48 protein-coding genes and 3 pseudogenes are annotated in these 57,112 nt (G+C 71.6%); 33 read left to right on the top strand and 18 right to left on the bottom strand.

Annotated features, from left to right (window positions below; genetic code table 11):
• The first annotated feature begins 517 nt into the window (after positions 1–517).
• The 3 genes from abc-f to ADK86_RS03090 all read left to right on the top strand — a co-directional run bounded on the left by abc-f (position 518) and on the right by ADK86_RS03090 (position 4,557).
• Entirely contained in the window at positions 518–2,152 is a 1,635-nt protein-coding gene (gene abc-f / locus ADK86_RS03100; protein ID WP_053695142.1) for a ribosomal protection-like ABC-F family protein, read from the top strand.
• 80 nt (positions 2,153–2,232) lie between these two features.
• On the top strand, positions 2,233–3,951 hold the full coding sequence (locus tag ADK86_RS03095) for an ABC-F family ATP-binding cassette domain-containing protein (protein WP_053695141.1): 1,719 nt from the start codon (positions 2,233–2,235) through the stop codon (positions 3,949–3,951).
• Positions 3,952–3,993: 42 nt separating this feature from the next.
• On the top strand, positions 3,994–4,557 hold the full coding sequence (locus ADK86_RS03090; RefSeq protein ID WP_053695189.1) for a CGNR zinc finger domain-containing protein: 564 nt from the start codon (positions 3,994–3,996) through the stop codon (positions 4,555–4,557).
• On the opposite strand, the gene ADK86_RS03085 is transcribed toward ADK86_RS03090, so the two are convergent.
• The 3 genes from ADK86_RS03085 to ADK86_RS03075 all read right to left on the bottom strand — a co-directional run bounded on the left by ADK86_RS03085 (position 4,554) and on the right by ADK86_RS03075 (position 6,081).
• Positions 4,554–4,928, bottom strand: coding sequence for a hypothetical protein (locus ADK86_RS03085; protein ID WP_053695140.1), 375 nt, complete (start codon positions 4,926–4,928; stop codon positions 4,554–4,556). The genes ADK86_RS03090 and ADK86_RS03085 overlap by 4 nt on opposite strands.
• A 109-nt stretch (positions 4,929–5,037) precedes the next feature.
• Entirely contained in the window at positions 5,038–5,604 is a 567-nt protein-coding gene (locus ADK86_RS03080; RefSeq protein ID WP_030593973.1) for a TetR/AcrR family transcriptional regulator, read from the bottom strand.
• 183 nt (positions 5,605–5,787) lie between these two features.
• Entirely contained in the window at positions 5,788–6,081 is a 294-nt protein-coding gene (locus ADK86_RS03075; RefSeq protein WP_234345669.1) for a cupin domain-containing protein, read from the bottom strand.
• Between the two features lie 477 nt (positions 6,082–6,558).
• On the opposite strand from ADK86_RS03075, the gene ADK86_RS03070 reads away from it, so the two are divergent.
• From ADK86_RS03070 to argS, 3 genes are all read left to right on the top strand, one after another.
• Positions 6,559–7,635: an alpha/beta fold hydrolase gene (locus ADK86_RS03070; RefSeq protein WP_053695139.1), complete on the top strand. Its 1,077-nt coding sequence runs from the start codon at positions 6,559–6,561 to the stop codon at positions 7,633–7,635.
• 68 nt (positions 7,636–7,703) lie between these two features.
• Positions 7,704–7,898, top strand: a complete 195-nt coding sequence (locus ADK86_RS03065) for a hypothetical protein (protein WP_053695138.1) — start codon at positions 7,704–7,706, stop codon at positions 7,896–7,898.
• A 92-nt stretch (positions 7,899–7,990) separates the two neighbouring features.
• On the top strand, positions 7,991–9,661 hold the full coding sequence (argS, locus tag ADK86_RS03060; protein WP_053695137.1) for an arginine--tRNA ligase: 1,671 nt from the start codon (positions 7,991–7,993) through the stop codon (positions 9,659–9,661).
• Positions 9,662–9,717: 56 nt separating this feature from the next.
• Here the strand turns inward: argS and ADK86_RS03055 are convergent, their stop codons facing one another.
• From ADK86_RS03055 to ADK86_RS03045, 3 genes are read right to left on the bottom strand one after another with little or no spacing between them, the layout of a single operon-like run.
• Positions 9,718–10,239 carry a hypothetical protein gene (locus ADK86_RS03055; RefSeq protein WP_053695136.1) on the bottom strand — a complete coding sequence of 174 codons (522 nt, stop codon included), beginning with the start codon at positions 10,237–10,239 and terminating at the stop codon, positions 9,718–9,720.
• Between the two features lie 33 nt (positions 10,240–10,272).
• Complete coding sequence (locus ADK86_RS03050; RefSeq protein WP_053695135.1) at positions 10,273–11,460, bottom strand: FxsB family cyclophane-forming radical SAM/SPASM peptide maturase; 1,188 nt, start codon at positions 11,458–11,460, stop codon at positions 10,273–10,275.
• Complete coding sequence (locus tag ADK86_RS03045) at positions 11,457–11,648, bottom strand: YxD-tail cyclophane-containing RiPP peptide (RefSeq protein WP_053695134.1); 192 nt, start codon at positions 11,646–11,648, stop codon at positions 11,457–11,459. The genes ADK86_RS03050 and ADK86_RS03045 overlap by 4 nt, the downstream gene beginning before the upstream one ends.
• 165 nt (positions 11,649–11,813) lie before the next feature.
• On the opposite strand from ADK86_RS03045, the gene ADK86_RS03040 reads away from it, so the two are divergent.
• Both ADK86_RS03040 and ADK86_RS03035 read left to right on the top strand, forming a co-directional pair.
• A complete protein-coding gene (locus ADK86_RS03040; protein WP_053695133.1) occupies positions 11,814–12,395 on the top strand; it encodes a hypothetical protein in 582 nt (193 codons plus the stop codon).
• Between the two features lie 33 nt (positions 12,396–12,428).
• Positions 12,429–13,154 (top strand): class I SAM-dependent methyltransferase, encoded by a 726-nt coding sequence (locus ADK86_RS03035; RefSeq protein ID WP_053695132.1) that lies wholly within the window; start codon positions 12,429–12,431, stop codon positions 13,152–13,154.
• A 31-nt stretch (positions 13,155–13,185) separates the two neighbouring features.
• Here ADK86_RS03035 and ADK86_RS03030 read toward each other — a convergent pair whose 3' ends face one another.
• The 4 genes from ADK86_RS03030 to ADK86_RS03015 all read right to left on the bottom strand — a co-directional run bounded on the left by ADK86_RS03030 (position 13,186) and on the right by ADK86_RS03015 (position 21,925).
• Positions 13,186–14,019 carry an alpha/beta hydrolase gene (locus tag ADK86_RS03030; protein ID WP_053695131.1) on the bottom strand — a complete coding sequence of 278 codons (834 nt, stop codon included), beginning with the start codon at positions 14,017–14,019 and terminating at the stop codon, positions 13,186–13,188.
• Positions 14,016–16,520, bottom strand: coding sequence for a SpoIIE family protein phosphatase (locus tag ADK86_RS03025; RefSeq protein WP_053695130.1), 2,505 nt, complete (start codon positions 16,518–16,520; stop codon positions 14,016–14,018). The genes ADK86_RS03030 and ADK86_RS03025 overlap by 4 nt, the downstream gene beginning before the upstream one ends.
• 82 nt (positions 16,521–16,602) lie before the next feature.
• Complete coding sequence (locus tag ADK86_RS03020; protein WP_053695129.1) at positions 16,603–20,892, bottom strand: HAMP domain-containing protein; 4,290 nt, start codon at positions 20,890–20,892, stop codon at positions 16,603–16,605.
• Positions 20,893–21,286: 394 nt separating this feature from the next.
• Positions 21,287–21,925: an SRPBCC family protein gene (locus ADK86_RS03015; protein WP_053695128.1), complete on the bottom strand. Its 639-nt coding sequence runs from the start codon at positions 21,923–21,925 to the stop codon at positions 21,287–21,289.
• Positions 21,926–22,328: 403 nt separating this feature from the next.
• Here ADK86_RS03015 and ADK86_RS03010 point away from each other — a divergent pair, with 403 nt between their 5' ends.
• The 4 genes from ADK86_RS03010 to ADK86_RS02995 are packed head-to-tail and all read left to right on the top strand — an operon-like array spanning position 22,329 to position 25,535.
• On the top strand, positions 22,329–23,387 hold the full coding sequence (locus tag ADK86_RS03010) for an acyl-CoA dehydrogenase family protein (RefSeq protein WP_053695188.1): 1,059 nt from the start codon (positions 22,329–22,331) through the stop codon (positions 23,385–23,387).
• The gene (locus ADK86_RS03005) at positions 23,384–24,133 is read left to right on the top strand and encodes a PIG-L deacetylase family protein (protein WP_053695127.1); all 750 of its coding nucleotides are present in this window, start codon (positions 23,384–23,386) and stop codon (positions 24,131–24,133) included. Before ADK86_RS03010 ends, ADK86_RS03005 begins: the two co-directional genes overlap by 4 nt.
• Positions 24,130–24,786 carry an SAM-dependent methyltransferase gene (locus ADK86_RS03000; protein ID WP_078951742.1) on the top strand — a complete coding sequence of 219 codons (657 nt, stop codon included), beginning with the start codon at positions 24,130–24,132 and terminating at the stop codon, positions 24,784–24,786. The genes ADK86_RS03005 and ADK86_RS03000 overlap by 4 nt, the downstream gene beginning before the upstream one ends.
• Positions 24,783–25,535 carry a glycosyltransferase gene (locus tag ADK86_RS02995; protein WP_053695125.1) on the top strand — a complete coding sequence of 251 codons (753 nt, stop codon included), beginning with the start codon at positions 24,783–24,785 and terminating at the stop codon, positions 25,533–25,535. Before ADK86_RS03000 ends, ADK86_RS02995 begins: the two co-directional genes overlap by 4 nt.
• A gap of 18 nt (positions 25,536–25,553) precedes the next feature.
• Here the strand turns inward: ADK86_RS02995 and ADK86_RS02990 are convergent, their stop codons facing one another.
• Entirely contained in the window at positions 25,554–27,194 is a 1,641-nt protein-coding gene (locus ADK86_RS02990) for a carboxylesterase/lipase family protein (protein ID WP_053695124.1), read from the bottom strand.
• 233 nt (positions 27,195–27,427) lie between these two features.
• Here ADK86_RS02990 and ADK86_RS02985 point away from each other — a divergent pair, with 233 nt between their 5' ends.
• A complete protein-coding gene (locus tag ADK86_RS02985) occupies positions 27,428–29,008 on the top strand; it encodes a hypothetical protein (protein WP_053695123.1) in 1,581 nt (526 codons plus the stop codon).
• Positions 29,009–29,095: 87 nt separating this feature from the next.
• On the opposite strand, the gene ADK86_RS02980 is transcribed toward ADK86_RS02985, so the two are convergent.
• The 3 genes from ADK86_RS02980 to ADK86_RS42035 form a co-directional block, all read right to left on the bottom strand.
• Positions 29,096–32,317 carry an ATP-binding protein gene (locus ADK86_RS02980; RefSeq protein WP_078951741.1) on the bottom strand — a complete coding sequence of 1,074 codons (3,222 nt, stop codon included), beginning with the start codon at positions 32,315–32,317 and terminating at the stop codon, positions 29,096–29,098.
• 177 nt (positions 32,318–32,494) lie between these two features.
• Entirely contained in the window at positions 32,495–32,596 is a 102-nt protein-coding gene (locus tag ADK86_RS44125) for a DUF6234 family protein (protein ID WP_234345675.1), read from the bottom strand.
• Positions 32,597–32,969: 373 nt separating this feature from the next.
• Entirely contained in the window at positions 32,970–33,416 is a 447-nt protein-coding gene (locus tag ADK86_RS42035; protein ID WP_053695122.1) for an acyl-CoA thioesterase, read from the bottom strand.
• A 97-nt stretch (positions 33,417–33,513) separates the two neighbouring features.
• On the opposite strand from ADK86_RS42035, the gene ADK86_RS02970 reads away from it, so the two are divergent.
• From ADK86_RS02970 to ADK86_RS02960, 3 genes are read left to right on the top strand one after another with little or no spacing between them, the layout of a single operon-like run.
• Positions 33,514–34,878: a cytochrome P450 gene (locus ADK86_RS02970; protein WP_053695121.1), complete on the top strand. Its 1,365-nt coding sequence runs from the start codon at positions 33,514–33,516 to the stop codon at positions 34,876–34,878.
• Entirely contained in the window at positions 34,875–35,162 is a 288-nt protein-coding gene (locus tag ADK86_RS02965; protein WP_053695120.1) for an acyl carrier protein, read from the top strand. Before ADK86_RS02970 ends, ADK86_RS02965 begins: the two co-directional genes overlap by 4 nt.
• The gene (locus ADK86_RS02960; RefSeq protein ID WP_053695119.1) at positions 35,159–36,376 is read left to right on the top strand and encodes a beta-ketoacyl-[acyl-carrier-protein] synthase family protein; all 1,218 of its coding nucleotides are present in this window, start codon (positions 35,159–35,161) and stop codon (positions 36,374–36,376) included. Before ADK86_RS02965 ends, ADK86_RS02960 begins: the two co-directional genes overlap by 4 nt.
• 51 nt (positions 36,377–36,427) lie before the next feature.
• On the opposite strand, the gene ADK86_RS02955 is transcribed toward ADK86_RS02960, so the two are convergent.
• Together ADK86_RS02955 and ADK86_RS42955 are read right to left on the bottom strand one after the other, a co-directional pair.
• Positions 36,428–37,624 carry an IS110 family transposase gene (locus ADK86_RS02955; RefSeq protein WP_199834341.1) on the bottom strand — a complete coding sequence of 399 codons (1,197 nt, stop codon included), beginning with the start codon at positions 37,622–37,624 and terminating at the stop codon, positions 36,428–36,430.
• A 237-nt stretch (positions 37,625–37,861) separates the two neighbouring features.
• On the bottom strand, positions 37,862–38,071 hold the full coding sequence (locus ADK86_RS42955; RefSeq protein ID WP_420718821.1) for a hypothetical protein: 210 nt from the start codon (positions 38,069–38,071) through the stop codon (positions 37,862–37,864).
• Between ADK86_RS42955 and ADK86_RS45585 the strand changes: the two are divergent.
• Positions 38,022–38,192: pseudogene (locus ADK86_RS45585) on the top strand (hypothetical protein); the annotation flags it as partial. The gene ADK86_RS42955 and the pseudogene ADK86_RS45585 sit on opposite strands and share 50 nt — an antisense overlap.
• A 104-nt stretch (positions 38,193–38,296) precedes the next feature.
• On the opposite strand, the pseudogene ADK86_RS02945 reads toward ADK86_RS45585, so the two are convergent.
• Positions 38,297–39,036: pseudogene (locus tag ADK86_RS02945) on the bottom strand (MDR family NADP-dependent oxidoreductase); the annotation flags it as partial.
• Between the two features lie 238 nt (positions 39,037–39,274).
• Between ADK86_RS02945 and ADK86_RS02940 the strand changes: the two are divergent.
• The 5 genes from ADK86_RS02940 to ADK86_RS02920 all read left to right on the top strand — a co-directional run bounded on the left by ADK86_RS02940 (position 39,275) and on the right by ADK86_RS02920 (position 46,940).
• Positions 39,275–40,231 carry a hypothetical protein gene (locus tag ADK86_RS02940; protein WP_234345668.1) on the top strand — a complete coding sequence of 319 codons (957 nt, stop codon included), beginning with the start codon at positions 39,275–39,277 and terminating at the stop codon, positions 40,229–40,231.
• 426 nt (positions 40,232–40,657) lie between these two features.
• Positions 40,658–41,146 (top strand): pyridoxamine 5'-phosphate oxidase family protein, encoded by a 489-nt coding sequence (locus tag ADK86_RS02935; protein WP_053695116.1) that lies wholly within the window; start codon positions 40,658–40,660, stop codon positions 41,144–41,146.
• A gap of 55 nt (positions 41,147–41,201) precedes the next feature.
• On the top strand, positions 41,202–44,363 hold the full coding sequence (locus tag ADK86_RS02930) for an amino acid adenylation domain-containing protein (protein ID WP_053695115.1): 3,162 nt from the start codon (positions 41,202–41,204) through the stop codon (positions 44,361–44,363).
• Positions 44,360–45,574: a cytochrome P450 family protein gene (locus ADK86_RS02925; RefSeq protein WP_078951738.1), complete on the top strand. Its 1,215-nt coding sequence runs from the start codon at positions 44,360–44,362 to the stop codon at positions 45,572–45,574. Before ADK86_RS02930 ends, ADK86_RS02925 begins: the two co-directional genes overlap by 4 nt.
• Positions 45,575–45,695: 121 nt before the next feature.
• Positions 45,696–46,940 carry a cytochrome P450 gene (locus ADK86_RS02920; RefSeq protein WP_053695114.1) on the top strand — a complete coding sequence of 415 codons (1,245 nt, stop codon included), beginning with the start codon at positions 45,696–45,698 and terminating at the stop codon, positions 46,938–46,940.
• A 57-nt stretch (positions 46,941–46,997) separates the two neighbouring features.
• Here the strand turns inward: ADK86_RS02920 and ADK86_RS02915 are convergent, their stop codons facing one another.
• Positions 46,998–47,702, bottom strand: coding sequence for a GntR family transcriptional regulator (locus ADK86_RS02915; RefSeq protein ID WP_053695183.1), 705 nt, complete (start codon positions 47,700–47,702; stop codon positions 46,998–47,000).
• Positions 47,703–47,860: 158 nt separating this feature from the next.
• Here ADK86_RS02915 and ADK86_RS02910 point away from each other — a divergent pair, with 158 nt between their 5' ends.
• From ADK86_RS02910 to ADK86_RS02865, 11 genes and pseudogenes are all read left to right on the top strand, one after another.
• Positions 47,861–48,394, top strand: a complete 534-nt coding sequence (locus ADK86_RS02910) for a YbhB/YbcL family Raf kinase inhibitor-like protein (protein ID WP_053695113.1) — start codon at positions 47,861–47,863, stop codon at positions 48,392–48,394.
• Positions 48,395–48,552: 158 nt separating this feature from the next.
• Positions 48,553–49,383, top strand: a complete 831-nt coding sequence (locus ADK86_RS02905; protein ID WP_107088402.1) for an SCO6745 family protein — start codon at positions 48,553–48,555, stop codon at positions 49,381–49,383.
• A 136-nt stretch (positions 49,384–49,519) separates the two neighbouring features.
• A complete protein-coding gene (locus ADK86_RS02900) occupies positions 49,520–50,227 on the top strand; it encodes a DinB family protein (RefSeq protein WP_053695182.1) in 708 nt (235 codons plus the stop codon).
• A 139-nt stretch (positions 50,228–50,366) separates the two neighbouring features.
• A complete protein-coding gene (locus ADK86_RS02895; RefSeq protein ID WP_053695181.1) occupies positions 50,367–51,131 on the top strand; it encodes a GNAT family N-acetyltransferase in 765 nt (254 codons plus the stop codon).
• A gap of 176 nt (positions 51,132–51,307) precedes the next feature.
• The gene (locus ADK86_RS02890) at positions 51,308–51,784 is read left to right on the top strand and encodes an SRPBCC family protein (RefSeq protein WP_053695111.1); all 477 of its coding nucleotides are present in this window, start codon (positions 51,308–51,310) and stop codon (positions 51,782–51,784) included.
• Between the two features lie 148 nt (positions 51,785–51,932).
• Positions 51,933–52,724 (top strand): MBL fold metallo-hydrolase, encoded by a 792-nt coding sequence (locus ADK86_RS02885; RefSeq protein WP_078951737.1) that lies wholly within the window; start codon positions 51,933–51,935, stop codon positions 52,722–52,724.
• 42 nt (positions 52,725–52,766) lie between these two features.
• Entirely contained in the window at positions 52,767–53,357 is a 591-nt protein-coding gene (locus ADK86_RS02880; protein WP_053695180.1) for a TetR/AcrR family transcriptional regulator, read from the top strand.
• Between the two features lie 48 nt (positions 53,358–53,405).
• Positions 53,406–53,819: pseudogene (locus tag ADK86_RS44120) on the top strand (hypothetical protein); the annotation flags it as partial.
• A 70-nt stretch (positions 53,820–53,889) separates the two neighbouring features.
• Positions 53,890–54,915, top strand: coding sequence for a dipeptidase (locus tag ADK86_RS02875; protein WP_053695109.1), 1,026 nt, complete (start codon positions 53,890–53,892; stop codon positions 54,913–54,915).
• Between the two features lie 265 nt (positions 54,916–55,180).
• Positions 55,181–56,263, top strand: a complete 1,083-nt coding sequence (locus ADK86_RS02870) for a M20 family metallopeptidase (protein WP_053695108.1) — start codon at positions 55,181–55,183, stop codon at positions 56,261–56,263.
• Positions 56,260–57,087 carry a hypothetical protein gene (locus ADK86_RS02865; protein WP_053695107.1) on the top strand — a complete coding sequence of 276 codons (828 nt, stop codon included), beginning with the start codon at positions 56,260–56,262 and terminating at the stop codon, positions 57,085–57,087. Before ADK86_RS02870 ends, ADK86_RS02865 begins: the two co-directional genes overlap by 4 nt.
• The last annotated feature ends 25 nt before the right edge of the window (positions 57,088–57,112 follow it).

Here is a 57,112-nt window from a genome sequence, read left to right as displayed (position 1 = left end):
CGGTTGCACGAGGGTTCATGGCCGGGTCACCGGGTCATGAGCACCGCTTGATCTTGTCGATGGCGGCGGGCCAGTTCCACCGTGAAGTTCCGCGATTTGTTCTTCTTGACCTTCGGCTTGTCCGTGAAACCGGAGGTGCTCAGCTTCCCGTGCCGCGCGCAGCGGGGTACCGAGGAGTGCCAGGGAATGCGGGCCGTCAGGCCGACGTCGTGGGCCTTCGCGGTGGTCTGCTGCCGGGGGCGGGCTGTCGCTCCGCTGCGGTCCGGAGGGCCGTACGGAGACCGGACGCCACTGGCGAGCCGAGCCGTGGTGTTACCCTGTCGAACGAACGTGATCTCGGATCGAGGAGACGCAGCTGTGGCGGGTGACGACGACATCTCCGGGTGATACCCGGACCTGACGGCCGCCGGCCGGTGCATGGACGCACCGCCGTGGTGGCTGCCTTGTCGTACCCTCCCGCCCACCCTTCCCGGCACCGCTGTCTGCCGTGCCGGTGGCATTTCTCCGAGGTATCACCATGTCCGACGCTTCCGTCGTCTGCTCCAACCTGTCCTTTTCCTGGCCCGACGACACCCCCGTCTTCCAGGACCTTTCCTTCACCGTGGGCACCGGCCGCACGGGCCTGGTGGCGCCCAACGGTTCCGGCAAGAGCACCCTGCTCAAGCTGATCGCCGGTGAACTGCGCCCCACCGCGGGCTCCGTGTCCGTCTCCGGCGTCCTCGGCCACCTCCCGCAGAGCCTCCCGCTCGCCGCCGGCCTCACCGTGGCCGAGGTGCTGGGCGTCGCCGATGTGATCCGTGCCCTGGACGCCGTGGAGTCCGGCGACGTGAGCGAGGAGCACTTCACGACCATCGGCGACGACTGGGACATCGAGGAGCGCACCCGGGCCCAGCTCGACCGGCTCGGCCTGGCGGGGCTGGCCCTCGACCGCGGCCTGAGCACGCTCAGCGGCGGTCAGATCGTCTCGCTCGGCCTGGCGGCGCAGCTCCTCAAGCGGCCCGACGTCCTGCTGCTCGACGAGCCGACCAACAACCTCGACCTCGACGCGCGGCACAAGCTCTACGACGTCCTCGGGGACTGGAACGGCTGCCTGCTCCTGGTCAGCCACGACCGCGCGCTCCTGGACCGCATGGACCGCATCGCCGAACTCGACCGCGGCGCGCTGCGCGTGTACGGCGGCAACTTCACCGCGTACGAGGAAGCCGTACAGGCCGAGCAGGAGGTGGCCGAGAAGAACGTCCGCAACGCCGAGCAGGAACTCAAGCGCGAGAAGCGCGAGTTGCAGCAGGCCCGCGAGCGCGCCGAGCGCCGCGCGAGCAACGCCTCCCGCAACCTCAAGAACGCGGGCCTGCCCCGCATCTTCGCCGGGAACATGAAGCGCGGCGCGCAGGAGTCGGCCGGCCGGGCCGGCCAGATGCACGCCTCGCGGGTCAGCGAGGCCAAGGCACGCCTGGACGAGGCGGGGCGCGCCGTACGCGACGAGCAGCGCATCACGCTGGACCTGCCCGCCACCCAGGTGCCCGCGGGACGCAACCTGTTCCTCGGCGAGGGCCTGCTCGTCCGCCACGGCGAGCGGTCCCTGTTCGCGGGCGACGGCGTCGACCTGACGATCCGCGGCCCCGAACACATCGCGCTGACCGGCCCCAACGGCGCGGGCAAGACCACGCTGCTGCGCCTGCTCAACGGCGACCTGGAACCCGACGCGGGACAGATCAAGCGGGCCGACAGCCGGATCGCCTATCTCTCGCAGCGCCTGGACCTGCTCGACCTGTCCAAGACCGTGGCCGAGAACTTCACCGCGTTCGCCCCGCACCGTACGGAGGCGGAGCGGATGAACCTGCTCGCCCGCTTCCTCTTCCGGGGGCCCCGGGCCCACCTGCCGGTGCACGTACTGTCCGGCGGCGAGCGGCTGCGCGCCACCCTGGCGTGTGTGCTGTGCGCCGAACCGGCCCCGCAACTGCTGCTGCTGGACGAGCCGACGAACAACCTCGACCTGGTCAGTGCCGGTCAGCTGGAAAGCGCGCTGGCCTCCTACCAGGGGGCGTTCGTCGTGGTCAGCCACGACGAACGCTTCCTCGGCCGGATCGGCATCGACCGGTGGCTGCGGCTGGCCGACGGCGAGCTGCGGGAGACGGCGGCCCCCGAGGTGTGAGGCGCCGGCCACGGCCTGGCCCGCGTCCGAGGTGCCTCACCCGGCGGGCCGCGTACCTCCCTCACACCAGGTGGACCACCATGCCCCGACCAGCTCTGCTCGCCCACGACCTCGTCCGCACACTGGGTACCCGACGGGTCCTGGACGGCGTGTCCCTCACCGCCGCACCCGGCCACCGCGTCGGGCTGATCGGCGAGAACGGTGTCGGCAAGTCGACACTGCTGCGCCTGCTCGCGGGCGTCGACGAACCCGACGCCGGCCAGGTCACCCGCCCGTACGACCTGGGCTTCCTGCACCAGGAGGTGCCGTTCGCCGGTGACGCGACGATCGCCCGGGTCCTGGACGACGCCCTCCGGGAAGCCCGCGCCGACCTGGCCGAACTCGACCGGCTCAGTCGACTGCTCGCCGACACCCCCGAGGACCACCCCGCCTACGCCGAGCTGCTGGCGGCGTACGGGCAGCGGCTGGAACAGGCCCAGGAACGCGAAGCCTGGGACGCCGACCGCCGGGCCGCGATCGTCCTCGACGGGCTCGGCCTCGGCGGCATCGCGCACGACCGGACGCTCGGCTCCCTGTCCGGCGGGCAGCGTGGCCGCCTCGCCCTGGCCGCGCTCCTCGTACGCCGCCCCGCGGCCCTCCTCCTGGACGAGCCGACCAACCACCTCGACGACGAAGCAGCCGCCTTCGTGGAAGGCCGGCTCCGCGAGCTGCCCGGCGTCGTCGTGGTGGCGAGCCACGACCGGGCGTTTCTCGACGCCGTCTGTACGGAACTGATCGATCTCGACCCGGCTGTGGACGGTCCCGTGCGTTTCGGCGGCAACTACAGTGCCTACCAGGCCGAGAAGCGCGCGGAACGGGAGCGCTGGGAGCGCAGATACGCCGAGGAACAGGAGGAGCTGGAGGCGCTGCGCCGGTCGGCCGGGGTGACCGCGCACCGCGTCGCCCCGGACCGCGGGCGGCGGGACAACGAGAAGATGGGCTACGGCCACCGGGCGGGCCGGGTACAGCAGCAGATCTCCCGGCGGGTACGCAACGCCACCCGCCGGCTCGAAGAACTGGAGCGGACGCAGGTGGGCGAGCCGCCGCGGCCGTTGCGGCTGCATGTGGGGGCGGTTGCCGTCGAGGCGGAGGAGGCGGAGGAGACGGGGAAGGCGGCGGATGCGGCGGAGCTGGTTGACGTCCCTCTCGTAGCGCTGCGGGACGTACATGTACCCGGTCGGTTGTACCTCGACCGGCTGGACGTCTCGTCCGGAGACCGGCTCCTGGTCACGGGCGGCAACGGTGCCGGAAAATCGACGCTGCTGTCGCTGCTGGCCGGGCGGCTCCGTGTCGAGGGCGAGGTACGCAGGCGGCCGGGCCTGTCCGTAGGGCTGCTGGCGCAGGACACCACGTTCGAGCGCCCGGACCGTACGGCGCACGACACCTATACGTACGTACTGGGCGCCGAGCGGGCGGAAGCGGTGCCGCTCGGTTCACTGGGGCTGCTGCACGCCGCGGACCTCGGCAAACCGGTGGGACAGCTGTCGGTCGGCCAGCGCCGCAGGCTCGCGCTCGCCCTTCTGGTGGCGCGCCCGCCGCACCTCCTGCTGCTCGACGAGCCGACGAACCACCTGTCCCCGCGCTTGTGCGACGAGCTGGAGGACGCCCTCGGCGCGGGACCGGGCACGATCGTCGTGGCCAGCCACGACCGGTGGCTGCGCGGGCGCTGGAACGGCCGGCGCCTGCACCTGCGCTTCGGCCGGGCGCACTCGGATGGGAGCGGCGAAGCGCGACTCAGGGGGCGTCCACTGTGTCGCTGACGGGCTTTGCCGGGCTCACGGTCACCCGCCAGAATGGTGACCGTGAACCTCGATCATGTCTTCGTCTGCGGACATCCGGCCCTCGACTTCGCCGCGACGCTCAGGGCCCGGCGCTCCCTGTGCTTCGAGATGTTCGCGGCGCCGGACCGGCTGGACGCCTGGTACGTGGAGTCCGGGATCGTGGACTCCGTGGCGCCCAGCCGGCCGTCCGACGTCGAGCGCGCGAAGGACGTACGGGAAGCGGTCTACGAACTGATCACCGCGCGCCGCCTCGGCGAACCCTTCGGCGACCGGGCCCTGGAGGTGCTCAACGCGGCGGCCCGCAAGCCCGCCGCGGCCCCGCAGCTCACCAGGGCCGGGCGCCGGACCGACGCCACCTCGCAGGAAGCGCTGTCCGCCGTGGCCCGGCAGGCGGTGGAACTGCTGAGCGGCCCGGACGTACCGCTGCTCAAGGAGTGCGGCAACCCCGAGTGCACCCGCATCTATATCGACCGCTCGCGGGGCATGCGGCGGCACTGGTGCGGCATGGAATCGTGCGGCAACAAGATCAAGGCCGCTGCGTACCGGGCGCGGAAGAAGAGCGCGCCCGCGACTGCGGCCGGCTAGCTCGCGTTCGGGCGTACGCGGTAGCTGACACCGGGGTAGGGGAGGTCGCCGGAGTTCAGCGAGCCCACCACGAAGACCAGGTCGCCGTTCGTGCCGGGGGCGCCCGGGCGGCAGCCGGCGTTGAAGTAGACCTCCACGCTCCGGTCGGCGACGGCGCGGAAGGACCGTACGGGAGTGGTCAGTTCCTGGCACACGCCGACCTTGCCGAGGTCGGCCTCGACGGCGCTGCCGGTGGCGTTCGCTCCGGTGTAGAAGGTGACTCCGGGAAGCCCGGCCGCGCCGGCGGGCGAGCCCGCGGCGCCGAGCATCAGGAGCCCGCTCGCGAGGACTCCGCCGGTAACGGCCGCGAATCTGGTGAACTTTGTGGTCATGTCTCCGCCTTGGGGTGGTGGGGGTGGGGTCGGGTGCGGACGGTGCACGGGCGGTGTGCCGATGGTGTCGGGCTGGGGGCCGGGGCTGTGGGTCCGGGTCCGGGTCCGGTCAAGCGTCCAGGATGCTTTCGGCCGCCTCGCGCAAGGTGCGGGCGACATCGTGCGGGTCGTCGAGGTATCCGGCCGCCATCGCTCCGTCGCGCAGCACCATGAGCGCCCGCGCCGCCCGGTCCGGGTCGGGATGCCCGGCATCGTGCGCGACATCGCGCAGCACGCCGCGGAACCAGTCGCGGTGCTCGGCCACGCAGAGGCGTACGTGATGCCGCGGATCGGGGTACTCGGCGGCGGCGTTGAGGAATCCGCAGCCGCGGAACTCCGGCCGCAGAACGCTGTCGGCGATCATGGCGACGATCTCCAGCAGGGCGTCGCGCCCCCGGTGGGCACGGAGGATGGCCTCCACCGCCCGCTTGACCCGGGCGTCCCGCTCCTGCAGGTAGGCGACCACCAGGCCCTCCTTGCCGGCGAAATGACGGTAGAAGGTGGCCCGGGTGACACCCGCCTCCCGTACGAGTTGTTCGACTCCCACGGTGTGGATTCCGTTCGCGTAGAACAGCTTTCCCGCGATGTTCAACAGCCGCTCACGCGGATGGATCGTCCCACTGGCGCTCGAAGTCATGACCACCAGCGTACGGACGGCCCACCGACGCCGGTCGGCCCGTCACCTCAGGGGGCTGCCGGGGCGCCGCCGGTACGTTGCCGCTATGTCGTCAGTACGTCGTCACCAGGGGCTTGGTCTCGTCGATGACGTAGGTGGAGAGCATCATCGTCGTCACCGTGCCGACGTTCCGGGCGTTGTGGATCACGCCGACGGGATGAAGAACGGGTCGCCCGTGCGCAGCCGTTGGGCGGGGCCGTCGTCGAACTCCATCAGCACGTCGCCGCGCACGATGTACCCGATTTCGACTCCCGGATGGCTGTGGCGGCCGGACTCCTTGTGCTGGGGGATCTCCACGACGGTCTGCACGGTCAGCCAGCCCTTGGCCGGGGACGGGTGCCGCTGGAGTTCGGACCGGGTGACGCCGCTTGTCGGGGCGCTGGAGGGGGTGGTTGCTGTGGTGCCGCTGGAGTGCAGCGGTGGGTGACGGTCGATCATGAGGTGCCTTTCCGGCAGAAAGAACGTTCGTTCTGCCTGATCGATACGGTACGCAGCTCGCCTTCGTCCCGTACAGATGGAACTTCGGTCAGGTGGAGCGACGCGGCGACCTGGCGTTTGTGCCCTGGTGGGGTGGCGTGTGGCCGGCCTGCGTCGTGGTGCGCAGGTTCGGGGGTCGGGGGAGCCGTGGGTGCGTGAGTGCACGTCAGGCGGGGTGCGGGTGGTCGGGTTGTGGAGGAGGGGGGTAGGTATTGCTCCCGGTGTGCGGGGCGGGTGGGCGCGGGTGGCTGGAATCGGTCGTCCGGGGCGAACGCGCCCGTAGAGGAGCGGAGTTGGCGGAACCCGTAGACGCCTGGCTGGGAACGCCCCCGCATTCGTCACCGTCTTGACCGGTGACGCGATGCCTGCAAGAGTCATGCCTCGCTCGGCACTCGGCACGGCACGCGGACGCAGACGGAACAGCACACGGAGGCCCCGATGATCAACAGGCGCACCTTCGGCAAGGCCATGGCGCTGGGCACCGGCGCGGCAGCCGTATCGCTGACTGGCCCGCAGGCCGCACCCGTTGCCGCGGCTCCCCGCTCGGACCGGAGCGCTTCAGGCCGTACGAGCGCATCCCCCCTCCCCGACATCGCCCCCGGTACGCACACGACCTTCGACCGGATGCGGCACGTCACCGCGGGGCTGCTGAACGTCGGTTACGCGGAGGCGGGCCCCGCGCACGGGCCGGTGGTCATCTGTCTGCACGGCTGGCCTTACGACATCCACAGCTTTGTCGACGTCGCCCCCCTGCTGGCGTCACGCGGCTACCGCGTGATCGTCCCGTACCTGCGCGGTCACGGCTCGACCCGCTTCCGTTCCGCCGCCACGTTCCGGAACGCCCAGCAGTCCGCTGTCGCCCTGGACATCGTCGCCCTGATGGACGCCCTCGGCATCCACCGGGCCGTACTGGCCGGCTTCGACTGGGGCTCCCGGACGGCCGACATCATCGCGGCCCTGTGGCCCGAGCGCGTCAAGGCACTGGTGTCGGTGAGCGGATACCTGATCACCAACGTCGAGGCGCAGCAGGAGCCACTGCCCGCGCGGGCCGAGCACACCTGGTGGTACCAGTACTACTTCTCCACCGAGCGCGGCCGGCGCGCCATGGAGGACGCGGACAAGCGCCGCGAACTGTGCCGCCTGGTCTGGGAGACCGTCTCGCCGACGTGGGACTTCGACGACGCCACGTTCGCGCGTACCGCCACGGCCTTCGAGAACCCCGACTACGCCGACATCGTGATCCACAACTACCGCTGGCGCCTGGGCCTGGCCGAGGGCGAACGCCGTTACGACCGTTACGAGAAGCGGCTCGCCGGCCGGCCGGTCATCACCGTGCCGACCATCACCCTGGACCCCGAACGCGACCCGTTCACCGTACCCGGCAACGGCTCCTCGTACCGCGACCGCTTCACCGGCGCGTACGAGCACCGCACCCTGACCGGCATCGGCCACAACCTGCCGCAGGAAGCCCCCGCCGCCTTCGCCCAGGCCGTCGTGGACGTGGATCACTTCTGACCGACCGGTCCTGGCCGACCGCCCCTGACCGACCCTGATCGCCCTGACTGAAAGACCGGAGGTCGACAATGCAGCACGTCACCAACACACCGGACGGCGCGGCAGCAGCCCGGCACGCGAAGTTCGGCAAGCTGCCCGAGCGCATCCCGTACGAGGACATGGTCACGGAGAAGGCCATATCGGAGAATCGCGCACAGAACACATACAACCCCGAAGGATCGTGGAACCACTTCTCCTGCCTGGCGCTGGACCTCGGGTTGTAAGGGGTATCTGTGCGGGACATCTGGGGGCGTCTGTAGGAGGCCCCCGAATATCCGGTGTCTCCGGGGCCATCCGCCCCGCTAGCGTCTCCGCCATGACTCCAGCGGATCTCGCGGCCGTCATATCCGACGGCGTACACACGGCCATCCAATCCGGACTCCTCTCCGCAGAGGTATCCGTGCCCGAGGAGATCCGCGTGGAGCGGCCCCGGCACCGTCACCACGGCGACTACTCGACCAATGTCGCCCTGCGGCTCGCCCCCGCCGCCGGCCTGCCCGCCCGCGCCGTCGCCGAGGTGCTCGCCCCGCTGGTGAGCGCGGCCGACGGCATCGCGAAAGCCGAGGTCGCGGGCCCCGGATTTCTGAACATCACGCTGGAGAGCGGGGTGCTGGGCGCCCTGGCGCGCGACATCGTGCTGGCCGGTGACGCTTACGGCTGTACCGACCGGCTCGGCGGCGTACGGCTCAACCTGGAGTTCGTCTCGGCGAACCCCACGGGGCCGGTGCACATCGGCGGGGCGCGGTGGGCGGTCGTGGGCGACGTGCTCGCCCGGCTGCTGGAGGCCGCGGGTGCGGACGTGGCGCGGGAGTACTACTTCAACGACGCGGGCGTACAGATCGACCGGTTCGCGCGCTCCCTGCTCGCCGTGGCGCAGGGCTCGCCGGTGCCGCGGGACGGTTACGGCGGCGCGTACATCGAGGAGATCGCGGACGCGGTGGTGCGGCGGCGTCCCGATGCGCTGGAGCTGCCCGACTCCGCGGCTGCCCTCGCCGTCTTCCGGGCGGAGGGTACGGCGCTGATGTTCGACGAGATCAAGGCGTCGCTCGCCGCGTTCGGCACCCGTTTCGACGTGTTCTTCAACGAGAAGGACCTGCACGACCGGGGTGACCTGGACGCCGCGGTCGCACGGCTGCGGGAAGGCGGCCACGTCTTCGAGGAGGCGGGTGCGCTCTGGCTGCGCACGACCGAATTCGGTGACGACAAGGACCGGGTACTGGTGAAGAGCGACGGTTCCTGGACGTATTTCACCGCGGACTGCGCGTATTACCTCAACAAGCGCTCCCGGGGCTTCGAGCGGATCGTCATCATGCTCGGCGCCGACCACGCGGGCTATGTGGGCCGGATGCGTGCCATGGCGGCCTGCTTCGGTGATGACCCGGACACCCACCTGGAGATCCTCATCGGGCAGCTGGTCAACCTCGTCAGGGACGGGGAGCCGGTCCGGATGAGCAAGCGGGCGGGCACGGTCGTCACCCTGGACGACCTGGTCGAAGCGGTCGGTGTGGACGCCGCGCGGTACGCGCTCGCGCGGGCCAGTGTGGACGCGGTGATCGACCTCGACATCGACCTGCTCACCCGGCAGTCGAACGACAACCCCGTTTACTACGTCCAGTACGCGCACACCCGGCTGTGCGCCGTGCAGCGCAAGGCACGGGGAACAGGAATCGACAGGGGCGCGCCGCAGAACTTCGAACCTTCCCTGCTCTCCCACCCGCGGGAGACGGTTCTGCTGGGCGTGCTGGCCGAGTTTCCGCAGGTCGTGGCGGGCGCCGCGACGCTGCGCGAACCGCACAGGGTGGCGCACTACCTGGAGGCGCTGGCCGCCACGTATCACCGCTTTTACGACGCCTGCCGTGTCCTGCCGCGGACCGGCGAGGCTGCGGACGACCGCACCCGGGCCCGGCTGTGGCTGACGGAGGCCAGCAGGGTGGTGCTGCGCAACGGGCTGCGGCTGCTCGGGGTTTCGGCGCCGGAACGGATGTGAGGGCGGGCGCAGCGGGAGCACGAGGCTCGGCCGCCCGCTGCCGTCGGCTGATGCGATCAGTTACGGGGCCCCGTCCCCGGCCGGTCTTCCGCCAGCATGCGGGGAACCTCGGTCCGGGCCCAGTGGGAAATGCCGCCGAGCAGGGCGGCGGCCGCATCGATGTCCCCCTCGGCCGTAGGACGTTCCGTCTGACAGTCGAAGCCTACGAGCCCGGTAATGTCTTCCACGATGCCCGCGAGACGGTACGCCTCCGCGACGATCTGCCGCGCCGCCTCGCCGAAATGACGGTAAGCGAACTCGATTTCGGCCGAGTCCCCGTCGTAGTCGAGCTGAATGCGGCCGACGGGCCCGTTGCGTTCCAGGGTCAGGTTGTACGGGTATTCCTCGACGGATACGGGCCCGATCTCCGCGCTCGCCCGGCGCACGATCTCATCCCAAGCGGCGCGCCGGTCCGGCGTAAGGTTCAGGGGGTTCCGCTCGAAATCCACATCACCATCCCAAGCCGCGGCCCGATGGTCGAGCGTTTCAGAGAGCGTACGGCCCGGAAGCCGGCGGAAGAGAGTGATCCCGTAGGGCATGGGTGCAGCGTACCGGGAGCCAGGCACTGAGCACTATTCCGAATGGGCACGCTCCTTGCGCACGGCCTGCTGAAGCCGATCGCCGATATGGCGAATCAGGTATTCCAGATCCGCGCAGTACACCGAAGGATGGTCGAAGCCCGTGCCGTGCACATAACGGTCGGTGTACCTCCCGCCGCCACAGACACCGACCACGGGACAGCTCCGACAGCTGGCGCACAGCGTGGCCAGTCCGCGCACCTGAGCGGCCACGGTATCCGGGTGGTGCAGGGCGTCCTCGAAGTCGTTCCGGAATACGTCCATTTCCAGATCGGGTGCGCCCGCGTACGCGGTCTTGAGGGAATCGACACGTTGAATGGAACCATCAGTGTCGATCACCACAACGGCCAGCGGGGACAGACCCACCGTCTCGGTTCTGCTCGCCGCGCCGAGCAGCAGCGCCACGATCTCCCCGAACAGGCGCACCTGTACGGGCGGGTGGCCGGACGGCGCATCCCACCACAGGTCGAAGACGTGGGCCAGCCAGTGACCGTACGGGACAGGGCGCGCTGCCCGGCACGCGGGCCCGGCGAACGGGCCGATCCCGGGCGGCGGCTCGCTCCAATTCCCGTACGGCAGCAGGAAGTCCAGGCTGGGCGGGCCGAGCGCGACCAATGACCGGTAGATCTCCCCGGGGTCGGTGTCCACGTCGATGGTGCACAGAATGCCCCCGTACGAGGCGGGGGCATCGGCCAGCAGCCCGGCCGCGCGCCGTACCGAAGGCCACGAGGAGCGTCCGGCGCGGTCGATGCGCCGGCGGTTGAGGCGGGCGCTGCCGCCGTCGAGGCTCAGGCCGACGGTGATGCCGGCCGCGCTGAGCTGCTTCAGGATGTCCGCGGTGAGCAGCGTGCCGTTGGTTTGCACCGAAACGGCTACGGAGCAGTGGTGTGGCAGGGCGTCGCGGACGGTCTGCGCGTAGGTGATCAGCGCGGCGGGCCCGGCGAGCAGAGGTTCTCCGCCGTGCAGGTCGATACGTATCGAACGCAGCCCGTGGGTGGCGACGTGCTCGGCGATCCGTTCCGCGGTACGGCGCATGGTGCGCTCGGCCACGCGGACGGGACGCTCGCGCCAGCTCTGGTCGGGGCCCTCGTAGACGTAACAGTAGGTACAAGCGAGGTTGCACCTGCTGTGCACCTTGAGCACGAACTGCCGAAAGGGAACGGGCCGGACCGCCTCACTCACGCAACAGGAGGCGCGTCATCGTAGAACGCGACCGCGCCGCCCGGATCCTCCAGACGCTCGCACACACCGGGAAGCAGCGTGCTCAGCACCGGATGCTCCGTATGGGACGCCAGCTCCCCGAGCGGCAGAGCACTGAAGTCGGGAAGCTGCGCATCACTCGGCTGCCCGGGCAGGTACGTGTTGGTCATGCCGGCACCTTCCTCGCGCGTGGGGTGCTGTCAGGTTGGCATGCTTCGGGGTGGATGCGTGGACGAGTTCGAGCCAACGCGGGGGTGTTCAGCGGTGTAGCGTTGCCTGCTGGACCGTTTCCGAGAGGCCGGTTTGCCGTATCGTTCGTGGGCTGGAGCGACCACTTGACCCCGTATTCCCTCGCGTTCTACATGGACGTGGTGACCTCAGGAACCGTGCTCGGAGCCAGGCCGACGGACAACCCCGACCGGGTCACCGAGATCCTGGGTTCCGACTTCGCCGAGAACTCCTTCGACGACCACAGCATGTCCCGTGACTATGGAATGGTCGAGTTCTTCTGGCTACGGGATTCACCGGACCACCCGTGGGAGGGGCACCACTTCACGCTGGGCGTGCATCAGCTGGCGCGCCACGGCGGCAGCGTAGTCAACGAGGCCATTCGCGAGAGGTACGGCCGCTTCGACCGCCATCTGCGGTTCGACAAACTGGAGCGGCTGCTGGGCAAGCGCGGCGTCCCCCTGGAATACGTTCCGGACGCCAACGCGCCGGCGTTCACCCAGCACTGGCAGCCTGCTTCACAGGTATCCGTGATGGTGTTCCGGTCCCGTGAGGAATGGCAGAAATACCCACGCAGCGCCGACTGCGTGGGAGACGTGCGCGCCATCTATTCATCGGTGAGCGCCGAGAGCGTGGCAGGAAACAGGAAACGCTATGGCTCTCCCCAGCGCGCGGTCGTGACGGAGTAGCCCCCGGGGCCGGCTCCCCGTATCTTCGGCCCCATGACTGACGAATGCTTCGGGCATCCACGGCTCGCCGCGATCTACGATCCGCTCGCCCCGGACCGAGGTGACCTCGATCCGTACGTCCGGTTGGCGGTGGAGTTCGGCGCCAGTCGAGTGCTGGACATCGGATGTGGGACAGGCGTGTTCGCGCTGCTGTTGGCCGAGCGTGGGGTTGAGGTCATCGGGATCGACCCTGCCCGGGCCTCCATCGATGTGGCCCGCGCCAAACCCGGCGCTGACCGCGTGCACTGGATATGTGGTGATGCGACGGCCCTGCCGCCGCTTCGTGTTGATCTCGTGACGATGACGGCGAACGTCGCCCAGGCAATCAGCGATCCGTGGATGTGGCGGAGGACCCTTCGCACGGCGTTTGAATCCCTGCGGCCCGGCGGGTACCTGGTGTTCGAGTCTCGGGACCCTGCCAAGCGCGCCTGGGACGAGTGGAACCGGGAATCCTCCTACAAGGTGACGGACATTCCCGGTGTCGGTCGCGTCGAGAGCTGGGTGCAACTGGTGGAGGTGAGCCTGCCGCTGGTCGCGTTCCGTTGGAGTTATGTGTTCGCTGCGGATGGGCAGGTCCTGACCTCGGAGTCGACGTTGCGGTTTCGTGAGCGGTCGGAGATCGAGACGGACTTGGCGGAGCAAGGATTCGTGGTGGACGACATTCGTGATGCGCTGGACCGGCCGGGGAAGGAATTCGTCTTCCTCGCGCGACGCCCCTAGGTCCGATAAGTTATGGGGCACACGGCTCAGTTCACGAACGATGTGTCCCAACAGCGATCAGGCGGATCTCTTCGGCTATCAATTCCGGGTCGGTGAGTCGTACGTGATGCCCCGACCGGGGAGCGATGACGTGCTTGCCCTGTGCGGATTTGGCTGCGCTGCGGGCGTGGGAGTCGTTGGCGGCACGGCGGGTGGACTTGGTCATGCCGTTGCCGGGGAGGGCGCCGGAGATGAGGGTGATGGGCACCTCGCCCAGTTCGGGTGGGGTGCTGCGGAATGCGGCAAGTTCGTCGAGGAAAGTGCGGGCCTGGGCGCGCTGGGTTTTGATCAGGTCGGCGGTGAATCCGTCGCGCTGCATGTCGCGGCGCGCGTCTTCGGGCAGCGGTGCGGCTGCGGATCGGTGGACGAGGCCGAGCAGACGTAGCCGGGCCAGCAGGAGGTTGATCGCGATGGACGTACGCTCGGCCCGCCGGAACAGTGGGCCGAACAGCAGGTCCGCGCCCTCGTCGGTCGGGTCGACCAATACCAGGCCGCGGATCCGGTCCAGACGTCCGGCCGCGGCGAGGCGTACCAGCGGGCCGCCCGCGCTGTGCCCGACGAGTACGTACGGGCCGGGGCCGAAGTGGTCGAGCAGGTCCTGCAGGTCGTCCGCCATGCGGCGCATCGTGCGGGAGGCGGGGTCGGCGGGGCTGCGGCCGAGTCCGGCGCGGTCGTAGACGATGGCGCGTGTCCAGGTGCCCACCGTGGGCTGCACCAGGGCCCAGGACGAACGGGTGGCGGCGGCGCCCGCCTCGAAGACGACGGTCGGGGCGTCGGAGTGGGCCCGCGACCCAGCCTGACCAAGACCCGCGGCCCACCGCCTCACACCACCTGAATCCCCACCAGGCACGTGTCGTCGTCCGTGTCCGACTTGCTGTGCGTCAGCAGTTGATCGAGCCGGTGTTCCAGCGTGGGCGCGGGGGACTGTGCGGTGGCGAGCAGCTGGGCCAGGGAGTCGTGGATGGCGGTGTCGCGGCGTTCGACCAGGCCGTCCGTGTACATCAGGAGGGTGTCGTCCGCCTCCAGCTGGAGTTCGGCCTCCTCGTAGGTCGCTTGGGCGACGGCTCCCAGGAGCAGGCCGCCGACCAGGGGCAGCCGGGTCGCTTCACGGCCGCGGACCAGGACCGGTGGGAGATGGCCGGCTCTGGCCCAGCGCAGGGTGCGGGTCCCGGGGTCGTACAGGCCGCAGACGGCCGTGGCGGTGACCTGGTCGGTCAGGTGGTGCGCCACGATGTTCAGCCAGGACAGCAGCTGCGCCGGGCCGGCTCCGGTGATGGCGAGGCCGCGCAGCGCGTTGCGCAGGACCACCATGCCGGTGGCCGCCTCGATGCCGTGGCCCGCGATGTCGCCGACGCAGAGCAGCACGCGCCGGGACGGCAGGACGACCGCGTCGTACCAGTCGCCGCCCACCAGGGACTCGGTTTCCGCGGGCCGGTAGCGCACGGCTATCTGGAGGCCGGGCGCGGCGATCGGGCCCCGGGTCGGCGGCATGATGGCCTGCTGGAGTTGCAGCGCGAGACGGTTGCGCTCGGCGGATTCCTGTTCGGTGTGGGCGAGCTGGTCGCGGGTGGCGGCGAGCGCCACCTCGGTCCAGTGCTGGGCGGAGATGTCCTGGTAGGCGCCGCGCACGGCGAGGAGGCTGCCCTCGGCGTCGTGTACGGGCTCCGCGATCACCCGGATGTGCCGGGTGACGCCGTCGGGGCGCTGGAGACGGAAGGCGGCCGAGGCGGAGCGCTGGTGGTGCAGCACGGCGCGCAGGAAGCGGCCGATGGCGATGCCGTCGTCCGGGTGCGCGTGGGCGGCCAGTTCGCGCAGCGAGACGGGCGTGCCGGTGGGCGGCCGTCCGTACAGGGCGAAGAGCTGCCCGTTCCAGGTGATCTCGTCCGTCAGCAGGTTCTCCTCGAAGCCGCCGATACGGCCGAGGCGCTGGGCGTGCTGGAGCAGGCTGGCGAGCCGGGCGGTCTCGTCCTCGATGCGCCAGATGAGCAGCACGCTGTCCCCGTGGCGGCTGACGCTGATGTCGGCGACGGCGGCCAGGGGCACCTGGTCCACCAGGGCGGTCAGGGTCATCCGCTGGGCGCGGAAGGGCTCTCCGGTGGCGTAGACGCGCTGGACCTTGTCGAAGAGGTCGCTCTCGTCGGCGGCCATCGGGTACGCCTCCAGGAGGAGGGCACCGCCCACGGTGCTGCGGGGGCGGCCCGCCGGGTCCATGAAGCGGCCGTTGACGTGGTGGATGCGGAAGTCGGTCAGCTCGCCGTCGGGCCCGAGGTGGGGGGTGAGGACGAGGGCGGGGTCGTGGAGTCCGTCTGCCAGGTCCACCAGTTCGGCCACGGCGGGGACGCGCTGGGCGGGGGCGGGGCCGTGCCCGTACACGGCGGGGGTGGTTTCGAGGGCGTGGGCGCACAGTTCCGCCAAAGCCTCTATCTGACGCATGATCACGGGCGGCTGCGGGGGCAGCGGCTGCTGCCAGCAGATCTCCAGCACGCCGTGGATACGGCCGCCGGTGCCGGCGGGGAGCGCCACGCGGCCGCCGTGCGGGTGGTGAGTGCGGCCGATCGAGGGGATGCCCGTCTCGGACAGGGAGGCGAACCGTACGGTGTCGCGCTCGGTCAGCGCCTGGCGGGCGACGGTGACCACGCCGGGAGGCACGTACCGCCAGCGCACCGCCTCGTCGGCGGGAAAACCCGCGTGACCGGCCAGGGTGAGGGACGTGTCCGAGCCCGCGGTCCAGATGGCGACGGCCGTGGCACCGAGCGGAGTCAGCGCGTGCTGAAGGAGCGAGTCGGCCACGGCTTGCGCGTCACCGGCGGCCAGGGCCGCGCTCTCGGCCGTACGCAAGCGCACTCCGACGGTTGCGCCCGCCGCGTCGGCCGGGCCCGTCCCGGCGGGCTCGGTACGGGTGCGGTGCAGGAAGTCGCCGGCGACCTCCGCCACCCGGTCGCGGGCCGCCTGGTTGATGATGTCCACGGCCAGCTCCAGCTGGGAGACCGCGGCCTTCTCCGCGAGTTCGGCCAGCTGCCGCGTCGCCTGGGCCGGCCCGCAGCGCAGCCGTTCGACCATGATGCCCTTGGCGAGTTCGATCAGCGCACGCCCGTCGGCCGCCGCATGCGCCGCCTGGACCTCGCTGCGCAGGCGCGCGACCGTGGCGGCCAGCCGGCCGACGGCGGACATCCGGTCCGGCCGGGCGCCGGTGGGGCCAGGGCCGCGCTCCGGCCCGGCCGGCGCGGGCAGGCTGCCCGGTACGGACGGGCCCTGGCCCGCCCCGTCCTCGGACGCCGGCGACCCGTCGTCCCCTGACGGGGCTCCGACGTGCTCGAAAGGGCTCATGATCGTGTCGATTCCTCGATGCGGTGAGTGCGGCGCGTGCGCGGGGCCCGGACGACGTGCCCGGCCGACCGGGCACGTCCCCTCAGGAGGCCAGCCACCGGCGGACGCAGGCGATCAGGTCGTCGGTGTCCACCGGCTTGGTGACGTAGTCGCTGGCTCCGGAGGCGAGGCTCTTCTCCCGGTCCCCGGGCATGGCCTTGGCCGTGACCGCGATGATGGGCAGCCCGGCGTGTTTCGGCATCCGCCGGATCTCCGCGGTCGCGGCGTAGCCGTCCATCTCGGGCATCATCACGTCCATCAGGATGAGGTCGATGTCCGGGTGTTCGGTGAGCGCCTGGATTCCCTCCCGGCCGTTCTCCGCGTGCCGGACGTGGATGCCGTGCAGTTCCAGGATGCCGCTGAGCGCGTACAGGTTGCGGGCGTCGTCGTCCACGACCAGGACGGTGCGGCCGCTGAGGCTGTCGTCGACGGGCCGCGGGGCCTGCGGCTCCTCCGGGCGTACCAGCGGCAGCACGTCACCGGGCTGCTCGGCGGACAGGTGCAAGGCGATGCGTTCACGCAGTTCGTCCAGGCTGGAGAGGATCTCCAGCGGCTGGGTACGGGCACGTGCTTGCAGGGTGCGTTCCTGCTCCGCCTCCAGACGCCTGCTGTTGTGGGCGAGGACGGCGACGGTGCGTACGGCGGCGTCGCCGTCCATCGCCTCCAGGAACCGCAGGGCCTCGCCGCCTGCCATGTCCAGGTCCAGGACCACGCAGTGGAAGGGCTCGGCGGCCAGCGCTCCGGCGGCCTCCTGGGCGCCGACCGCGGAGACGACCTCGATGGTCTCCGGCCGGTCGCCCAGGTCCTGGCCGCCCCCGGCCAGCTCGGCGACCGCGCTCTCGGCCACGTGGGAGAGCAGCCCGCGGGGACGCTCCTCGATCACCAGCAGCCGGCGCGGCGGCGCGGGCTCGGCGGCGGGGGGATGCGGCCGGCTCTCGCGCCCCGTACCCCACTCGCCTGCCGGTGCCTCGACGGCCGCCGGCCCGGCCTGCTTCTGGAAGTCGGCGCGGGCCACGGGCAGATACAGGGTGAAGGCGCTGCCCAGCCCCGGTGTGCTCTGGGCCGTCACCGCGCCGCCCAGGAGGTGGGCGATCTCGCGGCTGATGGACAGGCCGAGGCCGGTGCCCCCGTACTTGCGGCTGGTGGTGCCGTCCGCCTGCTGGAACGCCCCGAAGATCACCGCGAGCTGCTGCTCCGGGATGCCGATACCGGTGTCCTTGACGCGGAAGGCGACGACGGGGCCGCCGCGGCGCACCGTATCGGGCAGTTCACTGTCGGCGGCGGGCTCGATCCGCAGCTCGACGCTGCCCTCCTCGGTGAACTTGACCGCGTTGGACAGGAGGTTGCGCAGGATCTGACGCAACCGGGCGTCGTCGGTCAGCAGGTCCACCGGGACGCCGGGCGCGGCACTGATCGTGAAGTCGAGGCTCTTCTGGGTCGTCATCGGCCGGAACGTCGCCTCGACGTAGTCCAGGAGCTGCCGCAGCGCCACCCGCTCCGGATTGATGTCCATCTTGCCCGCCTCGACCTTCGACAGGTCGAGGATGTCGTTGATGAGCTGGAGCAGATCGGAGCCCGCGGAGTGGATGATGCCCGCGTACTCCACCTGCTTGGGCGTGAGGTTGCGGGTCGGGTTCTGCGCGAGCAGCTGCGCCAGGATGAGCAGGCTGTTGAGCGGAGTGCGCAGCTCGTGGCTCATGTTGGCCAGGAACTCCGACTTGTACTTCGACGCCAGCGCCAGCTGCCGCGCCCGGTCCTCCAGCTCCTGCCGCGCCTGCTCGATCTCCAGGTTCTTGGTCTCGATGTCGCGGTTCTGGGAGGCGAGCAGCTCGGCCTTCTCCTCCAGCTCCTCGTTGGAGCGCTGGAGTTCCTCCTGCTGCCGCGTCAGCTCCCCGGAGCGCGCTTGCAGCTCCCCGGCCAGGCGCTGCGACTCCTCCAGCAGCTCGTCGGTACGCGCGTTGGCGACGATGGTGTTGACGTTGACGCCCACCATCTCCATGAGCTGTTCGAGGAAGTCCCGGTGCACGGGGGTGAAGGAGGTGAAGGACGCCAGCTCGATGATGCCGAGGACCTGGTCCTCCACGATGATCGGCAGCACGATCAGGCTGCCCGGCGCCGTCCGGCCCAGGCCGCTGGAGATGCTGATGTAGTCGCCCGGCACGCCGTCCGCGACGATCGTACGGCGGCTGCGCGCGGCCTGGCCGACCAGCGACTCGCCCAGCCCGAACCGGTCGGGCGCGGTGCTGCCGGGGGGACGGCCGTACGCGCCGACGAGCCTCAGTACGGTGCCGCGCTCGGTCTCCTCGGCCAGGTAGAAGGCGCCGTACTGGGCCGAGACGAGCGGCGTCAGCTCGTCCATGACCAGCTCGGCGACGACCGCGAGGTCCCGGTGGCCCTGCATCAGTCCGGAGATGCGGGCCAGGTTGCTCTTGAGCCAGTCCTGCTCCTGGTTGGCCCGGGTGGTCTCGCGCAGGGACCGCACCATGGAGTTGATGTTGTCCTTGAGCTCCGCGACCTCGCCGGAGGCGTCCACCGTGATGGACCGGGTCAGATCGCCCTCGGCGACCGCGCTGGTCACCCCGGCGATGGCCCGTACCTGCCGGGTGAGGTTGCCGGCCAGCTCGTTGACGTTCTCGGTCAGCCGCTTCCAGGTGCCCGATACGCCCTCGACCTCGGCCTGGCCGCCGAGCCGTCCTTCGCTGCCGACCTCGCGGGCCACCCGGGTGACCTCGGAGGCGAACGAGGAGAGCTGGTCGACCATGGTGTTGATGGTGGTCTTGAGTTCCAGGATCTCGCCCCGGGCATCGACGTCGATCTTCTTCGACAGGTCACCGTTGGCGACCGCGGTGGTGACCTGGGCGATGTTGCGCACCTGACCGGTCAGGTTGTTGGCCATCGAGTTGACGTTGTCGGTCAGATCCTTCCACGTACCGGCCACGTTCGGTACGCGGGCCTGGCCGCCGAGCATGCCCTCGGTGCCGACCTCGCGGGCGACGCGCGTGACCTCGTCGGCGAACGCGGAGAGCGTGTCGACCATCGTGTTGATCACACCGGCGAGCGCGGCCACCTCGCCCTTCGCCTCGACCGTGATCTTCTGCGAGAGATCGCCCTTGGCGACCGCCGCGGCCACCTGGGCGATGGAACGCACCTGGCCGGTCAGGTTGGAGGCCATCACGTTGACGTTGTCGGTCAGGTCCTTCCAGGTGCCCGACACGCCCCGTACGGTGGCCTGGCCGCCGAGGTTGCCCTCGGTGCCGACCTCGCGGGCGACGCGCGTGACCTCGTCGGCGAAGGCCGAGAGCTGGCCGACCATCGTGTTGATGGTGTTCTTCAGCTCCAGGATCTCGCCGCGGGCATCCACCGTGATCTTCTGCGACAGGTCGCCCTGGGCCACCGAGGTGGCGACCGCCGCGATGGAGCGCACCTGCGACGTCAGATTCCCGGCCATGAAGTTGACGGAGTCGGTCAGGTCGCGCCAGGTTCCGCCCACTCCGGGCACCTGCGCCTGCCCGCCGAGCCGCCCCTCGGTGCCGACCTCGCGGGCGACGCGGGTGACTTCGTCGGCGAAGGCGGACAGCTGGTCCACCATCGTGTTCACCGTGGTCTTCAGCTCCAGGATCTCGCCCCGGGCGTCCACGGTGATCTTCTGCGACAGGTCGCCCTTGGCGACCGCGGTGGTGACCTGCGCGATATTGCGTACCTGCGAGGTGAGGTTCCCGGCCATGAAGTTGACGGAGTCGGTCAGGTCGCGCCAGGTTCCGCCCACTCCGGGCACCTGCGCCTGCCCGCCCAGCCGCCCTTCGCTGCCGACCTCGCGCGCCACGCGGGTGACTTCGTCGGCGAAGGCGGACAGCTGGTCCACCATCGTGTTGACGGTGTTCTTCAACTCCAGGATCTCGCCCTGGGCATCGACGTCGATCTTCTGTGAGAGATCGCCCTTCGCGACGGCGGTGGCCACCTGCGCGATGTCGCGCACCTGGGAGGTGAGGTTGCCGGCCATGGCGTTCACCGAGTCGGTCAGATCCGCCCAGGTGCCCGAGACGCCCGGCACCTGCGCCTGGCCGCCGAGCCGGCCTTCGCTGCCGACCTCGCGCGCCACCCGGGTCACTTCCGAGGTGAACAGGGACAGCTGGTCGACCATGCCGTTGAAGACGGTCGCGATCTCCCCGAGCAGCCCGTCGGCGTCGTCCGGCAGACGGGTCCCGAAGTTCCCGTCGCGTACGGCGGTGAGCCCGGCGAGCAGCTGGCGCAGCTCCGGCTCCCCGACCTTCACCTCGGTGCGCGCCGCCCGCGCCACCGGTCGCGCCTTCTCGCCCGCCGTTCCAGCAGCCATGACCAACCTCGTTCCCCTGACCAGACTGCCAGCGCAAGGCTCGGCGGCGCTATGGTTCCCGCCACCGAAGGCGCACACCCGTGCCCCGCGCCGACACCTCATGACCTTGCCGTACGGCAAATTCGTGAAAGGCTACCCCGAGGCGTCACCGGAAGAAATGAAGATCCCCACTTATGGTGTTCCGTCTGTTGTGTCGGGGACCTCGTCGGCCTCCGGGGAGGTATACGGGCGCGGGGGTGCCGTACGGCGATGACTGCAACTGCTTGCGGTCCGCCCCTGATTGAGGGCTGAAATATTGGACGCCCAACGTCGTACGGCTGAAGGGCGCGATGGGGGAGTGCGCCGCGCCCCCGACGTCTCGGACCGCCGCCGTGGCCGCCGAACGTGTCGTGGCTCAGTACGTCCGGCCGTGGGCGCGGGACTCGGCGGCGGCCTTGAGGTCGCTCAGCCACTGTTCGAGGCCCCTGCGGAGGATCTCCTCGGCGAGGGGGACATTCGATTCGACCTGGGCGCCGCGATGGGTCTCCTCGGTGCTCACGCGGACGCCGCCGGCGACCTTGGTGAAGTTCCACACGTGGACGCCCCTGTCGATGCGCAGCCCGTCACCGATCGCGGGACCGGTCCAGCGGATGCAGGAGTTGTGCCTGAGCTGCTCGACGGTCGAGGTGATCTCCAGGGTGGTGGCGGGAGTCGTGGGAGTGGCGGGCGCCGGAGTCGTCCACCGGAAGACCGAGCCCTTCCGCAAGGGGCCGTGATCGAGGCGCTTCGCGGTCCCGACAGGAGACTGCCAGGACGGCCAGCGCTCCACATCGGTCTGGAGCTTCCAAATGGTGTGCAGCGGCGCGTGGATCACGGTTTCGGTTTTCTGGCGGATGAGGGCGCCGGGATCGACGCCCTTCCCGCGGCAGGTGAGGGACGTGCCGGGGTGGTGAGGCGTGGCTCCGGCGGGCGCGGCGGCAGTGCCGAGGAGGCCGATGACGAGCGGGAGGGTGAACAGGGCGGCGCGGGTGCTGCTTCTGCGGATGCCGGGCATGGCGGTCTCCTTGTGGGTGCTCGGTTGGGTGTGGTGGGTGTGACGGGCCGTCAGGGGCGCCGAGAGGTGGGGGTGAGGCGTGAGGTGTCGGTGGTGGTCATGGCATTCCTTCGTTCGAAGGGGGCGGAGGGGTGTGCGCTGGGGCGGACGCGTGGTGCGCACTCCGCACCGAGGTAGAACCTATTCCGTAAGTTAGAAGCTATAGCCATCCGGGGTGGGAGGGCAAGAGGCCGGAACCCAGGGGTGTCCCGTGCTCACGGCTCCGGGGCCGGGCCCGACAAGATCGCCGTATAAGAGATCCACTGCGGGGTATTCGGATCGAGCCGGTCCGACGGCGAGGTGCGGGCCGTGGGATTCATGGATGCGAGTGCCGGTCACGGCCGTGCGGAAGGTGGGACGTGACATGAGTGTGGGAGTGGAGACGAGACGCGTCCCGGACGCCGAGGAGCTTCGGCGGTCGGTGGCGGACCGGTTCGCCACCTGGGCGGACACCGAGGCGCGTGATCTGCCGCTGCCGGGAGCCGGGCGTACGCGGGACCGTTTCGCCGCCCTGTACGCGCTGGGGCGCGCCGACCTGTCGCTCGCCAGGCTGGCGGAAGGCCATGCCGACGCCACGGCCATTCTGTGCGAGCTGGGGGAGGCCCCGCCCGGTCCGGGTGAGCGCTGGGGCGTCTGGGCCGCGCAGCCGCCCGGCACCGGGCTCCAGGCGCACCAAGACGGTGACGGGTGGCTCCTGGAGGGCCGCAAGGCGTACTGCTCGGGGGCGCACTCCTGCACCCACGGCCTGGTCACGGCGGACACCGAGGAGGGCCGCAGGCTGTTCGCCGTACGCACCGATCACCCTGGATACGCGCCGCTCGAAGGGACTTGGCAGGCCATCGGCATGGCGGGCAGCGACACCCCGGACGTGCGCTTCACGGAGGTCCCGGCCCGGCCGGTCGGCGAGGTGGGGGCCTACCTGGACCGGCCGGGATTCCAGCACGGCGGCATCGGCGTCGCCGCCTGCTGGCTCGGCGGGGCGCGGGCGGTCGCCGACACCCTTCAGGCCGGTGCCCGTACGGAGGACCCGCTGACCGCCGCGCACCTGGGCGCGGTGGACGTGGCGCTGTACGCCGCGGAAACCGCGCTGTGGGAGGCGGCGCGGGCCATCGACGCCGATCCGCTGGACCGCTCGGGCGCCGCGCGGCTGCGCAGCCTGCGGGTACGGGCGATCGCGGAGCGGGCCTGCAGCGACGTACTGGACCGGGTCGGGCGGGCGACCGGCGCCGGACCGCTGTGCCACGACCCGCGCCATGCCCGCCATGCCGTCGACCTGACGGTGTACATCCGGCAGCACCACGCCGAACGCAACCTCGCGGAACTGGGCGCGCTGGTGGGGCAGAAGGCGGGTCCGGAAGTGGAACCGGGAGTGAATCCGGTGGTGGGGGCGGAAGCGCGATCGGATGCGGGGCCGAAGCGGTGATCGGTGAGTTCGACCGCGCGGCGGCCGCCGAGGCCATCGAGGCGCCCGGCACGCCGGAGGAACGGTGGGCCGCCTGGGCACAACTGGCGCGGCTGCCCGCCGTACGGCCGCCGTCCGGGCCCGTCGTGGTGGTCGCCGCCCACCCCGACGACGAGGTCCTGGGCTTCGGCGGCACGATGGCGCAGCTCAGCGGCGAGGTCCGGCTCGTGACCGTCACCGACGGCGAGGGGTCGCACCCGCACCTGGCGGCGGAGCGGATCGCCGCGCTGCGTGCGGCCGAACTGGAGCGTGCGCTCGGCGAACTCGGGCTGCGCGAGCACCGTACGTACCGGCTGCGCATCCCCGACACCGGTGTCGATGCCCACGAGGCGCGGCTGGAACGGGAGATCGCCGCGGTGCTGCGGGAGACCGGCGCCGCGCTGTGCGTCGCGCCGTGGACGGGCGATCTGCACGCCGACCATGAGGCGGCGGGGCGGGCCGCGGCCGTCGCCGCGCGGGAGACCGGCACGCCCTGCTGGCACTACCCGGTGTGGATGTGGCACTGGGCGTCACCGGGGGACCCGCGCGTCCCGTGGTCCGCCGCCCGACGGCTGCCGCTGTCCCGGCCGGCGCGGACGCGCAAGGAGGCGGCGATCCGCCGCTTCGCCAGCCAGCTCGCGCCCCTCGGCCCCGGCGACGACACGGTGATCCTGCCGCCCGCCGAACTCGCCCACCACACGCGCCCTTTCGAGGTGGTCTTCACATGACGATGAACCGGTCCATCCCGGGTACGGACCGCTCCGTACCCACACCCCCGTCCTACTTCACCACCATGTACGCCGGTTCGGCCGACCCCTGGGACCTGGCGGGCCGGTGGTACGAGCAGCGCAAGTACGCCCTGACTGTCGCCGCGCTGCCCCGCCGCCGCTACCGCCGGGCGTTCGAGCCGGGCTGTTCCGTCGGTGTCCTGACCGGGCTGCTGGCCGAGCGCTGCGACGAGGTGCTGGCCGCCGACCGGGTGCCGGCCGCCGCCGAAGCGGCCGCCCGCCGCAACCGCGACCGGCCGCACGTCGAGGTCCGGACCATGGCGATACCGGACGAGTGGCCTGAAGAAACGTTTGACCTGATCGTGCTCTCCGAGCTGCTGTACTACTTCGACGACGCCACACTGCGCGAGATCCTGCAGCGGACCGTGGCCTGCCTGGAACCCGGCGGCACCCTCGTGACCGTGCACTGGGACCACCCGGCCGAGGACCACCTCCGTACCGGCACACAGCTCGCCCCGCTGCTCACCGCCGTGGACGAACTCGCGCCCGTCACACAGCTCAACGACGCCGACTTCATGCTGCACGTGTTCACCCGGCGCCTGCCGGACGGCAGCGCCGCCCCCGCGCCCGCGGCAGCCGAGGGGCTGGTGTGAACGGTCCGGTCACCGCACCGGCGGCCCTGGTGGTCGCCGTTCCCGCGCACAACGAGGAGGCGGCGCTGCCCGCCGCGCTCCGGTCCCTGCACACGGCCGCCCGGCAGCCGGAACTGCTGGCGCGGCGGGTACGGGTGGTGACGGTGGTCGCCGCCGACGCCTGCTCCGACGGCACCGCGGCGCAGGCCCGCCGGCACGGCGCGCACGTCGTGGAACTGGCGCGGCGCAACGTCGGCGCGGCCCGGGCCGCCGCCGTCGCGCAGGGCCTCGACCTGCTCGGACCCGCCGCCGGCCGGGCCTGGATCGCCACCACCGACGCCGACACGCTCGTACCCGCCGCGTGGCTGACCCACCAGGTCGAGCAGGCTGCCGCCGGGTGGGACTGCGTGCTCGGCACCATACGGATCGCCCCGCACCCCACCTTGAGCGCGGCGGTCGCACAGCGGCACCACTCGCTGTACTTCGCCGGGCGGCCCGCCCGCGACCGCGCCTGGGACCACCCGCACGTCCACGGCGCCAACCTGGGGGTCGCCGCCGACGCCTACCTCCGCGTACGAGGGTTCCCCGCGCTGCCGCACAGCGAGGACCACGCGCTGGCGGCCGCACTGGAACGCATCGGCGCCCGCATCCTCAGAACGGACCGCTGCCCCGTCCTGACCTCCGGCCGTACGGACCCCCGCGCCACCCACGGCTTCGGGACGTACCTCCAGGATCTGGCCCTCGCGTCCACCACCGGACAGCTCCGCTGAGCGGACGCGACCGGCCCCTCACGGAAACCGGCGCCAGAAGCCCAGGGCGTGCTCACGGGCGTAGTCGACCGGGGCGATCCGGTCCGGTGCCAGCGACTGGGTGTACGGACGCGGGTCCGCGGTCCGGTACGGACGCCAGACCGGCAGGCGGGGCCCGTTGGGTGTGCCGGTGCGGGCGAAGGCGGCCCACTGGTCCGTCATGGTGTCCGACAGCCACCGCTGCGCAGCGGTGAAGCGCTTGCTCACCTCCGGCTCCTCGAACACGTAGGGCGTGTCTCCTGCGTGGTAGGCGCCGAAGTCGAAGCGGCCGGGCAGCGGGAGGTACATGGGCGCGTTCCGGTCGGCGAACTCGTAGGCGTACGTCGGCACGTAGCGCGAGAGCGCCACATGCTGCGCGTGGATGCCCCGGGCCCACATCCGGTCGGTGACGACGGCCGACCAGGCGATGGCCGGGGACGGGAACCGCGTCAGCGGGTACCGCGCGCGTACCGCGTCTGCGCGCCTGCCGAACGCCTTCGTGAGCGCACGGCCGTAGTCGTCGCTGGTGAACGGCTTGCCGACGGCGTCGTACAGCATGCCCACGAACGTACGGTGTTCGTCGAGTGTCGCTCCCGAAAGCACCGGCACACGGTGGAAGCGCCCCTCGTGCAAAGCCCTGGCCGGAAGCCGCGGCAGCGTCTCGTTGCCGTGGGCCATGACCTGGAAGGCGTTCATGATGTACGGGACCTTGAGGATCCTCTTGACCGGCAGGGCACGCAGGCACCGCAGCGTCCGTGCCGGGTCGGGCGCCGCACACCCCAGTGACGAGGTCATCTCCGCGCTGATGTCCTCGGTCTCCCGTGCCGTACGCCAGACGAACCACGGATATCCGGGCACGTCCGGGCCCATCGTCCAGGCCGGCAGGTCCATCATGCCCTCGCCGCTCGACAGGACGGCCCGGTCGAACAGGCCGCGCGCCCCGGGTGAGGTGAGGTGTCCTGTGATGGCCGCGGCGCCGAACGAGGAGCCCGCCACGGTCACGTTCGCCGCGTCACCGTCGAACGCCGCCGCGTTGCGCCGTACCCAGCGCAACGCGGCCTGCTGGTCCTGGAGTCCGAAGGTCCCCGACCCCTTCAGGCCCGGGTGGGCGAAGCCGCCGAAGATCCCGAGCCGGTAGTTGACGGTGACGACCACCACGCCGCGATCGGCGAGCCGCCGCGCGTCGAAGAAGCTGCCCGCGCCGACCGAACCGTCACCGTGGATCCACACCAGTACGGGGGCGGGGCGGTGCCGTGCGGCGGCGGGCGCGGTGACGTTCAGGAACAGGCAGTCCTCCTCCTCGCTGGACACCTGCGCGTACTGCGACGGCACCTGCGGGCACAGCGCTCCCGGCTTGGAAGCGTCCCTGACTCCCTTCCACGGCCGCACCGGCCGCGGAGCCGCCCACCGGTACGCCCCCTTGGGTGCACCGGCATACGGGATGCCCTGGAAGATCCGGTGCCGCGCGGACCGTACGCCGCGCACGAGACCGGCATCGGTCCGTACGGTCACCCGTTCCGCCGCCGAACCGTCACCCGGCCGTACCCCGCCGGGCACTGCCGAGGCGGCGGCGCCCGCACTCAGGAACACCACCGCCACCGCGGCACCGGCCAGCCTCCTCAGCCCTCTCCGCATCTTCATGCCCCGCTCTCCTCTCGCCGACGACACGGCAACGGCGACGGCGACCCCGCGGATACGTGCGCCCCGGCCGTCTTCCAAGCGGCCACCCTTTTGGGCTGCACGTCGCACACGCCTTCGGCCGAAACGCCGTTTCTCCCGGAGGCGCGCGATCGCTTCTGGCATCTGCCAGTTCGCGGCACGCGCCCCATGGACAGAGCCGCCTCACGGGAGGCGGCCAGGCCCGGGGAGGCCCCATGGCACCGACCGCACCCGACTTCGGACCGCGCATCGACCCGTACGCGCCGTACGACCCGCAGCGCGACTGCGACCCCGCGGCCAAGCCCGGCGTGACCGGCTTCCGCGACCTGGTCCTCGCCGCCTACCGGGACACCCGGGACCTCGGCATCAGCCGGCCCTGCGGCAGCGGCGGCCAGAGCGAACACAAGGAGGGCCGGGCCTGGGACTGGGGCGTCGAGGTCAACGGCCAGTCCCAGCTGGCGGACGACCTGATCAACTGGCTGCACGCCACCGACCGGCACGGCAACCGCCACGCACTGGCCCGCCGCTTCGGCATCATGTACATGATCTGGAACCGCCGCATCTGGATGGCGAACCGCCCCGACGCCGGCTGGCAGCCGTACCGGGGCGGCAACCCGCACACCAACCACATCCACTTCAGCTTCTCCTGGCCCGGCGCCCGCAAGGAAACCACCTGGTGGACGGACGCGGCTCCCCGGACGAATCCACGGGTGAGCGTGGGGGTGCCGTCGGTGGTGGACACCGGTTCCGGGATGGTGCTCTTCGGGGTCGACGGGTCCGGTGGGATCACCCATCGCTGGCAGAACGCGCCTGGCGGGGCGTGGTCGGCTTGGACTGGGCTGGGGCGTCCCGCGGGGCGTGCGGTGGGGCGGCCATGGGGCTTGGTCGGCCGGTACGGCAAGCTTGCCGTCTTTGTTCGCGGTGACGATGGTGCGTTGTGGCACACGTGGCAGTCGGAGGCGGGGGAGTGGGCGCCCGAGTGGGTTTCCCTGGGCGGGCGGCTGGCCGGTGACCCGGCGGTGGTGCTGAGTCCGAATGGCGCGTTGTCGGTGTTCGCCCGTGATCCGGAGGGGCGGGTTACGCATACATGGCAGCACGGGCCCGAGCGGGGGTACGCCTGGAATGAGACGTGGGCCGATATGGAGGGGGCGGTTCGGGGGCGGCCCACCGTTCTGGTCGGTCGCGACGGCGGCATGGTGCTGTTCGCACGCGGTACGGATGACGCCCTCCACCACCGCTGGCAGACCGGCACCGGTGGTCCGTGGTCCGCCTGGACTCCGTTGAACGGCCGTCTGGTCAGTGATCCGGCGGTGGTGCTGAGTCCGAATGGCGCGTTGTCGGTGTTCGCCCGTGATCCGGAGGGTCGAGTCACGCATACGTGGCAACGTGGGCCGGAGCAGGGGTATGCCTGGAATGTGACGTGGGCCGATATGGAGGGTGCGGTTCGAGGTCGGCCCACGGTTCTGGTGGGTCGTGACGGTGGCATGGTGCTGTTCGCGCGCGGTACGGACGATGCTCTGCACCACCGTTGGCAGACCGGCACCGGCGGGCCCTGGTCCGCCTGGACGCCCCTCCACGGGCGTCTCACCAATGACCCGGCCGTGGTCCTCAACCTGCACGGCACGCTCTCCGCCTTCGGCCGCGGCCCGGACGGCCGTGTCACGCATACGTGGCAGCGCGGGCCCGAGCAGGGATACGCCTGGAACGACACCTGGGCCGACATGGAAGGCGATCTGGCCGACGACCCGCCCGAGGCCGAGATCGCCTCCCCGGCCTCCTCCCCGGCGTCGGCATAGACGCCGGCAGACCTCCGGACGGCCGCCCCGCGTGGAACGGGGGTGTGGGGCGACCGTCCGGAGCGCACGGGGGCGGGGTAGCGAGAGTCACAAGCGCCACCGCACCTCGCGGTCCGGCGCGTAGCGGCACATCGCGCCGGTCGACACGGCTGCCTGGAGGTGGGAGGCGAGTTCGGGGTGGTGCTCTCTCAGGCGGCGCAGGGTGTCCCGGATGCGGGCCGTGACGTTCTTGCGGGCGCGGTCGGTCTCGTCGCCCAGGCGGCGGGAGCGCCCGGCCAGTCCGGCGGCCTTGCGGAGTTCGGCGAGCAGGGCTTCGCGTTCGCGCTCGTACTCCGCGGCCGTATGGCCGTCGCCGCGTACGGCTGCCCTGTCGATCTCCTCGTCGAGCAGTTCCAGACGCTGTCTGTAGCGGGTCTTCGCCTCCTCGTCCAGGACCATGTCACTTCCGAGGGCGCCCGCTGCCGCTGCCAGTGGCGCGCTGTCCGGGTACAGCAGACGTACGGCCGGGACCTCCTGGCCGGGACGGCCGAGCAGCGTGTGCAGGTCGGCGAGTCCTTTGGCGTCGGGTACGTGGACGGTGCGGCCCGCGTAACGCAGGCGCCACACAGCACCGTTGCGTACGAACTCCCGCTCTGCGTGGCCGACTTGGGGGTGCGGGGGCGGGGCGGGGGAGGGCAGGAGGCACCGGGCGCGTTCCACGATGTGCGTCATGCCCAGTTCGCGGGCCTCCGCTTCCGTGTCGCGCAGGAGCGTGGTGGCCCGGTTCGTGTCGTCGGGGCCTGCGCGGGCGAGCAAGGCGCGGGCCAGTTCCGTACGGGCACGTACCGACCAGGGGCGGGCGTGCAGCCGGTCGGCGGACCGCCCGGCGGCGGTGAGGTCCCGTACCGCTGCTTCCCACCGCTCCTCAGCAGCGTGCAGCAGGCCCGACCACAGGGCTGCCGGGCCGCTGATGTCCCAGCCGAACAAGGAGACCAGCCACTGCCCCCGGTACGGCTCCAGTACCGCGTGTGCCTGCTCGCAGCGCGCCGGGTCCCGGGACGCCGCCGCGCTCTGCGCCTGGAGCCGGACCCGCAGGGGAGCGATGCCGCGTTCCAGCACGCTGTCGTCGGATGGGCCGCCCTCGGACCATGGTGCCGGGCCGTGAGAGGCGGTGCCCTGTTCCAACGCGGTGATGCCTGCCAGTACTTGGGTGTACAGGTGGTCCTGTCCCCGCATCGCGCGGTGAGCCTGCTCCGCCTCCGGGAAGCGGCCCTGGAGGAGGGCCAGTGCCCAGCGGTGGTGGCCGATAAAGTATCGGTAGTAGTTGGCGTGGGTGCCGCTGAGGGCCAGCGTCTGCGCGAGCAGGTCGTCGGCCTCGGAGAAGCGGCCCATGAACGCGTACACGACGCTGCGGTCGATGACCGAGATCATGCTGGTACGGGGCAGTCCACAGGCGTCCGCTCCGGCCACCATGTCGGAGAACTGCCGCAGGAACCCGGGATCGTCCAGTTCCAGCAGGGCGACCCACCGCATCGACGCCGCCAGATGCTCCATCCACACATCGGCCCGGCGGCGGGACACCTCCATCAGCTCCCCGGCCACGCGGACCCGCTGGGCGGCCGTGCCGGGTGCCCACACCGCGTGCAGGCGGGCCCACAGCCCCAGGTGCAGGGCGTCGTCGTCCCCGGCGGCGCGGGCCGCTGCCACGACGCGACGGGCCACCTCGTCCACCGGGCCCGCGTCGGGGGCGTCCACAGGGTCCGCGTCACGGGCGTCCACCGGGTCCGCGTCGGGCGCGCCGGACTCGTCGGCCGCGGGGCGAGGCCCGGGGACCAGCGCGCGGTGTGCCTCGCGCAGCGCCCGGGTCTTGAGCCCCGTACCGTCACCCCGGCCGTCCGCGTGGTGCAGCGTGAGCGCCACCCGGCCCACGAGTCCGGCGTCGCCCGTACCGGACGCCAGCGCGGCGGCGTCCTCGTACACCAGCCAGGAGCGTTCGTGTTCGCCGAGGAGCTGGAGTTCGGCGCCGAGGTCCAGGGCGAGCAGCACGTGGCGGCGTGGATCGCCGGTCCCGAGCCGTTCCAGCGCGCGCCGGTAGTGCGTCACGGCCTCCTCACTGGCCAGCCTGCTCACCGCGTGCCGCGCCGCGGCCACCAGGATGTCCACCGCCTCGTCGGCGTCGAGGTCCGGGCCGGCGAAGTACGCGTGCCGGGCCAGGTCGGTCGGCCGCGCCCGGTCCCCGGCGCCGGCGGTGTCCCGCAGGGCGCGTACGGCGGCGGCGTGCAGGTGGCGGAGCCGGTCCTCCGCCAGCCCGTCGTACAGGGTCTCCCGCACCAGGTCGTGGGTGAAGACGTACGCCTCGGCCGCCGACGGCTCCAGCAGTCCGGCCGCGACCGCCTCCCCGAGGAGGCCGGTGGCGAGGGGGTCCGGCGTTCCGGCCGTACGGGCCAGCGTCCGCCGTTCGAACCGGCGGCCCAGCACGGCGGCGGCGCCGAGCAGCCGAACGGCCGGTTGGCCGAGCAGCGCCAGCCGCCGGTGCACCACGGCGCGGACCCCGGGCGCGACCGCGGCCACGGGCTGGCCGGCGGACCACAGGCGGGCCGTCTCCTCCACGAAGTACGGATTGCCGCCGGTGCGTGCGAACATTCCCGCGGTCATGTCCGCGTCCGGGCGGGCCCCGACCGTACGCGCGACCAGCTCCGCGACCTGCGGCGGGGTCAGGCCGGTCAGTGCGAGCGTGGTGGCCTTCGCCGCCAGTCGCGGCAGCAACGGCCGCAGGGGGTGGTCGGGCCGCTGCACCTCCACGTCGCGGTACGTCCCGATCACCAGCAGCCGCTCGAACCAGGTGTGCTGCGCCGTGAACTCCAGCAGGCTCAGCGACGCGGCGTCCGCCCAGTGCAGGTCCTCCAGCACCACGGTCACCGGGCGGCGCTGCGACAGAACGGTCAGCAGGGTCGTCACCGCGTCGAACAGCTCGAAGCGCAGCGCTTCCCCGGTGCCCGTGCCGTCACCCAGCAGGACGGAGAGCGCTCCTCCGGCGGCCGTCGCCGCCTCCTCCCACTCCCCGGCGGCCGCGCCGCGCCGCAAGCTCCGTACGGCCTGCGTCCACGGCCAGAAACCGGGTGTGCTGTCGGAGTCCCAGCAGGTTCCGCGGACCACCAGCATGCCGCCGCGCTCCCGCTCCTCGTCCACCGCGCTGCGCACCAGGGACGTCTTGCCGATGCCCGCCTCGCCCGTGACCAGCACCAGCCCGCCGTGACTGGCGCGCGCCCGCTCCAGCCGGGACCGCAGCATCCGTACGCTGTGCTCCCGCCCGATCAGCGCGGTGTCCATTCGTCCTCCCGGGAGTGGGCTCGCGGTACCTCCACGCCCGGCCGCACGCCGCGTCAGCGGTACGGCGGTCCGCGGCCGGGTGCGCCCTCGCCGCCTTGATAGCCCCGGGACGGAAGGCCGCGTGGCGTTACGTGCCGATGTCACCTTCCCGGGTGCAACGGGGCCGCGCCCGGCTCCTCAGTGGCACCTTCCGCTGCCGCTGTAGCAGGGCGTGCAATCGGGGTCGGGCGTGGGCGCGGGGCCCGGGTGGGCACGGTCGTACCCGTGCTGCGCGGGCAGGAGCAGATGAGGGGTGTGTGCTCAGTCGACGCCGTGCGCGACAGGGTCATGGTGACCTGGACGGGGCCCCCGGGAGGCCGGAGTTATGCGTACTCCTTGCATGTCCCGTGCGCGCCGTGAACTGTACGCGATGCGCCGCCGGTCGCGCTGATCCTATTCGTCGCACATTGCGGCGGCGCCCGGCTTCCCGGGACCCTTCGGCTCCCTGTTCTACGGGTGGCTCGTTGGGGTGTGTGTTTCCGGGAATGTCATGGTGACGTGCAAAGTGGAAATGCTTCCTCATGGTAGGGGCGTTCCGCCCCGAGACCGGAAACAGCGATCGAGCCACGGCTCATTCCCTTGCTCGCACCGACGTTCCGGCTGGCGCCCCGGCTCAGTCGGCGGTTTCCCCGCCTGGAGAGTTCGGGTTCGTCGGGTAATCCGTCAGCACGGCTCGCTGTGTGGAATCGATCAGATGGGGCCTGTGGCGCGTGGTGTTCCAGCAGGCGGACAGTACGTGTGCTTCGGCGAACGGTGTGTCCGCGCAGCCGGCGAGGGCGTGCAGTTCCACGGCGGACGGTCTGATCCGTAGCACGCGAAGGGAGATGATCAGCGGTTCGGCCTGCCAGTGAAGAGGCCGGTGACAGTCGATGTGCCGGCGCAGGGTCAGGTAGGCCGACGAGGGCGCTGGGCCTGCTTTCGGAATGGCATGGCGTGCGAGTTCCCTGACCAGCGCGCCGCGTGCTTCTTCGATGGAGGAGGCGATGGCCGCGTCGCCGACGATTGCGCAGGCGTTCATGTCGGACCAGCGGACGGTGACCCCGTGCAGGAACGCGTTCATGGACGTTTTCCTTTTCCCGTCGGCCCGGTGCCGGCTGCCGGAAGCTACCCGCGGTGCGGGAAGACCATCCCCGCCGAGCGCGACCAAGGGAGGATTTGTGGCTGCACACGCCGATGAGCCGATCCGCCTGGCGGTGGGGGAACTGGCGCGGTTTCTCGGTGCGGACGTCGATGACCCCGCCTTTCTGGCCGACCCTTACCGGTGTCTGACGCCCGGGATACGCGAGAAATCCGTGCACCGGCTGCCCGGCGGCGCCCTGGCCGTTCTCGGTTACACCGCATGCGCCGAGGTGCTGCGCGATACGCGGTTCGGTCACGGCGCCCGCGAACTGTACGGGACAACCCTGCTGGGGCTGTCGGCCCGGTCTATTCTTCAACTGGACGCGCCGGGGCACACCCGGCTGCGCGGCCAGGTCGCCCGGCATTTCACCGCACGGCGAGTACGGGCCCTGGCCGAGAACGTCGGGTATTACAGCACCGCTCTCGTTCGGGAGCACGCGGGCCGGCCGGGGGATTTCGTGGCGGATTTCGCCGAGCCGCCGGCGATGTCGGTCATCAGCGACGTACTGGGAGTGCCGCCCGAGGACCGCCCCGCCTTCCACCGCGACGCCCGGCTGGTCGTCCGCGGACTGGACCAGCAGGCCCGCGCCATGGACGAACGGGCCGTAGCCCAGGCGCGGTTCCGCTTCGTACGGTTCTTCCGTCGCCGGGCGCAGGTGCGCCGCCAGGCCGGGACGCGGCACCGGGTGCCCCGGGACGACCTGCTGGACGCCTTGTCGCGCCGGCCGGACGGCAGCCCGGCCGACATCCGTGGGCTGGTCACCACGTGCAGTCTGCTGCTGAGCGCCGGATACGACACCACGGTCAGCCTGCTGTCGCACGCGGTGGCGGAACTGGGTGGCGCACCGTCCGGGCAGGGGTGGGCGCTGGCCCGGGATCCGCAGACGGTGGGCGCGGTCGTGGAGGAGGTGCTGCGTCTGCACTCCTCCGTGCAGATCGCTCCTCGCGCCGCGGTGCGCGACGCGGTCCTGGGCGGGCTGTCGGTGGCCCGCGGCACGATCGTGCTGCCCCTGCTGCCGGCGGCCAACCGGGACCCGGACATCTTCGACAGCCTGCACACCTTCCGGCCCCGCCGCTATATCACCCCGGCCGTTCAAGGCCGCTCGGCAGCACGGCATTTGGCGTTCGGAGCGGGCGCGCATTTCTGCCTGGGGGCGGCCCTGGCCCGGCTGACCGCCCACAGCGCGCTGGCTGTTCTGGCCGCCTGCCCGCCCAGACCGCGCGACGCGCCCCGTACGTACAGCGAAGACGTCGTCGTACGCAGCCTGCGCAGCCTGCGCAGCCTGCCGGCCACCTGGCCGCACCGGCCCGCGGACCGGCCCCCGCACCCTCCGGCCGGCGGCGCGGCCGCGTACGCCGGGCCGTCGTGCCCCATCCCCCACGCGCAAAGGAGCGTCACATGACCAGCCGCCTCTTCCCGTACCTGGTCAGCGAGCTGGAGCAGGCTTTCGGCATCGACCGTGCGGCCGCCATGCCCGAGTCCACGATCGAAGCGCTGGGGCTGGACTCCCTGGCGCTGATGGAACTGGTGGTGCGTTACGAGGACGAACACGGCGCCGAGCTGCCCGAAACGGCCGCGAGCCGGCTGGGCACCACGTCCACGCTCGCCGACATCTGCGCCGTACTCGAACGTGCCCTGCCCGACGAGCACCGGCCCACCCGGTCCACCGGGGGAACGCCGTCATGAGCGAGCCCGTGGCCGTGACGGGCATGGGAGTGCTCACCCCGGCCGGCTCCGGGGACCGGGCGCTGTGGGAGCGCCTGTGCCAGGGCCGGTCCACCGCGGCGTCCGACCCCGCCCTCAAGGGCATGCCGGTCGACTTCTCCTGCCGGGTGCCCGGCTTCGGTCCGGCCGATGCGAAGAGCATCGCGTGGCGTACGAACCGCTTCATCCAGCTGGCGGTGGTGGCCGCCCGGATGGCGGTCGCCGATGCCGGGCTGACGCCGGAGCGGTGGGACCGCCGCCGGATCGGCGTCGTGCTGGGGGTCGGCGCCTCCAGCATGGAGCACTGGCCCGGCGAGACCGAGAAGCTGCTCCAGGGGCGGCTGCGTGCCGTCTCCCCGCTGGCGCTGCCGCGTTCCATCCCCAACATGGCCGCCGGAGAGGTCGCCCTGGACCTCGGGGTGACCGGTCCCAACCTGGCCGTCTCCACCGCGTGCGCCTCGGGGGCCAGCGCTCTGGGCGTGGCCAAGGACCTGCTGGCCGCCGACCGCTGCGATGTGGTGCTGGCCGGCGGGGCCGAGGCCCCCAGGGCGTCGGAGATGGTGGCCCTGTGCTTCTCCCGGATGTCGGTGCTGTCCCGGCGGTGCCAGGATCCCGAACGCGCCTCCCGGCCCTTCGACGCGGACCGGGACGGGTTCGTGCTGGGGGAGGGGGCGGCGGTTCTCGTACTGGAGAAGGCCGGGCACGCCCGGACCCGCCGGGCCGGAGTACGAGCCTGGCTCGCGGGCTACGGCGCTTCCGCCGACGCCCACCACCCCACCACGCCCGACCCGCAGGGCAAGGGCGCCGCGGCCGCCATCGACGCCGCGCTCGCCGAGGCCGGCCTGCGGACCGGCGACATCGACCACGTCAACGCCCACGGTTCCTCCACCGACTTCAACGACCTGTTCGAGGCCCGCACCCTGAGCCGCGTCTTCGACCGGCCCCCGCCGGTCACCGCGAACAAGGGCTGCCTGGGCCACGGGATCGGCGCCGCCGGCGCCATCGAGGCCGCGTGCAGCGTGCTGACCTTGCAGCACCAGCTGATCCCGCCGGTGGCGAACTTCACGCGCCCCGACCCGCGTATCGACCTCGACATCGTGGCCGGTACGCCCCGCCCGCACGGCGTGGAAGCGGTGCTGAGCAATTCCTTCGGGTTCGGCGGGCAGAACGCCGTGCTGGTCCTCACCCGGGCCTGACCGGTCCGTTCGGCCTCGCCGTCCACCCAAGGAGACTTCCCAATGACGTTGTCAAGCCGCTGCCGTGACTGGTGGTGTGGCTTGGTAGCACGCTCCGTCGCGGATCATGGCCCACAGGACGTTGGCCCGGCGCCGGGCGAGCGCCAGCAGGGCCTGCTTGTGTCCCTTGCCTTCGGCCCTCTTGCGTTCGTAGAACCTCTTCGAGGCCGGGCAGCTTCGGAGGCTGGCGAACGCAGAGAGGTAAAAGGCCCGGAGCAGGCCGCGGTGGTAGCGGCGCGGGCGGTGGAGATTGCCGCTGACGCGTCCGGAGTCGCGAGGGACAGGGGCGAGGCCGGCGTAGCCGGCCAGACGGTCGGCGGTGCCGAAGGTGTCCATGTCGCCGCCGGTCGCGGCGAGGAACTCCGCTCCCAGCAGGGCACCCATGCCCGGCAGGCTCTGGATCACTTCGGCGCTCGGGTGCTCGCGAAACCGGGCCTCGATCAGGGCTTCGAGCTCGGCGATCTCCTCATCAAGGGCCATCACCCCCTTCGCCAGGCGGGCCACCATGACGGCCGCGAGTTGCTCGCCGGGCAGGGCGGTGATCTGGGCCTCGGCCGCCTCAACGACGGCCTTGGCCAAGGCCGCGCTGCCGTAGATCTTGCGGTTTTTCAGCCAGGTGGTGATGCGCGAGGCGCCGGCGCGGCGGATCGAGGCAGGGGTCTGGTAGCCGGTCAGCAGCATGACCGGCCCCTTCTTGGTCAGATCCAGGGCGCGTTCCAGCGCGGGAAAGATCTCCAGGAGTTGGGCGCGAAGGCGGTTGATCTGTCGCGTCCGGTCGCAAACCAGGTCGGTGCGGCGGGTGACCAGGGTGCGCAGGTCAACCGATATCTCGTCGCCGGGTCGCAGGACACCGAGGTCCGTGCGCATGCGGGCCTGGTCCGCGATGACGAACGCGTCCTTCGCGTCGGTCTTGGCCTGGCTTCGGTAACCGGCCGAGGCACGGTGGACGGCCAGGCCAGTGAGGTAGGCGACGTGCTGGTCGTGGCTGACCAGCAGGCCGAGCAGGAGTGCGGCTCCGCCGTGGTTGATGTCCACCGCCCACAGCACGTCGCGCGACAGCTCCAGCACGCCGGCCACGAGATGGAGCAGCTCGCTCTCGTCGTTCAGGACCCGCCGGGACAGCAGCCGCTTGCCTTGGGCGTCGATCACCACGCAGTGGTGGTGTTCCTTGCCGATGTCCACTCCGGCCCAGATGTCGGGCACGGCCACCTCCGCCAGCTCGTCGCGAGTTCACAGCCCAGCAGACGACCTCGCCGACGTTGTCCTACACAGCGATCGGGTCGCGTCTCCCAATTAGCGGTCGAGTCGTCGCAGGGCTCCGGGCGGCCAAGTCTCCTGAGCCATCCAGCGGCGACACCGTGACAGCCATACCCGGAACCCCTGGGCCTATCGATCTTACGAATGACCGATCAAGCCCAAGAAGAAAGTAGGACACCGTGTGCGGAATCACCGGATGGGCCGCCTACGACCGCGACCTGTACGGCCGTCCTCCGTAACGCCCATCGGCCGGCTGCCGCCCGGGAGGTCGATGACGGCCAGGCGGCGGTGGCCCAGAGCCGCGTGCGGGCCGGCCCGCTGCCCTTCGGCGCCCGGGCCGCGGCACTTCATGGTGGCGGTCATGGCGGTCAGGACGGCGCGTTCCGTCCCTCCGGTCATGGCCCGCATCGTCGAGGAACACCGCCGCACCGGCGACACCCGCACCGCCACGGCCGCCGGCATCGAGCACACCGCCCGCGTCTTCACCGCGGCAGCCCTGATCGTCGCCGTCGTCATGGGCGCCCTGGCCGCCTCCGCCCTCCTCGCCCTCAAGATGATCGGCACCGGCCTGGCCGTGGGCCGTCCTCCTCGACGCCACCCTCGTACGGGCCGTCCTCGTATCCTTCATCCGCCTCGCCGGACGGGCCAACTAGTGGCTGCCGCGGGTCGCAGCTCGACGTGGACGGTGCCGGTGTGCCGGCCGGCTATGAGTTCGCGGAGGGCGCGCGGGGCCTGGTCGAGGCCCTTCAGCACGGTACGGGGGAAGGAGAGCGTGCCGTCGCGCAGCCTCCGTCCGAAGACCCCGGTCCACTCGGGGACGATGTCGAGGTGGCCGAACAGGGTCGCGCCGCGCAGGGTGATGCCGCGCGTGATCAGCGCCACGGAGTCGGTGCCGATGGTCGGCGTGTCACCGAGCTGCCCGGACAGGGCCCCGATCAGCGCGACGCGCGCCCCGCTCCGGGCCACGGCCACCGCCGCCGTCAGCTGGTCGCCGCCCACCCGGTCGATGACCACGTCGGCACCGTCGGGCGCCGCCGCGCGCAGCTGCTCCTCGACACAACCGGCATCGCGCAGGACGGCGGCGTCGTAACCCAGCTCCTTGGTCAGGATGTCCGCCTTGCGCCGCGAGCTGGTGGAGCCGATGACCCGCGCCGCACCGCGCAGCCTGGCGATCTGCCCGGCCAGCGAGCCGACCGCCCCGGCCGCGCTCGTCACGAACACGGTGTCGCCGCACGCACTTCACCGGCGCGTACGACACCCATGTACGCCGCGGCGCCCTGCGTCAGGTCAGCGGCCGGATCGGGCAGCGCGTCGAGGTCCAGGCGCTGGACGGCCTCGACGTCCAGCGCGGCGTACTCCCGCCAGCTCCTCCCCGCCACCGCGGTGGGCCGGACCTTCCGCTCCCGTCCACGTACGTGAACAGCCCGGCATCACATGGCCATTCCGCGCACCGGTACGGACACCAGGTCCCCAGCACACCCCCACCACCCGCTACGCTGGTCAATTCGCCCACTCCGATGCCGGGAGTGCCGCTTGAGCGCGTTCTTGCGTCCGTCCTCCGACCGGGCCGTCGTTCGCTGTGATCAGTGTCCGGGGCGGCCCGTGCTGTCCACCCACCGGGAGGAGACCGACACCCGCCGCTGTGTGCGCTGCCAGGGCGAACACCGGTGGCTCTCCCAGCCGCACCCCGAGGACCACCTGTGCGCGGTGTGCCGCAGGGAGTGTCCGGGCTGCCAGGCGCCCACCTCCAACGGCGAGCGCTGCCGCGCCTGCCGGGACCGTTGCCGTACCTGTGCAGGGCCGTTGCCGCTGCGTCCCGAGTACGTCTCCGGCATCACGCATGTCGAGCCGGGGAAGCGCAGGGACCGCCGCCGCAAGTGGGTGCGCACCTACTTTCCCCGCTCCTGGGACCGGGACCAGTGCGACGCGTGCCAGACCGCGGCGAGTGCGAAGGATCCGCTGCGGGCGGTGCTGGCCGCGCTGCCGGACAAACTCGTGCTCGCCTGCGGGGGTGGCGTTCCGCCCGCCGTCATCGACCTCATCCACGACGAACTCCAGCGGCACAGCCCGGTCCGGCTCGCCGCCCGCATCGAGCGCCGCTGGTGGCAGAGCTGGGCCGGCCGTCCCCTCAAGCGCGACACAGACGCGCACCGCGACGGCTACGGGCCCGACGACGTCGCGGTGTGGCTGCTGACCCCCACCGCCTGCAACGGCCGGTGCGAGGACGGCTGGCTCCTGGCGCCGCCGGAGCGGCCCGACCGCGACGACGAACCGTGCCCGGTCTGCCGGGGAGGGTGGCTGTTGTCCGCCCGGCGCGACGAGTCCGACGCGGACGATGATGTGGCCGGGCCGAAGCCGGCCGCGGCGCGCTCGCTCGCCGACGCCGTCAGCTACCGGCCCCCGATCCAGGAGTGCACCGGCCGCGGCGGCACCTGCGGACGGCCCGTCACCTCCCCGCACACCCAGTGCCCCGAGTGCCTCGACTGGCCCTGGTGCGTCTGCCGTCGCCGTCGCCGCAACCCCGACCGGGCCGCCTGTCCTGCCTGTTCCGCGGGCTGAGCGCTACGAGACGCCCTGTCCGGCGTGATGCCTCTCACGTCCGCCTACAGCACCATTCGAGCCGATCTCGATGCGCTCGAAGGAGCGGTGCCGGGCACGCGTTTCAGCCCTGAGGGCTTCACCGTTCCGCGAGGGGTCCATCGGCCGACGGGTTTCCCGCCGTCGCGCGAGGAAGCGCCGCACCGCCGGTAACCCCCGTACGGGAAGTGGCGGAAGCGGCACGTCCGCAGCCATGATTTCCGGCCGCCGGGCGCCCCGCACGCCCCTCCCGTCACGCCCCGCGAAGCGGCTCAAAACTGTCGAAACCGCATGTTTGGCGGGCATTCGGCCGGGGAGTGATCCCCTCGTTCTCAAGATTGTTCTCGCGGCGGTCCCACCACAACAGGACCTCTTCAGCCGCACTTCCCGACCCGGAGGAGCTCCTTCATGCTGCCCGCCATGGCGCGCCACGACCGTGAACGTTTCCTCGCCGAACCGCGCGTCGGTGTCCTGGGCGTCGCCGACTCCAGAAGCGACGGCCGGGCGCCCCTGGTCGTACCGGTCTGGTACGGCTACGAGCCCGGCGGCGAGATCGTGGTCGAGACGGGTCGCCGGACCGTCAAGGCCCAACTGCTGCGCACCGCCGGGCGGTTCAGCCTGTGCGTGCAGGACGAGGGGCGCCCGTACCGGTACGTCAGCGTCGAGGGGCCCGTCACCGCGGAGGCCCCGGTGGACCCGGCCGTGCGCGAAGCCCTGGCTCACCGGTACCTGGACCCCGCGGAAGCGCGCGCCTACCTGGCGGCGACCGCGGACCAGCTCAAGGACGACGTCGTCTTCCGTATGCGCCCGGAGCGCTGGCGCAGCGCCGACTTCGCCGCCTTCGCGGCGGACTTCGCCGAAGGGGCCGCAGCCGAGGGCAGCGGCGCCACGGCCTGAGCCGCCCGTCCGTGCGTCGCCGCACCGTACGAAGCCTTGAAGCGAGAGGGACTTGATGACCGACGTCTACGCTCCGATACGCCCGTTGTTCCGGCCCGCGGCTCAGCCGGCCTCCGGCTCGCCCGCGTCCGGCTACCCCCGGAACAGCCGTATCCAGGAGCTGTTCGAGGCACAGGCGGCGGCCCGGCCGCACGCCCCGGCGGCCCGGCACGGTGAGCGCACCGTGACGTACGCGCAGCTCGACGCCCACGCCGACGCCCTGGCGGCGCGCCTCGCCGCCTGCGGAGCACGGCCCGGTGACCTGATCGGCGTGTGCGGCAGCCGCTCGCTGGAGGCGCTGGTCGCGCTGGTGGGCATCCTCAAGGCCGGCTGTGCGTACGTACCGCTCGACGAGGACCTGCCACCGGCCCGCCTGCGGGCCATGGCCGAGGACGCGGGACTGCGGGTCGCCGTCACCCTGCCGGGCAGCACCCGCCGGGTGCGCGGCCTGCGCGCGTCGGTCGAGGTCGGCGCCCTCGACCGGCCCGCCGGCAGCCCTCCGCCCGGCACCGACTCGCCCCGTCCCGGCTCCGCCACCGACTGCGCCTATGTGGCGTTCACCTCCGGTACGACCGGCCGCCCCAAGCCCGTCGCGATCTCCCACCGTGGCGTGATCCGCCTGGTCCTGTCCGACACCGAGATCGCCCCGCCCGCCCCGGGCGACGGCGTGCTGCACGCCTACGGCCTGTCCTCCGACGCCTCGACGATCGAGATCTGGGGCGCGCTGCTCACCGGCGCCTGCCTGGTCATCGCCGACCGGGAGGAACTGCTCTCGCCCGCCGCTCTGGAGCGGCTGATCGATGAGCACGGCGTCACCATGGCGTACCTGACGACGAGCGTCTTCCACCTCGTGGCCCGCACCCGCCCCGAGGCACTGGCCCGGCTGCGCTTCGTCTCCGCGGGCGGCGAGGCGATGGACCCGCGCCTGGCGAACGCCGTCCTCACGGCCTGCCCCGGCACCACCGTGGTCAACTTCTACGGCCCGACCGAGAACGCCGTCGTCTCCACCGCCCATGTGCTCGCCCCCCTTCCCGACGACGCCGCGCACGTCCCCCTCGGCCGCCCCTTCGGCGCCTCCACCTGCCACGTCGTGCGCCCCGACGGCTCGCTCGCGCGGCCGGGGGAGGAGGGGGAGCTGTACGTGGGCGGGGACGGGCTGGCCCTGGGCTACCTCGGCGACCCGAAGCTGACCGCCGAACGGTTCATATCCCTGCCCGCCGTGGAGCCGGACGGCCTGCTGTACCGCACCGGCGACCGGGCCGTACGGCACGCCGACGGGCAGCTGGAGTACCGCGGCCGGTGCGACCGCCAGGTCAAGCTGCGCGGCGTACGCATCGAACTCGACGAGGTCGAGGCCCGATTACGAGCCCACCCCGAGGTCGGTGAAGCAGTCGTCGAAGCCGAAGCCGGCTCCCTGACCGCGTACCTCACCGCCACCGCCCCCGGCGGCCTGCTGCCGCTGTCCGCCTTGCGCGCGTACTGCGCCCAGTGGCTGCCCGCGCAGGCCGTCCCCGAACTGGTGCCCCTGGACCGCTTCCCGGTCACCAGCGGCGGCAAGGTCGACCGCGCCCGGCTGAAATCCGCCGCGCCGCGCCCGGTCCCCGCGGCGGCGCAGCCCACGGACGAGCCGAAGGCCGAGGGCCTGCTCGGCGTCCTGACCGAAGTGTGGCAGCGGGTGCTGCGCGTCCGGCCCACGCCCCAGGACGACTTCTTCCTCCTCGGCGGCGACTCCCTGCTCGCCTCGGAGACCGTCACCCGCACCCTCGCCGTGCTCGGCATCGACGCCGCCCTCGGCTCCTCGCTCATCAGGGCCCTGCTGGCCGCGCCCACACTCGAAAGCTTCGCCGCCGCCGTGGACGAGGCCCGGGGCGGCTCCGGCGGGAAGGCGGACGGGCAGCCGGCCGTCGACTTCGCCCGGGAATGCGAACTCGGCTTCGCCCTCCCGCCCGCCCAAGGCCCGGCACCGCACCCGCACGACCCGAAGCACGTCCTGCTCACCGGGGCTTCAGGGTTCGTCGGCGGCTTCCTGCTGCACCAACTGCTGCGCGCGACGGACGCCCGCGTCCACTGCCCCGTACGGGCGACGACCCCGGCCCACGCCCGGCAGCGGGTGCACACCGCGCTCGCCCGCTACGGGCTGCACCTCGACGAGGCCGACTGGCAGCGCGTGGAGTGCTTCCCCGGCGACCTGACCCAGCCGCGGCTCGGTCTCGACGCCGGCCACGCCGAAGCCCTGGCCCGCGACCTGGACCTGGTCCTGCACAACGGCGCACGGGTCAACTTCCTCTACCCCTATGAGGAACTGCGCCCCGCCAACGTCGACGGCACCCGCGAGGTCATCCGGATCGCGGCGCCCCGCCGGGTGCCGGTGCACTTCGTCTCGACCGTCGCCGTCGTCGCCGGCTTCGGCACCGCCGGGGTGGGCGAGGTGGACGAGGACCTGCCACTCGCCCACGCGGACGGGCTGACCATGGGCTACGCGGAGAGCAAATGGGTCGGCGAAGGGGTGCTGCGCCACGCATCGGCGCAGGGGCTGCCGGTGGCCGTGTACCGGCCGTACGAGGTGACGGGCGACCGTACGCACGGCGCGTGCAACACCGAGACGGCCATCTGCTCGCTGATCAAGATGATCGCGGAGACCGGAATGGCCCCCGACATCGAGCTGCCGATGGACTTCGTGCCCGTCGACCACCTCGCCGAGTCCGTGGTGCACATCGCCACCCGCCGCCTCGCCGACGGCCGGGTCTACCACCTGACCAACCCCCGCCCGGCCATGCTGTCCGACGTCCTCGACCGGATGCGCGCCGCGGGCTTCAGCCTGCGCGTACTGCCGTACGACCAGTGGGTCGGCGAGCTGGTGCGGCACGTCGCCAAGAACCCGACGAGCGCCACGGCGCCGTTCGTGTCCCTGTGCGTGGACCGCAGCCGCAACGCCGACATGTCCGTCAAGGAGATGTACCTCGCGGGCACCTTCCCCGTCCTGGGGCGGCGCAACGCCGAAGAGGCGCTGGCCGGCAGCGGACTGCACTGCCCGCCGGTCGACGCCACGCTCCTGGACCGGTACCTGGAGTACTTCTTCACCTCCGGCTACCTCACCCGCCCGGAGCCCGCACCGGTCCACGGCAAGTCGTACGCCACGTCCCACACCGCCACGCCGGGATCGGAGCACACCGCATGAGCCACCCCGAAGCCCTCATACCGGTCCCGGAGGTCGAGCCCGGTACTGCGGGGCCGCCGTGCGCCTATGCCCGGCTGCGGACCGAGGCGCCCGTGGTCAAGGCGCGGCTGCCCAACGGCGAGACGGGCTGGCTGATCAGCCGCTACGAAGACGCCCGCGCCGCGTTCGCCGACCCCCGGCTCGTACGGCCGCTGCTGTCGGCCTGGCCGCCCCGCGAGGGAAGCGACGCCCCGCCGCCGTGCCTGCCCACCTTCCTGGAGATGACCGGCGCCCACCACGAGCGCGTGCGCCGCACCGTACTGCCGCTGTTCGGCAGGCGGCGGCTCGCCTTCATGGAGCCCCGCGTCCGGGCGATGGCGGGGGAACTCCTCGACACGATGGTGGCCGGGGCCGACGGGGGAGTGGCGGATCTCGTCGCCTCCTACGCCGAGCCGCTGCCGCTGCGGGTGCTGTGCGCGACCGTCGGCCTGCCGTACGAGGACCGCGCGATCTACCTGCCGCACACCCTCGCGCTCCTGGGCGCGTCCGGCCTGACGATGGAGGAGGTACTCGCGGCCCTGTACGCGCTGCAGGACTATGCGGGCGACCTCATCTCGCGTAAGGAGAAGACGGACGGCGAGGACGAGGACTACATCCGGCTGCTGCTCGCGGAGGCCCGCCGGCCGGACAGCGAGATCACCCGCGACGACGTCGTCAGCTTCGTCGTCACCATGCTGATGGCCGGCTACAAGACCAACATCCAGCACACGGGCAACGCCCTGCTCGCGCTGCTCACCCACCCCGAGCAGCTGAAGGCGCTGCGCGAGGCGCCCGAGCGGACCGGCGCCGCGGTGGAGGAACTGCTGCGGTACGTCCCGCTGATGAACGCCATCAACATCCTCGTCGCCACCGAGGACTTCACCCTCCACGGGCAGCACATCCGGGCCGGGGACGCGGTCGTGCCCGTACCGGCGTCCGCCAACCGCGACCCGGACGCCTTCGCCGAACCCGACCGCCTCGACCTGACGCGGACCCCCAACGCGCACATCGCGTTCGGGCACGGCCCGCACGCCTGCACCGGCGGCCACCTGACCCGTATGCAGCTCGGTATCGCCATCCAGGTGTTGCTGGAACGGCTGCCCGGCATCGAACTGGCCGTCGCGGCGGACACCATCCCCTGGGACGAGTCCACCCCGCTGCGCGCACCGGCCCGGCTCCCCGTCCGCTGGTGAACCCTCCGTACAGCCGGCCTTCCACCGACGGCCGCGGACAACGCGCCGACGAACCCGGCGATCCCGACGATTCCAGCCAGTCCGGCGACTTCAGCGATTCCAGGAAAGAGGTCCGCACCACGTGACCGCCGAGAACCACACCGCGCAGCCCCAGGCGCCCGCGTCCGACGGTACTTCGTACGACGAGGCCCTTCCGCACTACCCCTTCAGCACCCGGGGGGACCGGCTCGCCCCCGAACTCGACGAGCTGCGCAGCCGCTGCCCCGTGGCCCGGGTCAGCACCAACTCCGGTGAACAGGCGTGGCTGGTGACCGACTACGGGCTGGCGCAGCACGTACTGCGGGACCGCGCCTTCGCCCGCTCCGTGCTGGGCGAGGCGGACAGCCCCGCCCAGGACGCCCCGATCCTCGCGCCCGAACTGCTCGACGCGATGAACCACCTCCAGCAGGCCGGACTGCGCGCCGAAGTGCTCCGCTCGCTCGGCCGCGACCAGCCCGACCTGCCCGCCGACTGGGTCGCGCGGGTCACCGGCGAAGGGCTGGACGCGATGATCCGCGAAGGCGCCCCCGGCGACCTCCAGCGCCACTTCGCGGAGTGGGTCGCCGCCCAGTGCATGTGCCGCCTCCTCGGCCTGCCCTTCGAGGACCGCGCCTGGCTCGCCGTACGGGCGGACCTGGACCTGACCATGGTCACCCCCACCCCCGATGAACTCGCCCGCAACTGGGAGGAGATCCGCGCCTACATGGCCGCGCACATGGCGGCCCGCCGCCCCGGCGAACCCCGCGGCCTCGTGGACCGCCTCGCCGACCTCAACGCCGCGCACCAAGGGCTGACGGAGCGGCAGCTGTCGAACATCGTGTCCGTCCTGTTCGTCAGCGGTTACGAGGACTTCGCGAGCTTCCTGGGCGTGGCGGCCCACAACCTGCTCCAGCACCCCGAGACCATCAGCGCGGTGCGCGCCGAGCCGGAGACCATGCCGCAGTGCGTGGAGGAGCTGCTGCGGTGCAGCGTCGTCCTGGGCAACGCGATCCCCCGCTTCGTCACCGCCGACGCACGGATCGGCCCGTCCCAGGTCAAAAAGGGCGACATGGTCCTGCTCTCCCTGGACGCGGTCAACTACGACTCCACCGCGTTCCCCGACCCGAAGACCTTCGACCCCACCCGCTCACCCAACCCCCACCTGCGCTTCGGCTACGGCCGCCACCACTGCCCCGGCGCCCACCTGGTCCGCCGCCAGTCCGAGGTCGCCTTCCGCGTGCTCCTCGACCGCCTGCCCGGCATCCATCTTGCGGTACCGCCGGAAGAGGTCCCCTGGCACCCGAACCGTATGGCGATCATGGCGGCGGAGATTCCGGTGGGGTGGTGAGGGGAGATACGTCGTATGACCTGCCGTGATCATGCGGTCCGGAGCGGCTGACGCCGGTCAGTCCGCTTGCGATTCGCAGGATCCGGAGTCGGTCAACGCGCTCGCGGTCAGGCTGAGGTGCTGGGCCAGGACCGCGGCCGCGGTGTCGGCGTCGCGGGCCAGCGCCGCCTCCTCCAGCCGGCGGTGCTCTTCGGCGCCGTCCCGGTCGGGGTTGCGGTGCGCCGACCAGCGGCGGGCCAGTTCGCTCGCGGTCCACATACGGTCGAAGGTCTCCAGCAGAACGGGGTTGCCGCACCCCTCCAGCAGCGTGCGGTGGAAGGCCCGGTGGGCCTCGGACCAGGCGCTGCTGTAGTGGCGGCCCTCCTCCGCCACATACGCCGGGGTGCGGGCCAGGCGGTGGTGGGCGGCCCGTACGCGGGCCTCCCAGTCGAGGTCGCCGCGCTCGACGGACATACGCAGGACGACCGGCTCGATCGTGCGCCGCGCTTCGGCGATCTCCTGCCAGCGGCGGTCGGAGAAGGCGGGGACGGCGAAGCCGCGGTTGTGCAGCCGGTCGGCGAGGCCGTCCCCGACCACCCGCACCAGTGCCTCGCGTACGACGGCCAGGCTCACCCCTTCTTCCCTGGCCAGTTCCTGCGGCTTGAGGGCCTCGCCGGGCGCGTAGTCGCCCCGCATGATCGCGTCCCGCAGGCGCGCATAGACCTGCTCGGAAAGCATCTGTTTGCCCGACGGGGTGGTGGAGGCGGCGGCGGTCTGTGTCATGGCCATCAGCATAGACGGTCAATCGGATAATCGATTATTGCTGTTATTGTCGACGCGTCGAGGCGTGGCGGAGCATCCGCCACGCCCCTGGCCGCCGTCACCATGACCGGCCACGGCCCTGGCCCCGGCCACGGCCACCCGTTGAAAGGAACGACGCGATGAGCGCCAACGACCCGTTCGCCCGCCTCCCCGAGACAGCCGCCTTCACCGTCACCAGCACCACCGTCACCGACGGCGCCGCCTGGCCCGCCGAGCAGTTCTCCGCCGGCGTCCCCGGTGGCAAGGACCGCTCACCGCAGCTCTCCTGGAGCGGCGCCCCGGAAGGCACCAAGAGCTACGCCGTGACGGTGTACGACCCGGACGCCCCCACCGGCTCCGGCTTCTGGCACTGGGCGGTCGCCGACATCCCCGCCACCGTCACCGAACTCCCCGAGGGCGCGGGCGACGACACCGGCTCGGGCCTGCCCGAGGGCGCTTTCCAACTGCCCAACGACGCCCGCGCCGCCCGCTACATCGGCGCCGCCCCGCCCGCCGGACACGGCCCGCACCGCTACTTCGTCGTGGTGCACGCCCTCGACGTCGAATCCATCGGCGTCCCGGCCGACGCCACCCCGGCCGTCCTCGGCTTCACCATGGCCGGCCACATCCTCGGCCGCGCGGTGCTGACGGCCACCGCGGAGATATCCGCCTGACGGGCGCCCTCGGGCCATCTGCCCGAGGGTCCTGTTCGGGGCCCGGCACCGCGGTGGCGGGCCCCCGAGCCCCGACGGCATTCCCTCACCTCTCCAGGAGAACAACCGCAATGCCTTCAACCACCCTCCCCGATCAAGCCCACCCGTTCGCCGGGCGCATGGACTTGGACGCCGTACGGGAGGTCAGCCGCGCCGTCAACGCGGCCCACCTGTTCATCTACCTCGTCCCCGAGACCGCGGAGGAGGCCGCGAAGCTCGGCGCGACCGACCGCGGACCGGCGTACTTCGCGTTCCGGTCGGCCGCGATGGGCGCGGTCCCGTGGCAGGTCGTACTCGCGGCCTTCTACAACTTCAGCCCCCGGGCGGTGCGGACCATGGAGGGCGTGTGGGACACCGCGTCCCCCGAGAAGTGGCAGACCGCCCGCTTCGCGGCCGCCGACCGCGCCCTGCGACGTGTCGGCGTGAGCCTCACGGCCGAACAGATCGCGGAGGCCCGGTCACTGATCGACCCGGTGGTCGCCGGCGCCGACTACGCGGGCAAGCCGCTGGCCGCCGCCAACGCGTCGGTCGCGCTCCCGTCCGACCCGCTCGTCGCGCTGTGGCAGCAGATCACCGTACTGCGCGAGTGGCGCGGTGACGCGCATCTGACCGTGCTCGCCGATCACCGACTCGGGCCGTGCGACAGCCTCGCCCTGCACGCCGCGACCGGCGGCGTCCCGATCGGCATCCTGCGTACGACCCGCCGCTGGACCGACGCGGAGTGGGCTGCGGCGACGGCACGTCTCGTCGCGCGCGGCTGGCTCGACGCCGACGGCACCGTGACCGAGGCCGGCACCGCGGCGCGCGAGCGGATCGAGGCCGATACCGACGAGCGCTGCGCCGCACTGTGGGCGCCGATCGGCGACGTGGGCGCCCGCCGGCTCGCCGCGCTCATCGCGCCGATCGACGAGGCGTTCACCGCGGCCGGGACGTACGCGACCATGCGCTGACCGCGGCGCGATCGCGCGCTTCGGACGCTGCGCGCGGGCCGGCGGGCGAGGAAATCCGTCGCGCCCTATGAGGTGCGTCGCTAGCCTCGGTCCACAACGCAACGTGGTGCGGGACGTGACCGCGAAGGGGGCCGGCATGGAGCCGGAAGGCGTACGGACCGACCGTCTGGGCGTGCTGCTCGACCAGTTCGACCAGGCCAGGGAGATGGCCCAGGTCCGGCTGACGGGGCTCGGCGACGAGGAGTACCTGTGGGAGCCCGTGCCCGGCTGCTGGTCGATCCGGCGCCGGGGCCGGGCGTCGACGCCCAGGGCGTTCGGGCCGGGCGAATGGCTGCTCGACCTGGGCGCCCCGGACATCCTGGCGAGCGAGTACGCCGAGATCGCCCGGCAGGCCGCCGGCGGTATGCCCGTCACCAAGATCGCCGACGACTGGAGTGTCAGCGTCGAACGGGTCGAGCAGGTCCTCGCCCACACCGGTGTGCCGGAACCCGACGCGGCACCCGTCACCACCATCGCGTGGCGCCTGGGGCACCTCCACTTCCACTTGGCCGGCCAATGGGAGTGGACCTTCGGCGAACGGCGTCACGAGCCGAAACTGCTCGTCGAATTCAGTCCCTCCGCCGCCGTGGCGGTCGAACGCTTCTGGGAACTGATCGACCGCTGGCGCGACAGCGTGGGCGCCGTCACCGACGAGCAACTCGACACGGTCGGCTTCTCGCAGTACCCGTACAGCTCCGACCCCGACAACCCCTTCATCGCCGTACTGTCGGGCACCTGCCTCGAATTCATCCACCACATGGCCGAGATCGCCCTGCTGCGCGACCTGTGGAGGGCCCGCATCTGAAGCATGTGGCGAATGTGCCGGTCGCCGGCGCGACACCGTCGGCGGACGGCCCAAAATCACGTGCGTCCTTCGTCTGGTCATGCTGGGGTGGTCCGCTGTGAACACCCATTTCCCCGCTGAAGCCGACCTGATGGACAGGATGGAACGGAACCTGGCGGAACATGCCTGTCATCTGCATCGGAGCATGACCGGCGCGACCGTCACGGAGACGGGTGACCTCCTGGTCGCCGACAGCGGCCTGGACGACGACACGTTCAACATCGTCGCCGCGGCCCGCTTCGCCACCGCCACCGCACCGGCCCGTATCACCGAAACCGCTCGGACGCCGGCCCGCACCGGCCGCCGCTTCTCCTGGTGGGTGGGGCCTGCCTCGACACCACCGGACCTCACCGCCCGCCTGACGGCCGCCGGCCTGCCGGCGTCCGAACGCGAGACGGCCATGTGGGCCGAGCTGGACGACACCCTGCCACCGCCCGCCGCCCAAGGACTGCACATCCAGACGGTGACCACGCCCGAACAGCTCACCGACTACGCCACGGTCCTCGCCGCGAACTGGGACCCGCCCGCCGACACCGTCCGCCGCTTCTTCACCCAGGCCGCCCCGCAGGCACTGGCCGCGCACTGCCCGGCCCGGTACCTGGTCGGCTACGTGGAGGGCCGTCCGGTCTGTTCGGCCGAAGTGTTCCATCACGCCGGGGTAGCCGGGATCTACAACATCTGCACCCTGGCCGCCCACCGTCGACGTGGATACGGAGGTGCCATCACGCTCGCGGCACTACGCGCCGCCCGCGACCGAGGTAACGGCATCGCGGTCTTGCAGGCGTCCGCCGACGGTGAGCCCGTTTATCGCCGTTTGGGGTTCCGCTCCTGCGGGGAGTTCGTCGAACACGCCATCAACCCTTGAACTGTTTGGGCTCTGTTGGTCCTCGGCTCGCTTTCCTGATGGCGCTGGCTGCCTACCGACCTCTGCCGTGCCGCGGGGCGTATTGGCCGCCGAGCATCTCGGCCGCGAGCACCGCGCGATGGTGCAGTAATCACATCTACGGAAGGCCCGAGCAAAACCACAAGGAGCGTGCACCCATGGACCAGGAGAACGTGAGCGCCACCCTGACCGTCGCCGCGCCCGCGGCGAAAGTGTTCGCGGTGCTGGCGGATCCGGTGACGCATGCGGCGATCGACGGCACGGGCTGGGTCCAGGAAGCTGTCGACCGGGCGCCGCTGACCGGGGCGGGGCAGATCTTCCGGATGGCCATGTACCACGCCGACCATCCGAACGGTGACTACCAGGTGGCCAACAAGGTGCAGGTACTCGACCCGCCGCGCGCCATCGGCTGGCTGACGGGGCAGGAAAAGGACGACGGCCGCCTGGAGTTCGGCGGCTGGTTCTGGCGGTACGACCTCGCGCCGCTCGGTCCGTCCGAGACCGAGGTCACGCTCACCTACGACTGGTCGGCGGTGCCGCAGTCCATCCGGGAGTATCTGCGGTTCCCGCCGTTCGAGCCGGACCACCTCACCAACTCGCTGCACCACCTGGCCGGGCTCGTCTCCGGCAGATGAGGGCGAACGGCCCGCTCTCCCAAGCTAGAACGACCATTCTGCTACGGTGGGAATGGTCGTTCTAAGAACGGTCGTTCTAGAGGGCGTGCCTGCCTCGTGCGCCGGGGCGGGCCGCCCGTCCGCCGACCCGTCAAGCAAAGGAGACGCCGTGCGATTGCGACGTTTGGGGTGGGCCGGCGTGGAGCTCGAACATGCCGGCCGGACGCTGGTCATCGATCTCATCGAGGACGCCGCGCCGCTGTTCTCGGACGAGAGGTTCCCCGCGGCCTCCCGCCCCGGGGAGACGGCCGCGGCGTTGGTGACGCACCTGCACTCCGACCACGCCGACCCGGTGGCGATCCGCAGGGCGCTCGCCCCCGGCGCGCCGGTGTACCGGCCCGAACCGGTCACCGGACCGGACGACGACCTCAAATGGACCTGTGAGGCGGAAGGTTTGTTCCGCGAACACGACGTCGCGACCGAGGTGGTGCGGCCGTGGGAGGAACGCCGCGTCGGCCCGTTCCGTATCGGGGCGGGGCCGGGGATCGACGGGCTGGGGGACCCGCAGCTCGGCTGGGTCGTCGAGTGCGACGGCGTGCGCGTCTTCCACGGCGGCGACACCATGTTCCACGGCCACTGGTGGTCGATCGCGCGCCGGTTCGGCCCGGTGGACATCGCCTTCGTACCCATCAACGGCGCGATGGTCGAGCTGCCCCACCTGCAGCCGCCGAGCCCCTTCCCTGCCGTCATGCTGCCGGAAGAGGCCGCGGTCGCGGCCCACATACTGGGCGCCCGTGTCGCAGTCCCCATTCATTACGGCACGCTGCACAAACCGCCCATCTACCTGGAGACCCCGCACGCGGTCGAGCGCTTCGAGAAGCGCTCCAGGGAACTCGGGATCACCCCTCTCGTCGCGCCGTGCGGCCAGTGGTTCACCCCGGACGCCGCGCACGTACACTAGAACCACGGTTCTAGGCGAAGGGGAGGCTCGGGGTTGACGGCGGTGGACGGCGACGAGGGGCGATCGAGCGTACTTGAGGCCGCGGAAGAACTCTTCTACCAGTACGGCATCCACGCGGTGCGGATGAACCAGATCCGCGACCGCGCCGAGGTGTCACTGGCGCGCCTGTACAAGCTCTACCCTTCCAAGCACCACCTCGTGGCCGCCTACCTGCGGGCCCACGGGCAGCGACTGCGCGCCCAGCTCGCCGAGTCCGTCGAGCGGTCCGCTCCGCCCCCGGCCGGTTCGCGGGCCCGACTGCTCGCGGCGTTCGACCACATGCAGGAATCCGTCGACACGCCGGAGTTCCGGGGCTGCGCCTTCGTCAACGCCTGGGCCGAACTCGGCGGGCACAGCCACGAGCGCCACCCGCTCGTGGCCGAGGCGGTACAGGAACACAAGTCCCTGCTCCGTGACTACTTGACCGAGCTCGCCGCGGACCACGCCGACCCTCGTGGCGTCGCCGCGCAGATCCACATCATGATCGAAGGGGCCATGGTGACCTCCTCGCTCCTGGGCGCGGAGGCCACCCGCCAGGCCCGCGACGGTGTCCGTGCGGTACTTGCCGCGGCCGAGGGCTCGCGCGACAAGTAGGCTGCGCCCCGAGCAGGCGCCCGCACCCACCGGTACCCGAACACCAGTGGGCGCCCCTGCATCCTGCACGGCTTTCCCGGTGTCCGCCTGATCAGCAAGTCCGGCGAGGCGTGGGGCCTGCGCCGCTCCGCGGACAGGCCGAGCACCGTCACCCTCAACTGGCCGTACGGCGGCGCCATCCTGAACCAGTCCGGCGCGACCCGCCCCGGTACCTTCGTCGATCCGGTCGGCGTGGGCCGAGGGCCGAAGCGCGGCGGTTCTGCGTATCCAAGGCGAGGGACGCCGTACGGGTTGGTGATGCCCGGGCTGGTGACGGCGCGGAATCCCCCTGGGCTCCACACCCTGGCATTGTCCGTACGGCCAAGAGGTGACCCCCAAGTTCGTTCCCTCGGACAAAGAACCCGGGGATCGTCCTGCATACGCTGCGACGCAGTTCATCGAGTCGCCCGGAGGCGTGGGTGAGGACGGATACCCAGGCGAACCGCCGGGCCTCGACTCCTCCCTCTCTCCCTCCCGTACGAAAGGCACCGTCGTGTCTGTGGACCTGCATCACCGCGCCCTCGTCGCCGATGCCCACAATGACCTCCTCATGGCTGTTGCCGCCCGCTCCCCGGCGAAGTGGGGCAGCTTCTTCCGGGAGCGGTGGCTGCCTCAGCTGCGCGAGGGCGGCATCGATATCCAGGTCCTGCCGGTGTTCATCGACGATCAGTACCGACCCGAGGGGGCGCTCCGGCAGACCCTCCGCATGATCGAGTGCGCCCACGTCCTCGCCGAGGCCAACGCTGATCAAGTCGCTCTGTGCCGCAACGGTGCCGACATCGACGTGGCCCTCGCCGAGCACAAGATCGCCCTGGTGCTCGCTCTGGAGAGCGCGCCGGGCATCGACGCCTCCGTCGAACTCTTCTCCACCCTGTTCCGGCTCGGCGTGCGGATCGCCTCGATCGCCCACTGGGGACGTACGCCGCTCGCGGACGGCAGCCGGGAGGACGCGACCGGCAGTCGGCTGACCACCCCCGGCGTCCGGGCGCTGCGGGAGATGGAACGTCTGGGCATGCTCTTCGACATCTCCCACCTGGGGGCGAGCGGCGTCTGCCATGTACTGGAACTCGCCACCCGCCCGCTGATCGCCACCCACTCCTGCGCCCGCGCCCTGCGTGATCACCACCGCAACCTCACCGACGACCAGATCCGGGGGGTGGCCGGCACCGGCGGCATGGTGTGCGTGAACTTCGTACCGGACTTTCTCACCGACGACGAGGCGAAGGTGAGCGTCGACCGGGTCGTCGACCACATCGAACATGTCATCTCCGTGGCCGGGATCGACCATGTCGGCCTCGGATCGGACTTCATCCGTGAAGTCATGGCGGACGTCACCCCGCCCTGCTGCGAGAACGCCGACGACGAAGACCCCCTGTTCGACTTCCCCGGCCTGGAAGGCCCGGCCGGCATGCCGCTGGTCACCGAGGCGATGGTCCGCCGGGGCCTGCCCGAGGAGGACGTCCTGAAGGTTCTCGGAGGGAACATGCGGCGGCTCATGAGCACGTATATGGGCTCCTGATCAATGACGTCTGCCTGAGCGCATGCACGGGCTGAAGCCCGCTCAACTTCCCCACACCTCCTCACCCCCGACGTGGCTCCGACCTGCGTGTTCGACGCCACGCGGCACCCCAGCCTGCCGTAAATGCCCCGTTACGGGCCCTTCGGCCCGCCAACCCACTGAACCCTCACCTCCCCGGAGACCTCACCCCGTGCCACACCACCCCGCACAAGCGGCCCCCACACCGACCGCAGATCAGACCCCGCCCACCCCCTCCCTGACCACCATGCTCGCCGACCTCGAAGAACTCGTCTCCTGCGAGTCCTTCTCGGACGACCACGCGGCCGTGGCCCGCAGCGGCCAGGTCGTCGCCGCGCAGGGCCGCCGGCTGCTCGGCGCCTCGCCCCGGACGCTGGACATCGAGGGCGTCACCCACGTGCAGTGGACCTTCGGCACCCCGCGCATCCTGCTGCTGGGACATCACGACACCGTCTGGCCGATCGGCTCCCTCAAGACCCACCCCTGGTCGGTGGAGCAGGGCATCGCCCGCGGCCCCGGGGTCTTCGACATGAAGGCCGGGCTGGTCCAGATGTTCCACGCCCTCGCCTCGCTGCCCTCCCTCGACGGCCTCTGTGTGCTCGTCACCGGCGACGAGGAGACCGGCTCGGCCACCTCTCGCGCGCTCATCGAGGACATCGCGCGCCAGTGCTCGGCCACGCTCGTCCTGGAGCCCTCGGCACCCGGCGGAGCCCTGAAGACCAGCCGTAAAGGCGTGTCCCTCTACGACATCGCCGTTCACGGGCGCGCCGCCCACTCCGGGCTGGAGCCGGAGAAGGGCGTCAACGCGGCCACCGAACTCGCCCATCAGCTCCTCGCCCTGGAAGGCGTCGCCGACACCGTCATCGCCTCCACCGGACCAGGGACGACCGTGACTCCCACCCTGATGAAGGCCGGCACCTCGAACAACACCGTGCCCGCGCGGGCCGCGCTGAGCGTGGACGTGCGCGTGCCGAACGCCACGGCGCAGGAAGCGGTCGACCAGTTCATCAGGGCTCTCGAACCGTGGGTTCCCGGCGCCCGGGTGGAGGTCGACGGTGGCCCCAACCGGCCGCCCCTGAGCCCCGGCGCCTCCGCGGAACTCTTCGCCCTGGCCACCGAACAGGCCGTACGGCTCGGCCTCGGCCCGCTGCGGCAGGCGGCCGTCGGCGGCGCCTCCGACGGCAACTACACCGCCGGTGTCGGCTGCCCCACGCTCGACGGCCTCGGCGCGGTGGGCGACGGCGCGCACGCCGACCACGAACACGTCGTCACCGCCGCGATGCCGGCCCGCGCCCGGCTCCTGGCCCAGCTTGTGGGAGCACTGCGATGAGCGGGGCGACCGTCCGGGAACTCCACCTCATGGAGGACTTCGAGGCCGTCAGCCTTCTCTACGCGGACATCTGGGGGAGCGAACCCGGTGACTCGCCGATCTCCGGCGAGATCATGCGGGCCCTCTCCCACGCGGGCAACTATGTGGCCGGAGCGTACGAGGGCGGCCGGCTGGTGGGGGCGTCCGTCGCCTTCCTCGGCGAACCCATAGGCACCAGCCTCCACTCGCACATCACCGGCGCCGTCATGGGACGCGGCGTGGGCCTCGCCCTCAAGCTGCACCAGCGGCAGTGGGCACTGGCCCGCCGCCTGACGCGCATCACCTGGACCTACGACCCGCTCATCCGCCGCAACGCCTACTTCAACCTGGTCAAACTCGGCGCGCGCCCGGAGGAGTACCTGACCTCCTTCTACGGCGCGATGGACGACGCGATCAACGGCGGCGACGAGTCCGACCGGGTACTGGCCGCCTGGTACCTCACCGAGCCCACCCCGCCAGGAGCCCCCACCCGCACGCGGACAGTACCCTCCCCGCCCGGCCCCGCGCCTTCGGCGCTTGAGGTGACCGAGCTCCCCACCGGCGCCGCTCACCGCGTCCTCAACCGCGAAGGCCGCCCGGAGATCGCCAAGACCGACGCCGAGACCGTACTCATCGACCTGCCCGACGACATCGAAGCCCTGCGCCGCACCGACCCCGGTGCCGCCCGGGCCTGGCGGCTGGCCGTACGGGAAACCCTGGGCGACCTGCTCACCGAAGGCGCCCGCGTCGTCGGCCTCCACGAACGCCGCCGCTACGTGGTCCAACGCACCCCCGCCCACCCCTGAACGTCTCCCCCCCCCCCCCACCGCC

It is taken from the genome of Streptomyces sp. NRRL F-5755 (assembly GCF_001279365.1).
GTDB lineage: Bacteria > Actinomycetota > Actinomycetes > Streptomycetales > Streptomycetaceae > Streptomyces > Streptomyces rimosus.
Note: the sequence above shows the minus strand (reverse complement) of the source record. Positions and strands in the feature narration are given on the sequence as shown.

Excerpts from the sequence above, each read along its gene's own strand:
- ADK86_RS03075 (WP_234345669.1), bottom strand. The coding sequence starts at position 6,081 with ATGATCGACCGTCACCCACCGCTGCACTCCAGCGGCACCACAGCAACC.
- ADK86_RS02965 (WP_053695120.1), top strand. The coding sequence starts at position 34,875 with ATGACCAGCCGCCTCTTCCCGTACCTGGTCAGCGAGCTGGAGCAGGCT.
- ADK86_RS03010 (WP_053695188.1), top strand. The coding sequence starts at position 22,329 with ATGAGTGTGGGAGTGGAGACGAGACGCGTCCCGGACGCCGAGGAGCTT.
- ADK86_RS03055 (WP_053695136.1), bottom strand. The coding sequence starts at position 10,239 with ATGCCCTACGGGATCACTCTCTTCCGCCGGCTTCCGGGCCGTACGCTC.
- ADK86_RS02960 (WP_053695119.1), top strand. The coding sequence starts at position 35,159 with ATGAGCGAGCCCGTGGCCGTGACGGGCATGGGAGTGCTCACCCCGGCC.
- ADK86_RS03000 (WP_078951742.1), top strand. The coding sequence starts at position 24,130 with ATGACGATGAACCGGTCCATCCCGGGTACGGACCGCTCCGTACCCACA.
- ADK86_RS03025 (WP_053695130.1), bottom strand. The coding sequence starts at position 16,520 with ATGAGCCCTTTCGAGCACGTCGGAGCCCCGTCAGGGGACGACGGGTCG.
- ADK86_RS42955 (WP_420718821.1), bottom strand. The coding sequence starts at position 38,071 with ATGACCGGAGGGACGGAACGCGCCGTCCTGACCGCCATGACCGCCACC.
- ADK86_RS02895 (WP_053695181.1), top strand. The coding sequence starts at position 50,367 with ATGGAACGGAACCTGGCGGAACATGCCTGTCATCTGCATCGGAGCATG.
- ADK86_RS02935 (WP_053695116.1), top strand. The coding sequence starts at position 40,658 with ATGCTGCCCGCCATGGCGCGCCACGACCGTGAACGTTTCCTCGCCGAA.
- ADK86_RS02865 (WP_053695107.1), top strand. The coding sequence starts at position 56,260 with ATGAGCGGGGCGACCGTCCGGGAACTCCACCTCATGGAGGACTTCGAG.
- ADK86_RS02990 (WP_053695124.1), bottom strand. The coding sequence starts at position 27,194 with ATGAAGATGCGGAGAGGGCTGAGGAGGCTGGCCGGTGCCGCGGTGGCG.
- ADK86_RS02930 (WP_053695115.1), top strand. The coding sequence starts at position 41,202 with ATGACCGACGTCTACGCTCCGATACGCCCGTTGTTCCGGCCCGCGGCT.
- ADK86_RS02900 (WP_053695182.1), top strand. The coding sequence starts at position 49,520 with ATGGAGCCGGAAGGCGTACGGACCGACCGTCTGGGCGTGCTGCTCGAC.
- ADK86_RS02980 (WP_078951741.1), bottom strand. The coding sequence starts at position 32,317 with ATGGACACCGCGCTGATCGGGCGGGAGCACAGCGTACGGATGCTGCGG.
- ADK86_RS02905 (WP_107088402.1), top strand. The coding sequence starts at position 48,553 with ATGGACTTGGACGCCGTACGGGAGGTCAGCCGCGCCGTCAACGCGGCC.
- argS (WP_053695137.1), top strand. The coding sequence starts at position 7,991 with ATGACTCCAGCGGATCTCGCGGCCGTCATATCCGACGGCGTACACACG.
- ADK86_RS02985 (WP_053695123.1), top strand. The coding sequence starts at position 27,428 with ATGGCACCGACCGCACCCGACTTCGGACCGCGCATCGACCCGTACGCG.
- ADK86_RS02890 (WP_053695111.1), top strand. The coding sequence starts at position 51,308 with ATGGACCAGGAGAACGTGAGCGCCACCCTGACCGTCGCCGCGCCCGCG.
- ADK86_RS02870 (WP_053695108.1), top strand. The coding sequence starts at position 55,181 with ATGCTCGCCGACCTCGAAGAACTCGTCTCCTGCGAGTCCTTCTCGGAC.
- ADK86_RS03045 (WP_053695134.1), bottom strand. The coding sequence starts at position 11,648 with ATGACCAACACGTACCTGCCCGGGCAGCCGAGTGATGCGCAGCTTCCC.
- ADK86_RS03035 (WP_053695132.1), top strand. The coding sequence starts at position 12,429 with ATGACTGACGAATGCTTCGGGCATCCACGGCTCGCCGCGATCTACGAT.
- ADK86_RS03020 (WP_053695129.1), bottom strand. The coding sequence starts at position 20,892 with ATGGCTGCTGGAACGGCGGGCGAGAAGGCGCGACCGGTGGCGCGGGCG.
- ADK86_RS03015 (WP_053695128.1), bottom strand. The coding sequence starts at position 21,925 with ATGCCCGGCATCCGCAGAAGCAGCACCCGCGCCGCCCTGTTCACCCTC.
- ADK86_RS02910 (WP_053695113.1), top strand. The coding sequence starts at position 47,861 with ATGAGCGCCAACGACCCGTTCGCCCGCCTCCCCGAGACAGCCGCCTTC.
- ADK86_RS03085 (WP_053695140.1), bottom strand. The coding sequence starts at position 4,928 with ATGACCACAAAGTTCACCAGATTCGCGGCCGTTACCGGCGGAGTCCTC.
- ADK86_RS03095 (WP_053695141.1), top strand. The coding sequence starts at position 2,233 with ATGCCCCGACCAGCTCTGCTCGCCCACGACCTCGTCCGCACACTGGGT.
- ADK86_RS02925 (WP_078951738.1), top strand. The coding sequence starts at position 44,360 with ATGAGCCACCCCGAAGCCCTCATACCGGTCCCGGAGGTCGAGCCCGGT.
- ADK86_RS02915 (WP_053695183.1), bottom strand. The coding sequence starts at position 47,702 with ATGACACAGACCGCCGCCGCCTCCACCACCCCGTCGGGCAAACAGATG.
- ADK86_RS42035 (WP_053695122.1), bottom strand. The coding sequence starts at position 33,416 with ATGAACGCGTTCCTGCACGGGGTCACCGTCCGCTGGTCCGACATGAAC.
- ADK86_RS03065 (WP_053695138.1), top strand. The coding sequence starts at position 7,704 with ATGCAGCACGTCACCAACACACCGGACGGCGCGGCAGCAGCCCGGCAC.
- abc-f (WP_053695142.1), top strand. The coding sequence starts at position 518 with ATGTCCGACGCTTCCGTCGTCTGCTCCAACCTGTCCTTTTCCTGGCCC.
- ADK86_RS03070 (WP_053695139.1), top strand. The coding sequence starts at position 6,559 with ATGATCAACAGGCGCACCTTCGGCAAGGCCATGGCGCTGGGCACCGGC.
- ADK86_RS03080 (WP_030593973.1), bottom strand. The coding sequence starts at position 5,604 with ATGACTTCGAGCGCCAGTGGGACGATCCATCCGCGTGAGCGGCTGTTG.